Here is a 44,391-nt window from a genome sequence, read left to right on the forward strand (position 1 = left end):
CAGGCAGTCGCTGGAACAGAGTCTCGCCAACCTGCAGGTGGTGCGCGCCAAGGATCCGTTCCGCAGGCTCAATCCATTGGCCTGGCCGCATGCCGTTGAGCCGACGGCGCTGGAACCCGCTGCGCCGGAACATGGTTGACACGCCAAATCCCGTATACCCCCACTGCTCTGGTGTTCGCTGATCTTCGGCGGAGCCCTGCTGATCATGCTCACCAGTTCTTTGCGGCTCCCGAGCAACCGCATTCACATCGTCCTGGTGAGCTCCGTCACCATCCTGCTTGGCTTGCTCTTATACCTCGTCTTCGAACTCGACCACCCCTTCGGCCCGATGGGCGTGACCCCAGAACCATTTGCCCACGCCGTTGCAGTCTTCGACTCGGTCGACCACGGCGCGTAAGCGCCAAAGTCTTACCGGAAATCCCTAGCACGACGGCGTACTCGGCCAGCTGTCATCTCGCGGCAGCCCATCGAGAATGCGCTGACAAATCGCGCCCAGCTGATGAGTCTGGTTTCGCGTCAACCGATCGAAGACGAACTCCCGCACGGTGTCGACGTGGGTGGGAGCGACTTGTTGCAGTCGTCGGCGTCCCGCGGCGGTCAACAGCGCCAGCGTGTAGCGGCCGTCCTCGGGGTCGGGCTGCCGCGACAGCCAGCCGCGCTTTTCCAGCCGGGCAACGGCTTGGGACAGTCGTGGCAGCGAGCTGCCTGAAGTCGTTGCGAGAACGCTCATCCGCAGCTTGGACTCCGGCGCCTCGGACAGTCGCGCCATGATCAGGTACTCGAAGTGGCTGATCCCGAACTCGCGTTCCAACTCAGCGCTCAGCAGTGGCTGCAGCCGCAGGATCATCGTCGACAGCTGCGCCCAAGTGCGTTGTTCGTCTGCGTCCAGCCACCGAGTCTCACGCGTTGTGCTCACACTCCCACTGTAACTTAATTGCTGAACCGGAAATATCCGCATGACTTAATTGTTTAACCCCGTATCGGCCAGCCGGCACAACAGGAAGAGGTCGAGCGATGAAGGCAGCGGCGGCGCAACGTCTACGCAGCCAGGTGGCCGCGACCGTATCCGTCGATCAGGTTGGCGATGCGGTTAGTACGCACAACGACGATGCGGGACGAATGGTCGTCGTGCGCTAGGCATCAGCGCAGCGGCTTCAACGCGCCGGCCCAGCTCTCCAGCTGGTCGAACAGCGTCGCGGCGGCGTCGTTGTGCAACGGCGCCGGAGTGAAGGCGGCGAAGTTCTCGAAGTCGGTGAACAAGGAGAACGACAGCTGCTGACGCACCGTCGCGATCTGCAGTTCGCCACACACCGCGCGCAGGTGCTCGATCGCCCGGGCGCCGCCGAGGGAACCGTAGGCGACGAAGCCGGCCGCCTTGTTGTTCCATTCGGCATAGACGTAGTCGATGGCGTTCTTGAGCACCCCGGACGTCGAGTGGTTGTACTCGGGTGTGACAAAAATGAACCCGTCATAACCAGCGATGGTCGCCGCCCACGCCTTGGTGTGGTCGTGCTGGTACTGACCGAATGACGGTGGCATCGGCTCGTCGAGGTGAGGGAGCGGGTGGTCGGCGAGATCAACGATCTCGTAACGTGCGCCGGACCGCCCCGAAGTCTGTCCCAGCACCCAATCCGCGACCGCCCTGGCGTGACGGCCCGGCCGCGTGCTGCCGACGATGATCCCAATTCTCACCTCAGTCATAACTGCCTCGTATTCGTCTTTGATTGCGGCACAGTCGATTCCCGGTGTGCGCACCCGCGTAGGGCGCATGCGAGCCTAGAAGATCATTACATGATATGTCAAGCATTTACCGGGGCGGGCACGCAACGGCCGGTGAACCCGACTGCGGCCTCGGGTCGGGTTTCGCAGCCCCAGTCGCCTAAGCAGACCCGAACGACGTAGCTCTCGGCGCGACGGGGCGTTTTACCTCCTCTGCGATCCCCAGACACGCACGTGGTGTAGATCACTAGGTTTCCCGGAATCGCAGATGCAACCGGCGACTTGTAGGGGGCAGGACCGTTACTTAAACAGTTAAGTGATGGACAACGGATCAGGAAAGAGGGACCAGCTCATGAGCACCGTTACACCCCTGGTAGCCAGGATGGGCACTCTGACCGTCCGAACGGCGCTGTCCACGATTTTCGCCGCGGTGGCCGTCATCGCGATCCTCACCGGCTCGTTCGCAAGCGCACCCTCAGCGAACGCCGCCGCCGACGACTCGTGTGCCGCCGTCGAAGTCGTGTTCGCCCGCGGAACGAATGAAGTACCCGGTGTGGGCGCGACCGGGCAAGCGCTCGTCGACGCGCTGAACGCCCGCCTGCCAGGCAAAACGGTCGACGTGTACGGAGTGAACTACCCGGCCTCGTTGGACTTCGGGCGAGCCGCCGACGGAATCGTCGACGCGAGCAACAGGATTGAGACGATCGCGGCCAGCTGCCCGACCACCAAGATCGTGCTCGGCGGTTACTCCCAGGGGGCCGCGGTAGCCGGTTACACCACCACCGACAGCGTTCCCGCCGGATTCGCCTTGCCGGCCGGTATCACCGGTCCGATGTCTCCCGCGATCGCCTCGCACGTCGCGGCGGTGGTTCTGTTCGGGACACCGGACACCTGGTTTATGAACCTGGTCGACCACAACGCGCCACCCATCGCCATCGGCCAGCTCTACTCGGCCAAAACCCTCCAACTGTGTGCAACCGGCGACCCGGTCTGCTTCCCTGGTGGCCTTGACCGAGCCGCGCACAGCTCATACAAGAACAACGGGATGGCCGACCAAGCAGCCGATTTCGTCGCCCGCCAGTTGGGCGTCCCGGCCCAGGTCGCTCCGGTGCAGCAGACGGCAGGCGAGGTTAGCGCCGACCAGCCGGCTCCAGCACCTGCGCCGGGCAACTAAACGACACCGTCGGCCAACGGCCGGCAGTGAGTCCCCAGGACCACTGCCGGCCGTTGGTCTATGCGCGTGGCGCCCAAAAAACCGAATGCCGGTACACACGACCGATCGCTCCAGGACCTCAATTGGTTGATGTATCATGTAAATCTGCTACCGTGGTGTCCGGTCGGCTGGCGGCGCGGACGTCGCGACCGCGAAGGTGACTCTTTAGCAGACGATGCGGCCAGAGCCATCACCAATCACCGCTGGCCGCCTGCGGAGCACAGTGGTCCGCCAGCGCCATGGCAAAGACCCGAGGAAGACCGTTCTATCAGCGGATCCCGGTCCGCTTGGCGGACCGCGCCCTTGCCCGACCAGACAGAGTCTGCATTAGATCACCAGAAAACCAACTGCTTTGGAGTCCGAGGTGCCAACGTGATCGGGTCGGGCTGCCCCTGCTCGTCCCCTTTTCAAAACCAGCGTCCCGCTCAGGGGACGCGGGGAGGACGCACATGAAACAGATGCTGGCGAAGTCAAGCTCGAAAAGTCTAGGTTTGATTCTTCTGTTGGTGATTTTGCTAGGTTGCGAGCGGGAAGCGCCACGTATCCGTCTTACCGACGGCGATTTCGTTGTCCAGGACCTCGGACACAGATGTCTGGATTTCGGCGCTGAGGCGGCGTGGAAGGTCGGCGGGCCGGTCTACATCTACAGCTGCAACGGCACAGTGGCACAGCAGGTCCGGGTGAAAGAGATCGATAGCGCCACGCACGACGTGCAGCTGATGGTGCAGTCGCAATTTTGCATCGGAGTGCGCGGCGGGCAAGTGCTGCTCGACGAACCGCTCGAATTGCAAGCTTGCGGAACGAACTCGCCAGCGCAGCGATTCGCACTGGATGGCGATGCGATCCTGGTGGGTCGTCAGTCCGCGGGCGAACGGGTTTCGCGCGAATACGTGATCGCGCCGCAGAAAGAATCGACGAACCTGGCAACGCCGCTGGTGGTGAGCACGCGCGTAGTGAACGACGCGGAATATTTCCGGTTCCAGCCGGTAAGCAATCCGGCGCTGAAGCCGACGTCCGGATTTGTGACGGTGAATTCAGAGGGAGAGCTGGAAAACGCGCTGGCGGCCGGCTGGGGAACGGTAATCGAGGTGGATGCAGCGCAACCCCTCGTCGTGAATGGGCCTTTTCCGAAGGTCATCCCCGCGGGACGAACCCTACGAGGTTATCGGAAATATCTTTCGCAAGGCCCGCAAATTATCGCTTGCACGGTAGAAAACACGGCGGCGTTTACAATTTCCGAGGACAATGTGCGTGTCACCGGCTTGCGTATGCACGGCCCACTAAACTCGAAGTGCAAGGACTCGCCACCCAGTGGGGACGCGATCGAGATCTTCCCGCAAGGCGACACGACGGCGACAACGTCCCCAGTGCTGGTGGACCACGTCGATTTCTCCTATTTCACTGATTCGGCGGTGGACACGCGAGGGCAAAACGAACACGACGCCGCGTGCCACACAACCCCGGTTCCGCCGTTTCCTCGAGATACGCCAGTGCGGGTGATCGGGAATTTGATGACTCACAGTGGTGGTTTCGGATCTGTCGTAGGAGGAGGCGCATTCGTTCTTGATCAGGCGAACGTGGCGTACGAATTGCACGCGCAGGCGATTTCGTCCGATCCCTGGGCATTGAGCGGTTATCTGGCTTACGACAATTTCATACTCAGCGACCAGCGGGCGAACGCATCGTTCGATATGCATGGGAGCGAACACCCAGGCCACTGGTATGGCGGCATCGCAGGGGACTACCACGACATCGGTTTCAACACCGCGTTACGCACCAATTATCAACCGGTCAGTCTTCGGGGCACTCCCTGCCGGTTTGTGGCGATCCATGAAAATGTCTTCATGCGAAGCCAATCCGCTGCCATCGAGAATCAGAGCACCGATGGAACCAAGGTCCACGTTTATGGCAACTCGTTCGGAGTTTCGAACCCGCTAGAATATCTTGCCAAAGGCGATTTCGACGGAGACGGAATCGACGATGTTTTCGTGGGAACCGGCGCGGGCTGGTATTACTCGTCGGGCGGGCAGGCGGAGTGGCGCTTTCTGAATCGCAAGACAGAGAAAGCGAACACCCTTCTTTTTGGGGACCTCGATGGCGACGGACGAACCGATGTGATCGCATTACACGGTCCGAACATCGACGTCTCCTGGGCGGGAATTTCGCCGTGGCAAACCATCAATACGACGGCATCGCCAATCTCAAACCTTGCTGTCGGTGACTTTGACGGCGATGGTAATGCAGACCTCTTTCTCGCGACGGGCACGCAATGGTTTTACGGTCCGGGTGGAAGGAACTGGAAGCTGATGGGTGATGACGTCCACCAGACCCCGGAACTTCTCTTTGGCGATTTTCAACACACGGGAAGGACCGAGGCTATTCGGGCGGACAACGGCAGATGGCTTGTGGCCGGACTGAATCAGGAGTGGACGGACATTGGAGCGACGCCGCCGGGCCTAAGCTCCGTCGATGGCTTGCGCGTGGCGGACTTCGCCGGAACGGGCTACGCGGACCTAATGCGGAGCGAACCGAGTACGGGCAACTGGGAGTTCACGGTTCCTGTCGGCGGTCCGAATTGGAAGACGCTGCGCGCATCGACTCAGCCGATTGCCGCGACGGTGATCGGACGATTTAACGGCGATCCCACATCGGACGTTCTGACATGGTCCGGCCGGGATTTTGTCTACTTTCCATCAGGCAAAGATCCGCAAGAGCCGCTGAGCAGGCAAGAGATGCAGTGAGAAGAGTCTGGCGGTCAGCGCGGGAGCGAATGTCAAAGCGGTGCAACGGATGCTCGGGCACGCCAAAGCTTCCATGACGATGGACGTGTACGCCGACCTATTCGACGAAGACCCGGACAGCGTTGCCGTCAAAAACTTGGAGCGTAGCGATCCGATCTGCTGCGTACCCACTGCGCTGCAGTTCCCTCTGTGGAGCTAAGGGGATTCGAACCCCAGACCTACTCGATGCGAACGAGACTATCTGGGCGTTTGTCACGCCAAGGTGTGTTGGCTGCGCAAGAAAACCGCTGGTCAAATCGTTGGGCGTGGCGGTTACCGGAACCCGCAAGAAACTCTGCTGCGTACCCGCTGCGGACCGGCTGCGGACCGCCAACTGACAGGACCCACGAGAATCAGGTGAGCGAGCGTCCACGCGACCACAAAGGTCCGGAGATAGCAGATTAAGGCGAGCCCTTTGGCAAGCCGTGACGGATACGGGGGCGGCCTGACGGTTTCCTGCCAAGACACACCAGCTGCCTAGTCAATTCCGAGATGTAATCACCGCCGACGTCGTGGGGCCTGCTCTTTCGGCACCGGTGTCAGCTTGCGGGCCAGCTCGTCGGCGACGTGATCGCATCAGCGGCCCATTTTGTTGGACTTATCCCAACGCTGGGAAAGTTGCTATCGGCCCTGGCAGGGTCCATTTGCCAGCCCCGTCGACCCAGGTGACTAGGATCTGCTGCCCGGTCTGAATGAACACGTCGGTGCGATTGGGCGGGCCGATTAGGTCGAACTGCGCCGACGCAGCCAGCCCATAACCGCCGCCCGACGTGCTCACGTTACCGATGACGGCGGGCCCCGCCCACTTGCCGGCTCCGTCGACCCAGGCGACCATCAGCTGACCCTCGTTCGACACGGCGAACACGTCAGTCTGATTAGGCACACCGAACTGCGCCGACGCGGCCAGCGCGGCCCGCTGTGGAAAGACCCCCGCGCCACCGATGCCCATCGGCGGGGCCCACTCGCCAGCCTCCTGGACCGCGGCGACCATCAGCTGACCCTCGGTCGACACGGCGAACACGTCAGTCTGATTAGGGACACCGAACTGCGCCGACGCGGCCACGGGGGCGCCCGCCGGAAAGACCCCCGTGCCACCGATGCCCATCGGACCGCCCCAAGTGAGTGCCCCGTCGACCCAGGCGACCATCAGCTGACCCTCGGTCGACACGGCGAACACGTCAGTCTGGTTGGGCAAGCCGAACTGCGCCGACGCGGCCAGCCCGGCCCAATATGGAAAGGCCACCACTGGATTACCGACGCCGGCGGGCCCTTCCCACTTGGGGGGAGCGGCGTGTTGCCCCTCACGCAGGATCTCCCCCTGGAACGAGCAGAGTTGCAACAGTCCCATGGGTTCAGCAGTGGCCGGGTCTTGTTGGTAAGTGGGTGAAAAGAAAAACGCATCGGTCTGCCCGTCCACACCGAACCGAGCCGACGCCGCAACACCGAGGATGATCATGATTTGTTCTCCTGTTCAGTGACCCGCTGGAGTCGAGCACTTGGCTACGGTTCGATGGTGAGCCAAAACCCTGCAACTGAGGCAAGTAGTCCACTACTCGTCATGTTTCGACGGTCACCGAGACACGCAGGAACCGCCAGGCCATGCCTCACGTCCAAACTGGTGTGGGTCGCCGCAGATAACCCCCAGTCGAGTACCACGAACGTCTTGTAGGCACTTTTCGCGCCGTACAGCAGCGCGAAGGTGGCCCTGTCGAGAGTGTCGTCGATCAGCGGTTCGGGCTTCGGCAGGTTCCGTAATGCTGATCGGGTGAGCACCTTGTCGGCGAGAACGGGGGTGTCGGGATGGTGATTGTTTATCGGTGGCTGCGCGTCGAGCGGCGGCTCGGGCGGTCCCGGATCATCCGCCGGCCAAGCTGGTTCGCCCCACGACATCTCGTGGTAGGTCATTAGTGGAGCTGCCTCTGTACCCAGGACCGCTCAGCGCGGAAGTTGTTGAGCTCTTGGACTTCCCGGGCGACCTTCGGCCAGTCCACGGCGCCAGCTATGGCCCGGCTGGCCTCCGCGCGCGCCTGTATGGAGCACGCCGAAGTCGTGGGAGCGGCGCTCGGTGCCGTTCCCGGCGGTCCTGGCCGACGAGCTGGCCGCGCTGATGGTGGGCAAGGGTCGCGACGATCTGGTGTTCACCGACATGCGTGGCGGGGTGCTGCGCAATTCGAACTGGCGGGCTCGGGTGTTTGAGCCAGCGGTGAAGAAGTGCCAGATGGCCGACGAGTCGTTTCCGTCGATAACCCGCACGACCTGCGGCACAGCGCGGCGAGCCTGGCGGTGTCGGCGGGCGCGAATGTCAAAGCGGTGCAACGGATGCTCGGGCACGCCAAAGCTTCCGATGACGTTGGAAGTGTACGCCGACCTGTTTGACGACGACGTTGCTGCCAATCTGAACCCAGCTATTCGTGCTGCGGTCCCACTGCGGTCCCTGTCCCGCTGACGGCGGCAGGTTTTGGGTTAAACCGCAGGTCAGGCTGGTGGAGCTAAGGGGATTCGAACCCCTGACCTACTCGATGCGAACGAGTCGCGCTACCAACTGCGCCATAGCCCCTGATCGCTAGCAGGCTACCAGTCGTGGTTGGCGTTGCCGAACCATTACTGCCCGGCGGCTCGCGGCAGATCCCGGTGCCAGCCGTAATCGCGCGCGTACGGCGCATAGTCGAGATGTTCGAAGACCGGATCTTCGTCATCGATCTCCAGAACCACGGCACCCGGGCGCCGCAGCCGCGACGGAACCACGTCGAACTCGCGGTCGTAGGCGTTCTCCACACCCAGGCGCGACCGCGCCATCCGCTGCACCCGGCGGCGGTGCACTCGCTCCTCGATCCGGGTCTGACGGCGCAGATATCCCAGGTAGAGCACCGTCACCGCGGAGATGCTGCCGCAGAACCACCACGCCGTTGGGGTCAGCAGGAATGCTGCCGCCGCCGATCCGACCAACATCAGCGCCATCACCATCAGCACCCGCTTACGGGAGGCGTATTTGCGGGCGATGCTCGCCGCGGCGGTCTCCGGGTCGTATCGATGCCGCCGCGAGAATGCGTGAGTGACGGTCGCCGACGGTTCCTCGGCGACCGGTATCCCCGATGTGTCGTCGATGTATTCGTATTGATCGGCGTCGTCGTCGACGTCGTCGGCATCCTCGGTGTCAAACTCTGCCTCGGCGTCGTCGCCATCCGCGGTCTCGTCCTCGACCGCCGACTCCGGCTGCTCCTCGACCGTGGGCAGCGCGTCTGCCACCACCGCGCTGTCGCCCGCCCGAAGCGTTTCAGCATCTTGACAGTCAAGCCGGGGCTCCTCGACGGACATCGCGGCTGCGGCCATGACGACGTCGACGCGCGCCAGCGGCACTTCCTCGGTGTCATCCGAGTCGAGGTCGTCCAGGTCGTCGTCGTGTTCGTCTTCCTCGGGCTGCCAGTCAGGGTCGCTGCGATGCCCTGCCGCTGGTCCCCCGCGTTTGAGCAGCCGGGCTGCGGCGTCGCTGTTGAGCACGCGGGTCGCCAAAGCCACGTCACTGGTGCGCCGCACCGCGTCGCGCTTACTGATCAGCATGGGAACCAGCACGAACAACCAGAGCACCACGAGCGATATCCACAACAATGATTGCGGGATGCTTGGCATGGTGACCTGCTCCTTTCCCCGCCAGGCTAGGCCGGCAGCCGGCGCATCCGGTCGAGGCGCGCCCAGGACAATTACACACCTGTAATTTGCTACTTACAAGCACCAACAGTCACAAATGTCACATTTGCAACACGAAGGTTCGCGTCACTACGCCCAGCTGGCGTGCCCGTCGCGCACCAGAGCCGACGTCACCGAGGCATAGACCTCTTCGGCCGTCAGACCCACCAAGAGGTGATCCCGCCAGTCCCCGTCGACCTGGAGGTAACGGCGCAGCAGCCCCTCCTCGCGGAATCCGACCTTTGCTAGCACTGCCCGGCTCGCGGCATTCTCCGGTCGCACGGTGGCTTCCACGCGATGCAACATGACCGGGCCGAAGCAGTGATCGAGGCCCAGTGCCAACGCACCGGTGGCGACCCCGCGACCGGTGACCGAGCTGGACACCCAGTAGCCGATCCAGGCCGACCGTAATGCCCCGTGCGTCACATTACCGATCGTCAGCTGCCCACAGAACTGGCCTTCCAGTTCGATCACATACGGCAACATGCGGCCTTTGCGGGCTTCTGAACGCAGACTCGAACACACCGCCGGCCAAGACGAAATTGTATGGCGCGCAGTCCAATCAGCCTCGGCGCTGGGCTCCCAGGGCTCCAGATGGGCTCGGTCGGCCAGCCGGGCGCGGCTCCACTGCGCGGCGTCGCGCATACGCACCGGACGCAGCCGGATCACACCGGCAGAAACCCGCAGCGGTCCCACGATCGTCGGCCAGCCGGGATGCTGGGAGCTGGAGCGCCACGAGTTCACGAGCAGCAGCCACCGTGTCGTTCAGCCACGCTGAGCCAGAAACGCCACGTCGACGACCTCGCCGGTGCGGATCTGCTCGGCCTCGCGGGGAACCACAACCAGACAGTTTGCCTCAGCCAGCGTCGCCAGCAGGTGCGACGAGGCGCCGGGCGCGCCGCCCAGCGCCTGCACCAGGTATTCGCCGGTGTCCTGGTCACGCATCAGCTGGCCCCGCAGAAAGCCTTTGCGGCCGGGCACCGAACTGATCGGTGAGAGCGTGCGGGCCTGCACTACCCGGCGCATCGGCTGCCGCTTGCCCAGCGATAACCGGATCAGCGGTCGGACCATCACCTCGAACACGACCAACGCACTGACAGGGTTGGCCGGCAACAGAAACGTCGGGACACCTTCGCGGCCCAGCTGCCCGAACCCCTGGACGGATCCCGGATGCATCGCAACCCGGGTGACTTCCATCTCGCCGAGTTCGGAGAGCACAGAGCGCACGGCCTCGGCCGCCGCGCCACCGACCGCGCCGGCGATCACCACGATCTCGGCACGGTTGAGCTGGCCCTCGACGACTTCACCGAGCTCTCCTGCGTCGTTGCTGACGATGCCGACACGGTTCACCTCGGCGCCCGCGTCCCGGCCGGCCGCCGCCAGGGCATAGGAGTTGACGTCGTAGACCTGTCCGTTGCCGGGAGTGCGCGAGATATCAACCAGCTCACCGCCCACCACGAGCACCGACACCCGCGGGCGCGGGTGGACCAAAACCCGCTCGCGGCCAACCGCGGCCAGTAGCCCGACCTGGGCGGCACCGATGATCGTCCCGGCCCGCACCGCCACGTCACCCGGCTGGACGTCGTCGCCGGTGCGCCGCACGTAGGCACCCGACCGCACGCCGCGCAGCACCCGCACCCGCGACTGCCCGCCATCCGTCCATCGCAGCGGCAAGACCGCATCCGCCAGCGTCGGCAGTGGGGCGCCGGTCTGCACTCGCACGGCCTGCCCCGGCTGCAGCCTGCTGGGTATGCGCGTGCCGGCTTCGACGTTGCCCATCACCGGCAAGGTGACTCCACCGGGCGCGGCCGGCGATTCCACCGCCTCGCCCGGGACCGCGCGCAGATGGTCGTCGCCGGTTTGATCGCTGGACGGATCGGACTCACCGACACCCAGCACGTCCACACTGCGTACCGCATAGCCGTCGATCGCGGCCTGATCAAAACCCGGCAGCGGACGCTCCGTCACAACTTCTTCGGCGCACATCAGCCCCTGCGCCTCGGCAATAGCAACGCGCACCGGTCTGGGCGCCACCGCAGCAGCCGACACCCGGGCTTGCTGCTCCTCCACCGAACGCACAGCGCGCCTTTCTGTCGTCGACGGGCGCCGCCGCTAGTCTTCGGCCAGGCCCAATCGAGTCACCAGCCACCGCCGCAATTCCGGGCCGTAATCGTCACGGTCCAATGCAAAGTCAACCGCAGCCTTGAGGTAGCCGCCCGGATTTCCCAAGTCGTGTCGGGAGCCACGATGCACCACAACGTGGACCGGATGCCCTTCGCGGATCAGCAGCGCGATCGCGTCGGTGAGCTGCATTTCACCGCCGGCGCCTCGATCAATGCGTTGCAACGCGTCGAAAATGGCGCGGTCGAGAATGTAGCGACCAGCCGCCGCGTACATCGACGGAGCGTCTTCCTGCTTCGGCTTTTCCACCATGCCGTTGACCTTCAGCACGTCCTCGTGCGCGCCGGGCACCGGCTCGACGTCGAAAACCCCGTATGCGCTTATCTCTTCGGGAGAAACCTCGATCGCACACAACACCGTGCCGCCCTGCTCGGCACGCACCTTCGCCATCGTCTCCAGCACGCCGGTCGGCAGCACCAGGTCGTCGGGCAACAACACCGCGACAGCATCCTCGTCGGCTGACAGCACCGGCTCCACGCAGCTGATGGCGTGTCCCAGTCCGAGCGGCTCGGCCTGCACGACCGATTCGACCTTGATCAGCTGTGGCGCACGACGCACCTTCGCCAGCATTGCCGCCTTGCCGCGCGCCTCCAGCGTGCCTTCGAGCACCAAGTCTTCGACGAAGTGTGCGACGACGCTGTCCTTGCCCTCGGAGGTGATGATCACCAGCCGCTCGGCGCCGGCCTCGGCGGCTTCGGCGGCGACCAATTCGATGCCGGGCGTGTCGACGACGGGCAACAGCTCTTTGGGCACGGTTTTGGTCGCGGGCAGGAAACGCGTACCCAACCCGGCCGCGGGCACGATCGCGGTGCGAGGCACCAGACCCTGTGAGCGTGACATCGTTCACACCATAATCGCAGCCTGCTGTCCAGTCGCTGTGGCGGGGTGTACGGCGCGGCTGTCATCGTTGACGGTATGGCGAAGACGGCTAAGGGCGCACTGCGCGAACGGCTGTTGGCGGCCCGCCGTTCGGTGCCCGACGAGATCGGGGCCGACGAGGCGCGGTCGTTGGCCGAACACCTCGAAGCGTTGGTGAGCAGCGCGAGCACCGTATGCGCCTATGTCCCGGTGGGCACCGAGCCGGGATCGATCGAGATGCTGGATGTGGTGCTGCGACGAGGTGGCCGCGTGCTGCTGCCGGTCGCGCGTACCACCGCCGACGACTCCCCGGTGGCGCTGCAGTGGGGTGAATACCGGCCGGGCCAACTGGTGGCCGCCCGCTTCGGATTGCTCGAACCGGCCCGGCCGTGGCTGCCGGCGACGACCCTGGCCGAGGCGAGCGTCGTGCTGGTTCCCGCGCTCGCCGTCGACCGGGCCGGCGTGCGTCTGGGCCGTGGCCGCGGTTTCTACGACCGCACGTTGGTGCACCGGGATCCGCGAGCGCGCCTGATCGCCGTGATCCGCGACGAGGAGCTGCTTGACGAATTGCCGTGTGAGCCGCACGACGTGTTGATGACGCATGCGCTGACTCCCCGACGCGGCCTGATCGAACTCGGCGACACCTAGCAGCCCCGCAGCACCCCTCGCATCGCGTCTTTCTCTCGGCCCGACGCCCACAGCTGGTAGTCGGTCTTGACCTCGACCTGACGGGCGACGAACGCGCAGCGAAATGCCACGTTCGGCGGCAACCATGAAGCGGCGTCGCGAAACGCCTTGTCGAAGTTGACCTGACCGGCGACAGCCAACAGATTGCGCGGATCGTTGGCGAAGTCGCGGCGGCGTTGGTCGTCCCAGCCGCGAGCGCCCTTGTACCAAGCATCGGACAGCGACACCACATGGTCGATCTGCACCGCGGGCGAGGTATCCGGGCCGCGCACGAAAACGATGGTCGCTCCGGTGTAGGGGTCGTGCAGGATGCCACTTTGCGCGAAGCAGGTCCCCGGCCGCACCTGCAGGTCGACCAGGTCGCGCCGCAGGATGTCGTCGCGGGTGTTGCAGCCGTTGTGCCCGAACTCCACGTTGACGTCGTCGCTCCAGGGCTCGCCGAACCGGGCGCGATTGAAGTCCTCGAAGCGATCCCACCCCTTGACGGGCAGCGCCTCGAGCTGCCGCCGGACCGTGTCGTAGGCCGGGGTGGCGGGCAACTCCTGCGGGGCGGGTTCCCGGCTTCGGACGTCGCGGACGTAGAGCCACCCGACACCGGCGGCGATCACGACGATGATCAGCAGCGCCAGCGTGTCCCTCCACCGGCCGCGCCGGGCGGGAATGACACGCGCCACATAGCGGTTCTAGCACTTGAGACTGTAGAGTGCTAACCGTTTAGACCATCACGGAGGTTTCTGTGCCGACTTACAGCTACGCATGCACCGAGTGCGGCAATCGCTTCGATGTGGTTCAGGCCTTCACCGACGACGCCCTGACCACATGCGAGCAGTGCTCGGGCCGGCTGCGCAAACTGTTCAACTCCGTTGGCGTGGTGTTCAAGGGCAGCGGTTTCTACCGCACGGACAGCCGTGAGGCGGCGAAAAGTTCGACCAATGGGTCGGCCAAGACGAGCTCGTCTTCGGGCACGGACGGTTCGAGTAGCAGCGAAAAGTCCGGCTCATCGGAAAAGCCGAGTACCTCTAGCGAGAAGTCGGACTCGGCAAGCTCGAAGTCAGCGACGGCCGCCGCCAGCTAGCCGGTTATCCACAAAGCGGCGTCCCGGCGGCCGCGCTCAGTACCCAGCCGCACTTACCGTTGCGGCGTGGGGGATTCCCTGAAATCACTGAATCCGTCGCTACCGGCCCGGATCTCACAGTGGTTGCGCCCGGACTGGTCGCGAACCCTACTGGCCCGGCGAATCGCCGCGGCCGGGCTCGTCGTCCTTGCCGGTGTTGCGGCCCTGCGGCCCAACCCCGACGGCGAGCGCGCCCAGGTAGTGGTGGCAGCCCGCGATCTCAGCCCGGGGGCTGCACTGACTGCCGACGATCTTCGGCTCGAAAAGCGTTTAACACCAACCATTCCCGACGGCTCACAATCCGACATCGACACTATCGTCGGTTCGACACTGGCCGGGCCGGCCCGGCGCGGTGAGGTGCTGACAGACGTCCGGTTGCTGGGCCGCCGGCTGGCCGAGTCGGCCGCGGGGCCAGACGCGCGGCTCGTGCCGGTCCATCCAGTGGACAGCGCACTCGCGGACCTGGTGCGACCCGGCGACGTCGTCGACATCGTCGCCGCGTCAGAGACCAGCTCCCAAGCGACCGCGAGGGTCGTTGCCACCGACGCGATCGTGGTCCTGGTCTCGGCGAAGCAGAAGGCTCAGGCCGCGACCAGCGAGCGCGTGGTCCTGGTGGCGCTACCGGCCGCCGCGGCCAATGCGGTGGCTGAAGCGGCATTGGCGCAAACGGTGACCCTCACCTTGCACTGAGTGTCTGGCCGGATAAAGAGCAAACTCGCGCACGGCCAGCCCGACTCGGCTAGTTTTTGCTTAGGCTCCAATTGCTTTGTGGCATACCCACTGCAGAAAGGACATCCCGATGTTGAAGGGTTTCAGGGAGTTTCTCTCACGCGGCAACGTCATCGACCTGTCTGTAGCGGTGGTGATCGGTACCGCGTTTACCGGTTTGGTCACCAAGTTCACTGAAAGCGTCATTCAGCCGCTGATAAACCGGATCGGTGCCGGCGGAAAGTCCAACGTCGGGCTCTTGAAAATCGATATCGGCGGCGGGCAATTCATCGACTTCAACGTCGCTATATCCGCCGCAATCAACTTCATACTGGTAGCGGCAGTGGTCTACTTCTTGGTCGTGCTGCCGTTCAACACGTTGCGCAAGCGTGGTGAGGTCAAGCAAGCGGAGGACACCGAACTCAGCCTGCTCACCCAGATCCGGGATCTGCTCGCCGAGTCGGAGGGCAGCTCATCCGCCCATCACTCCGCCAACGCCCCGGAGGGCGGCGTCATCGAGGACAAGTAGTTCCCGGCGGGCGGTTCAGCTGTGGTGCGGGGGCGCGTTGTCGCGCAGCCATTGCTCATGATCTTCGACATCGCGACTCGCGTCCGGATCACGCTCGTCCGCCGATGTCTGCGGTAGCACCTCGCGGTCGTCACCGGCTCGCATGGTCATGCCGGAGTCAAATCTCCAAGCTGGAGAGTTGGCCGATGATGCTGGTCGCCAACGGATTCAAAGTAGCCATGCCGTCGCGCACCGCGTATCGCGAACCGGCGAGGTTGACCACCAGGGTGCTTCCCGAGATGCCCGCCAAACCACGTGACAAGCCGGCGTCGATGATGCCCGACGACAAGCCTGACGCCCGGATGGCCTCGGAGATGCCGAGGAGTTCGCGATCGAGAATATCCAGGGTGGCTTCCGGGGTGACGTCGCGCGGCGTGACGCCGGTGCCGCCGACCGATACCACCAGATCCACTCCCCCGATCACCGCAGTGTTCAGTGCGTTGCGGATCTCCACCTCGTCGGCAGCGACGGCGACCACGCCGTCGACAACGAAGCCCGCTTCGGTGAGCAGTTCGGTGACCAGTGGCCCGCTGTGGTCCTCATCTCCGTGCGCGGTCCGGTCGTCGACGACCACGACGAGTGCCCTGCCGACCAACTCGGCGCTCTGTTCCATGGTTGCAACCGTATATCTGGGGTCCGACCGCGATGCAGCGACTCTCATCACTGCTGCGCCTTGCCCAGGGTGACCTGCACGGTCTTGCTGTCGCCCGATGGATCTCTATAAGTCAGCGTGACTTTGTCGCCAGGTGCCTTGGATCGCACGGCGGCGACCAAGGCGTCGGCGCTGTTGACTGTGCGGTCGTCGACCTTGGTGACCACGACGCCGCCCGGCAGGCCGGCGGCTGCCGCCGCACCATTCGGTACCACCTCGACGACTTTGGCGCCTGGTGTGCCCTTGTCGTTGGTGACCTGAACGCCCAGCGACGCATGCGCCGCCGTTCCGGTCTTGATCAACTCGTCGGCGATCCGCTTGGCCTGATCGACCGGGATCGCAAAGCCAAGTCCGATCGAACCGCTCTGCGCATCGGGCGAGTCACCGCCCAGTGTGGCGATCGCAGAGTTGACGCCGACCAGCTGCCCGCTCATGTTGACCAACGCGCCGCCGGAGTTACCAGGGTTGATCGCGGCGTCGGTCTGGATCGCATCGAGAACGGTGTTCTGGTTACCCGTCTCGCCGGTCGTGGACACCGGGCGGTTGAGTGAGCTGACGATGCCGGTGGTCACCGTGCCCTCCAGACCGAGCGGCGACCCGACGGCCATCACCGGCTGGCCGACGCGCAGGTTCGCTGATGAGCCGAGACTGATCGGTGTCAATCCTGAAATGCCTTGCACCCGAACCACTGCGATGTCAGTGGTGGGGTCTGCTCCCACCACGGTGAACTCTGCGGTGCGCCCGTCGGAGAACGTCACCGTGGTCTTCGGCTTTCCGTTGGGCCGTCCGCTGTCCGGCTCCCGGGGGCCACCTGACTCCGGGGGGGCAGCTGGGTCCGGCGGGCTGTCCGGCTCCTTGGGACTGCGCTCCCGCGGCGCAGCGGCGTGACCGGGATTAGCCGCAGTGGCGACGACGTGGTTGTTGGTCAAGATCAACCCGTCCGAGGACAAGATGATGCCCGAACCCTCCTCGGACTGACGACCGAGATCGGTCTCCAGCATGACCACACTGGGTACCACCTTGGCGGCGACCTGCTCGACAGTGCCTACCGGGGTGTTCCCGGCCGGCAGGCTTGGAGCCGCGCCCCCGAACGTCGATCCGTCGCTCGCGATGGAGAGATGACCGTTGTGGTCGACCACCGACGCCGCCGCACCGCCGATGCCGGCCGATACGACCGCGATCGCCAACGCACCGACGGCCAAAGCTCCTCCGCGCGATCGCTTTCGGGGTACGCCCAATTGTGCAGTCGGCGGGCCGCCGGCTGGGCCGGGCTGACCGCCGCCAAACGAGCCGTACGGCTGCTGCCGGTACTGCGGCTGCTGACCGTAACGCCAGTCGTAGTGCTGAGGATAGGTTTGCTGCTGTCCGTGACCGGAATAGCCTGGGGCCCCACGCTGATCGGACACCGGGCCGTACCCGGGCTGCTGCGGCGGTGGCGAATACCTCGGCTGATTCGTCATGTCGCTAGGTCACTCTTTCCTTCAACGGTCGGTTCAGACTCAAACAGTAACTGGAGAACTACCTTGCCTGCGTGGTCTGAGATTCGACTGAGACAACGTTCGCTGCGCCTGGAGAGTTCCCCGTTTTTCTCGAGGAATTAACATTCGCCGCAGCCGCCTCAGGAGTCGGGTACTGCAATGGCGGGATCGGCCGTCCGGGCAGCAACACATAGATCGACGTCCCCGGGGGCTGGCCACCTGGGACGGTGTCTTCGACGCGCAGCGCGCCGCCGTGATTGAGGACCACCTGTTTGACGATCGCCAGCCCAAGACCCGATCCGGGCATCGCCCGCGCCGCGGTCGAGCGGAAGAAGCGTTCGAACACCAGTGCCCGCTCCTGCGCCGGAATCCCCGGCCCGTGGTCGGACACCGCCAACTCGGCATGCGATGAGTCCAGCTGCCGGAGCCGGACACCCACCGTCTCCCCCGACGGACTCCACTTGGCCGCATTGTCCATCAGGTTGAGCACCGCACGCGACAGGCCGGCGGAGTCGCCGTATACCTGCCAGGGCTTCACGTCGACGTCGAACTCAATGTCGTTGCGGCGCCGCCGTACTCGCTCAAGGGAGCGGTCGACGATCTCGCTGACGTCGACGGGTTCGTGCACCACTTCGCCGGCATCGTCTCGGGTCAGGTCTACCAAATCGCCTACCAGCGTTGACAATTCCTCGATCTGCGCGATCACATCGGTCCGCAGATCGACCATCTCCTGTTCAGGCAGCGGCGGCGCACCCGGTTCCATCGCGGCCATCAGCAGCTCAACGTTGGTACGCAGCGAGGTCAGCGGGGTGCGCAGCTCGTGGCCGGCATCGGCGACCAGACGTGTCTGGCGTTCCCGAGATTCGGCCAAGGCTCGCAGCATCAAGTTGAATGCCTCGGTCAGCCGTGCCAATTCGTCGCTGCCGAACACCGGGATGGGCCGCAGGTCGTCGGTGCGGGCCACCCGCTCGGCCGCCTCGGTCAACCGGCCCACCGGACGGAGACCGGCCTGGGTGACCATCCCACCGGCAACCGCGGCCACAGCGACGCCGACCCCGCCGACGATGAGCAGTACCCAGCGAAGCTTCGTCATCACCGCGTCGGTCGGCGCCAAACTCTTGGAGATCAGCAGCGAGCTCCCGTTCGGCAAATGAACAGCCAGTACTCGCTGATCGGCCACCGTGCGCCGCGACATGAACAGGTCGCCGCGGATGACCGCCTTCTCCGCCGGTCCGACCGGCAGTGTCTGGCCCTCCTGGTTGGCCGTGAAGATCGATCGGCCGGGGTTCACCAGCATCGCGTTGACGTCCGAATAGGCGGTGCCCTCGATGGCTTTCGCGGGATCGGCCGCCAACGATCCGCTGGCAATCAACAGCTGCGCTCTGCTCTGCAGCTGGTTGTCGATGTCTTTGTAGAGTGCGGCGGAGATCACCGCGTACACGGCGACCGCCATCAGGATGACCACCATCGCCACCATTGACATCGCCAGCAGCATCACCCGCCACCGCAGCGACAACGAGGTGCTGGCTCGCAGCTGAGCTCGACTCCGCCGATGGAACAAGGGCATCAGGGCGGTGTTTCGCGAAGCACGTAACCCACCCCGCGCACGGTGTGGATCAATCGCGGCTCTCCATTTGCTTCGGTCTTGCGACGCAGGTATCCGACGTACACTTCCAGCGCGTTACCTGAGGTGGGAAAGTCGAAGCCCCACACCTCCTCGAGAATCCGGCTGCGGGTCAGCACCCGTCGCGGATTGGCGATCAACATCTCCAAAAGAGCGAATTCGGTGCGGGTGAGGCTGATCTGGCGTTCCCCGCGAGTGACTTCACGGGTCACCGAGTCGAGGGTGAGATCTCCGAACGTCATGGCCACGGACTCGGCGGAGTCTTCGATTCTGGTGCGGCGCAACAGCGCCCGCATACGGGCCAACAGCTCTTCAAGTGCGAACGGCTTCGGCAGATAGTCGTCGGCGCCGGCGTCGAGCCCAGCAACCCGTTCGGAGACCGTGTCGCGGGCGGTCAGCACCAGGATCGGCAGATCGTCACCCGTGCTGCGCAGCTGACGGCATACTTCCAGGCCGTCCAGCCTCGGCATCATGACGTCGAGAACCAGCCCATCGGGCCGGTCGGCGGCGATCATCTCAAGAGCCTCGACGCCGTCTTCCGCCAACGAGACCGAATAACCATTGAAGGAAAGCGAGCGGCGCAGCGACTCGCGCACCGCCCGATCGTCGTCAACGACAAGAATTCGCACGGCCACCAGTTTCATCCAATCGCCTGAGAGCGGCCTGAGAGGCGCGCGGGCTAATTGCCCAGCTCTTCGGCGGGCCGCAGCGCGGCCCGCGTCGTTGCCGGGCGGCAAGGCTCATGGCGAAAAAGTTAGCGGCGATCCAGGTTAATCAGTCCGAGGCGCGCCGCCTTGAGCAGCCGGCGCGGCACCTTGTGGTGCTGGCCGGCCACGGTCACACCGACAAGTTCGGGCTTGGCGGCCTTCCACTGCGCGCGCCGGCTCCGGGTGTTCGCGCGCGACATCCTGCGCTTTGGCACAGCCATAATGGGCCTTACTACTGGTAGGGGGGTCGCCGCGCAAGCATGCTCGACAGCGAAGTTGCTGTTGATAATAGTCGGTGACCTGCTGCGCACAAAAATCGGCACCCGGACCTGGCAGGCGCAGCCCCTATCACGAAGGACCATCCTTGACGTGACACCTGCGGTACCCGCTAACCTACCGGTTGGTTGGTGAGGTCCGGCTGAAGGCTGGAGGGAGGAGACAGGCATGGCTTCTTCGGGTGCTTCCTCTGCGCCGGTCCGGATTGGGAACTGCTCGGGTTTCTACGGTGACCGACTCGCCGCGATGCGCGAGATGCTGACCGGCGGCGAGCTGGATTACCTCACCGGTGACTACCTGGCCGAGTTGACCATGCTGATTCTTGGCCGCGACCGGATGAAACACCCTGATCGCGGCTACGCCAAGACCTTCCTGACCCAGCTCGAGGAGTGCCTGGGCCTGGCGCACGACCGCGGGGTGCGCATCGTCGCCAACGCCGGCGGCCTGAACCCCGCTGGCCTCGCCGACGCGGCGCGCGCCCTGGCGCAGCGCCTGGGTGTGCCGGCCCAGGTCGCCCACGTCGACGGTGACGACCTGGCGGCACGCGCCAAGGAACTGGGGCTGGGCGCGCCGCTGACAGCCAATGCCTACCTGGGAGCCTGGGGCATCGTCGACTGCCTCAACAGCGGCGCCGACGTCGTCGTCACCGGCCGGGTCACCGACGCGTCGGTGACCGTCGGGCCGGCGGCCGCACATTTCGGCTGGGACCGCACCGACTATCAGCAACTGGCCGGCGCCGTGGTCGCCGGCCACGTGATCGAATGCGGCATCCAAGCCACCGGCGGCAACTTCTCGTTTTTCACCGAAGTCCCGGATTTGACCTATGCCGGTTTCCCGCTGGCCGAGATCCACGCCGACGGCACGTCGGTGATCACCAAGCACCCGGGCACCGGCGGGTTGGTCAGCGTTGACACCGTCACCGCGCAACTGCTCTACGAGGTCGGCGGCGCTCGCTACGCCAATCCGGATGTCACGGCCCGGATGGACACCATCGAACTGTCCGCGGACGGCGCCGATCGGGTGAAGATCAGCGGGGTGGCCGGCGAACCGCCGCCGCCGACGCTGAAGGTCTCGCTGAACAGCATCGGCGGGTTCCGCAACGCGATGACGTTCGTGCTGACCGGCCTGGATATCGAAGAAAAGGCCGAGTTGGTACGTCGCCAATTGGAGGGTGCACTCACCGTCAAGCCCGCCGAGTTGGACTGGACCCTGGCCCGCACCGACCACGCCGACGCCGATACCGAAGAAGCGGCCAGCGCCCTGCTTCGCTGCGTGGTCCGCGACCCCGACCCTGCGAACGTCGGACGCCAGTTTTCTGCAGCCGCAGTGGAATTGGCACTCGCCAGTTATCCGGGCTTCACGGTCACCGCTCCGCCCGGCGACGGTCAGGTGTACGGGGTATTTACCCCCGGCTACGTCGACGCCGCCCGGGTGCCGCACATCGCAGTGCATGCCGATGGCACCCGCGTCGAGATTCCCTCTGCCACCGATACTCTCGAGCTCGCCCCGGCTGATCCGCTACCGCTGCCGGAGCCGTTGCCGGCTGCGCCGGTCCGCCGGGCGCCGCTGGGCCGGGTCGCGGCGGCCCGCAGCGGTGACAAGGGCGGCTCGGCCAACGTCGGAGTGTGGGTGCGCACCGAGGAGCAGTGGCGCTGGCTGGCCAACACCCTCACCGTCGAGACGCTCAAAGAGCTGCTACCCGAGACGGCCGACCTGCCGGTCACCCGTCACCTGCTACCCAACCTGCGCGCGCTGAATTTCGTCATCGAGGAGTTCCTCGGCCAGGGCGTTGCCTACCAGGCGCGATTCGACCCTCAGGCCAAGGGGCTGGGCGAATGGCTGCGTAGCCGCCATCTCGACATTCCGGAAGGGCTGCTGCCATGACTATCTGGGACACACCCGAGCGCGACCAGCTCCGCAAGACCACACGCTCATTCGCCGAGCGGGAGATCTTGCCGCATGTCGACGAGTGGGAGCGGATCGGTGAGTTGCCGCGCGACTTGCACCGGCGCGCGGGCGCGGCCGGATTGCTGGGGGCGAACTTCCCGGAGGCTGCCGGCGGCGGGGGCGGCGACGGCGCCGACGCGGTCATCATCTGCGAGGAGCTGCACGAGGCCGGTGTTCCCGGCGGCGTGTTCGCGTCGCTGTTCACCTGCGGCATCGCGGTGCCGCACATGATCGCGTCCGGCGACGCGCGGCTGATAGACAAGTTCGTCCGCCCGACGTTGGCCGGAGAGCTGATCGGCGCGTTGGCGATTACCGAGCCCGGCGGGGGGTCCGATGTCGGCCACTTGCGGACCACGGCGACGCGGGCCGGCGATGAGTACATCGTCAACGGCGCCAAGACCTACATCACCTCCGGGGTGCGTGCCGACTACGTCGTGACCGCGGTGCGCACCGGTGGACCCGGCGCGGGCGGGGTGTCGTTGCTGGCGGTCGAGAAGGGCACGCCGGGATTTGAGGTCACCCGCAAGCTGGACAAGATGGGTTGGCGATCCTCGGACACGGCGGAGCTGTCCTACACCGACGCGGCCGTGCCGGCGGCCAACCTGATCGGCGCGGAGAACAGCGGCTTCGCCCAGATCGCACAGGCCTTCGTCTCCGAGCGCATTGCCCTTGCTGCGCAGGCGTATTCGAGCGCCCAGCGGTGCCTGGACATCACCGCGCAGTGGTGCCGCGACCGGGAGACGTTCGGCCGTCCGCTGATCTCCCGGCAGGCCGTGCAGAACACGCTCGCCGAGATGGCCCGTCGCATCGATGTCGCTCGCGTCTACGGGCGCAATGTGGTGGAGCGCCAACTGGTCGGCGACACCAACCTCATCGCCCCGGTGTGTTTCGCCAAGAACACCGCCGTCGAGGCCGGCGAGTGGGTGGCCAACCAAGCCGTTCAGCTGTTCGGTGGCATGGGGTACATGTCCGAATCCGAAGTCGAACGCCAGTACCGCGACATGCGGATCATCGGAATCGGGGGCGGCACAACCGAAATCCTCACCTCGCTGGCCGCCAAGACGCTCGGGTATCAGTCATGACCACCCTGCGATCCACGCTCGACCCGAAGGGCGACGCCTATTCCGACGCGGCGTCGGCGGCGAGCACCCGACTCGTCGAAATCGAGGCCGAGCTCGCCAAAGCGCTCGGCGGTGGCGGCCCCAAGTACGTCGAACGTCACCACGCCCGCGGCAAGTTGACCGCCCGCGAACGCATCGAACTTCTCGTCGACCCCGACTCCCCTTTCCTGGAGTTGTGCCCGCTGGCGGCCTGGGGCAGCGAATTCCAGGTAGGCGCCAGCCTGGTCACCGGGATCGGCCCCGTCAACGGGGTGGAATGCATGATCGTCGCCAATGACCCGACGGTCAAAGGTGGCACGAGCAATCCATGGACATTGCGAAAGATTCTGCGGGCCAACCAGATCGCATTCGAAAACCGGCTGCCCGTGATCTCGCTGGTCGAGTCCGGCGGCGCGGATCTGCCGACGCAGAAGCAAGTGTTCGTGCCGGGCGGCCAAATGTTCCGTGACCTGACCCGCCTGTCTGCGGCCGGGATTCCCACCATCGCATTGGTGTTCGGTAACTCCACGGCGGGCGGGGCATACGTACCCGGGATGTCCGACCACGTCGTGATGATCAAAGAACGCTCGAAGGTCTTTCTGGCCGGCCCACCGCTGGTGAAGATGGCCACCGGCGAAGAGTCCGACGACGAGTCGCTGGGCGGCGCCGAAATGCACTCCCGCATCTCGGGTTTGGGCGACTACTTCGCCGTCGACGAACTCGACGCCATCCGCATCGGGCGTCGCATCGTCGCGCGGCTGAACTGGGCCAAACAGGGACCCGCACCCGCACCGGTCGTCGAGCCGCTGTTCGACGCCGAGGAACTGATCGGCATCGTGCCATCCGATTTGCGCATCCCGTTCGATCCCCGGGAAGTAATCGCCCGCATCGTCGACGGCTCCGAGTTCGACGAATTCAAGGCGCTGTACGGCTCGTCGCTGGTCACCGGCTGGGCCCGGCTGCACGGCTACCCGCTGGGCATTCTGGCCAACGCGCGCGGGGTGTTGTTCAGCGAGGAGTCGCAAAAGGCCACCCAGTTCATCCAGCTGGCCAACCGCTCCAACACGCCACTGTTGTTCTTGCACAACACCACCGGATACATGGTGGGCAAGGACTACGAAGAGGGCGGCATGATCAAGCACGGATCAATGATGATCAACGCCGTCTCCAATTCCACAGTCCCGCACGTGTCGTTGCTGATCGGCGCGTCGTACGGCGCCGGCCACTACGGCATGTGCGGCCGCGCGTACGACCCGCGGTTCCTGTTCGCCTGGCCGAGCGCCAAGGCCGCCGTGATGGGCGGCGCCCAGCTGGCCGGGGTGTTGTCGATCGTGAGCCGGGCCGCCGCCCAGGCACGCGGCCAGCAAGTCGACGAGGAAGCCGACGCGGCGATGCGGGCCGCTGTCGAAGGCCAGATCGAGGCCGAGTCGCTACCCATGGTGTTGTCCGGGATGCTCTATGACGACGGGGTGATCGATCCGCGCGACACCCGCACCGTACTGGGAATGTGTTTGTCCGCCATAGCCAATGGCCCGATCAAAGGGACGTCGAACTTCGGCGTCTTCCGGATGTGAGCTGATGGGAATCACTCGAGTTCTGGTTGCCAACCGCGGCGAGATCGCCCGACGGGTGTTCGCGACCTGCCGTCGTCTCGGACTGGGAACCGTCGCCGTCTACACCGATCCTGACGCCGCAGCCCCGCACGTCGTCGAGGCCGACGCCCGGGTGCGGCTGCCGCGGACCAATGACTACCTCAACGCCGAGAAGATCATCGCCGCGGCCCGCGCGGCCGGCGCCGACGCGGTGCACCCCGGCTACGGATTCCTCTCGGAAAACGCCGAGTTCGCGGCGGCGGTGCAAAGCGCGGGCCTGATTTGGGTTGGACCGCCGGTAGACGCGGTGCGGGCGATGGGCTCCAAGATCGAGTCCAAGAAGATGATGGCCGCCGCCGGTGTGCCGGTGCTCGACGAACTCGACCCCGACACGGTCACCGAAGGCCAGCTGCCGGTGCTGGTCAAGGCCTCCGCGGGCGGTGGCGGTCGCGGGATGCGGGTGGTACGCGAATTATCGGCTCTGCCTGGTGAAGTCGCCGCGGCGCGGCGTGAGGCCCAGTCTGCATTCGGCGACCCGACGGTCTTCTGTGAGCGCTACCTGCCCACCGGCCACCACGTCGAGGTCCAGGTGCTCGCCGATAGCCACGGAACCGTGTGGGCCGTCGGCGAACGGGAATGCTCGATCCAGCGCCGCCACCAGAAGATCATCGAGGAAGCCCCGTCCCCCCTGGTCGAGCGCACACCGGGAATGCGCGCCAAACTTTTCGAGGCGGCCCGGCTGGCTGCCGCGGCGATCGGCTACACCGGCGCCGGGACGGTGGAGTTCCTCGCCGACGACGCCGGCGGGTTCTTCTTCCTCGAAATGAACACCCGGCTACAGGTCGAGCATCCGGTCACCGAGGAGACCACCGGACTTGACCTCGTCGAGCTGCAGCTCGCCGTGGCCGACGGCGGTCGGCTCGACGCCGAACCGCCAACCGCGCAAGGGCATTCGATTGAGGCCCGGCTGTATGCCGAAGACCCCGCCCGAGGCTGGCAGCCGCAGGCGGGCGTGGTGCACACGTTCGACGTGCCGGTCGTTCGGTCCGAGTTCTCGTCACTGGGCGGGCGAACCGGCATTCGGTTGGATTCGGGCATCGACCCCAATGCCGGTGGGTACGCGGTGTCGATTCACTACGACCCGATGCTGGCCAAGGTGATCTCGTACGCCCCCACACGGCCGCAAGCTGCGCTGGTGCTCGCCGACGCGCTGGCCAGAACTCACCTACACGGCCTGCGCACCAATCGTGACCTGCTGGTCAATGTGCTGCGTCATCCGGCATTCCTCGACGGCGCCACCGACACAGCCTTTTTCGACACTCACGGGCTGGCTGAGCTGTCGGCTCCGCTGGCCGATGATGCGACGATCCGATTGTCGGCGATCGCCGCCGCGCTCGCCGACGCGGCACACAATCGCGTCACCGCCACCGTCCTCGGCTCGATTCCCAGTGGTTGGCGCAACCTTGCGTCGGGATACCAGGTGAAGGCCTACCGCGACGAGGCCGACCGCGAACACAGAGTCGAATACCGCTTCACCAGAACGGGATTGGTGCTGGCTGATGACGAGCCGACCCGACTGGTCTCGGTGACGCCGGTCGAGGTCGTGTTGGCCGACGGCGACGGTGTGGCGTGCAGTTTCGCAATCGCGCGCTACGGTCCAGACATGTATGTCGACTCGGCGCGCGGCCCGGTGCACCTGGTCGCGCTGCCTCGCTTCCCCGAGCCGGGATCGGCGGTAGAAAAGGGTTCGCTGGTAGCGCCCATGCCCGGCAACGTCATCCGGCTTGGCGCCGCGGTCGGCGATGCCGTCACAGCCGGCCAGCCGCTGATCTGGCTGGAAGCGATGAAGATGGAGCACACCATCACCGCCCCGACCGACGGTGCGCTCGTCGAGCTCAACGTCAACACAGGCCAGCAAGTCGAAGTGGGCGCCATTCTGGCAAGGGTGGAGTCGCCCGAAAGCGTTCAAGAAGGAGATCCGCAATGACCGACAGCAGCTTCATCGAAAACGAAGAGCGCCAAGCGCTGCGCAAGTCCGTAGCCGCGTGGGCGTCCAAATACGGCAGCGAGTACTACCTGAAGAAGGCCCGTGCACACGAGCATACCGACGAATTGTGGCAGGAGGCAGGCAAACTCGGCTTCCTCGGAGTGAATCTTCCCGAGGAGTACGGCGGTGGCGGGGCCGGGATGTACGAGTTGTCGCTGGTGATGGAGGAGATGGCGGCCGCGGGTAGCGCGCTGCTGCTGATGGTGGTGTCACCCGCCATCAACGGCACGATCATCAGCAAGTTCGGCACCGAAGAACAGAAGCAGCGCTGGATTCCCGGCATCGCTGACGGTTCACTGACGATGGCATTCGCGATTACCGAGCCGGATGCCGGATCCAACTCGCACAAAATCACCACCACCGCCCGTCGTGACGGCGGGGACTGGATCCTCAAGGGCCAGAAGGTCTACATCTCCGGCATCGACCAGGCGCAGGCGGTGCTGGTGGTTGCGCGGGCCCATAAAGACACAGGAGCCAAGTCCGATTCGCTGCGACCGGCGCTGTTCGTCGTACCGACCGATGCCCCCGGCCTTAGCTACACCCCGATCGAGATGGAGCTGATCAGCCCCGAGCGCCAGTTCCAGGTGTTCCTCGATGACGTACGGCTGCCAGGCGAAGCCCTCGTCGGCGCCGAAGATGCCGCCATCGCACAGCTTTTCGCCGGACTGAATCCTGAGCGCATCATGGGCGCGGCCAGCGCCGTCGGCATGGGACGGTTCGCGCTCGAACGGGCCGCGGACTACGTCAAGACCCGCCAGGTGTGGTCTACCCCGATCGGTGCGCACCAGGGCCTGTCGCATCCGTTGGCGCAGTGTCACATTGAGGTCGAACTCGCCAAGCTGATGATGCAGAAGGCTGCGACGCTCTACGACAGCGGCGACGACATGGGTGCGGCCGAGGCCGCCAACATGGCTAAATACGCTGCCGCCGAAGCGGCGACGCGCTCTGTCGACCAGGCCGTGCAGTCCATGGGCGGCAACGGTCTGACCAAGGAGTACGGCGTCGCCGCCATGCTGGCCTCCGCGCGACTGGGCCGGATCGCCCCGGTGAGCCGGGAGATGGTGCTCAATTTTGTGGCGCAGACGTCGCTGGGCCTGCCCCGGTCCTACTGATGGACAGGCTCGTCGAGTACGCGGTCGAGGGGCACATCGCGCGGCTGACGCTGAACTCACCGCACAATCGCAACGCGCTGTCCACCACGCTGGTCAGCCAGCTTCATCAGGGCCTGCGCGATGCGGCCGCCGATCCCGCGGTGCGGGCCGTCGTGCTCGGCCACACCGGGAACACCTTCTGCGCAGGGGCCGACCTGTCGGAAGGCTCGGCGGCAACGGGTGCGGATCCGGGCGAGATGGCCGCCGAGCGGGCACGCGAAATGGCCGCACTGCTGCGCGCGATCGTCGAGTCGCCGCTGACGGTGATCGTCGCCGTCGACGGCCACGTCCGTGCGGGCGGGATGGGCCTGGTCGGCGCGGGCGACATCGCGGTCGCCGGGCCGCGCAGCACCTTCGCGTTGACCGAGGCCCGGATCGGCGTCGCGCCGGCGATCATCTCGCTGACCCTGCTGCCGAAGATGTCCGCCCGCGCCGCCGCCCGCTACTACCTGACCGGCGAGACGTTCGACGCCGCCACGGCGGCCGCGATCGGGCTGATCACCATGGCCGCCGATGACGTCGGCGCCGCGGTGGCGTCGCTCGTCGCCGACATCGGGCGCGCCTCACCGCAGGGGTTGGCCGCGTCCAAGGCGCTGACTACCGCGGCCATCCTGGACGGCTTCGACCGCGACGCCGAGCGGCTCAGCGCCGAATCGGCGCGACTGTTCGTCTCCGACGAAGCACACGAGGGCATGCTCGCGTTCCTGCAGAAACGCCCACCACGCTGGGCCCCCCAACAAGGTGGGCACACAGTTTAGCGAAGTTGCCTTGCCGCAAAATCTGTTCGACGTACGCTCGTAAGTGATGAGCAAGAAGGCGCAGCGGGGCGTGCATGATGAGCGGGACGCGCCGACGCGTGCCGCGGATACCGATCGCATTCAGGTCGCCCAGTTGCTCACCGACGCCGCCGCTCAGGGTCGCCTGCAGATGAGCGACTACGAAGACCGACTCACCAGGGCATACGCGGCGCGGACCTATGCGGAGTTAGATAGCCTGCGGTCCGACCTGATTGGGTCGTCGGTCAGCGCCCCTGGGGGCGGCGCGGGCAAGCCCGCTCCGTCGATGCTGCTGCTGGCGATCATGAGTGCGTTCGAGCGGCGCGGCAGGTGGAACGTGCCCAAGAAGTTGACGACGTTCGCGCTGTGGGGTGGCGGGGTGATAGACCTCCGCTACGCCGACTTCACCTCCACCGAGGTCGACATCCACGCGTGCTCAATTATGGGCGGGCAAACAATCTTGCTACCGCCCGAAGTCAACGTCGAGATCCACGGCCACGGGGTGATGGGCGGATTCGACCACCATGTCACGGGCGAGGGCACGCCGGGCGCGCCGACCGTGCGGATCCGCGGTTTCTCGCTGTGGGGCGGTGTCGGCATCAAGCGGAAGAACCGCAAGACCCCATAGTCAACGACGTCTGCGCCGCGATCGCAGATAGTCGCCCACCACCGCTGCGCCCAGCCCGTCGAGATCGGGCACCACGACCCGCCCCTCGACCCGCCGCGCTACCTGATCGATGAAGCGGGCCAGCCCGGGATCACTGCCCAACCGGAAGATGGTCACCTGCGCGCCCAGCCGCGCCATGTCGTCGAAGCCGCGCACGGTGTGCGCGATGGTCCTCGGATGCGGCGGGTAATCAAAGAAGACGGACGTGCCGTCTCCGTCGAAGTCCTCGAGGTGGGCGGTCGGCTCACCGTCGGTGACCACCAGCAGGACGGGCTGCGCGTTCGGGTGCCGACGCAGATGCCGTCCGGCCAACGCCAGCGCGTGATGTAGGTTGGTGCCCTGCTCGTACACCCCTTCCAAACCCATCAGCTCCGCGCTGGTAATCGTCCGCGCGTAGCGGCCAAACGCGATGATCTGCAACGCATCCGAACGAAACCGGGTGCGCACCAAATGGTCGAGCGCCAGCGCGGTTCGCTTCATCGGCAGCCAGCGGTTCTCCATCACCATCGAGAACGAGGTATCCACCAGCAGCGCCACCGCGGCCTGGGTGCGAGTCTCGGTCTCGGAGACCTCGACGTCGTCGACGGTGATGTGAATGGCCGAGCTCGGGCCGCCGAGAGTTGCGGTTCCGGCTTGCCTGAGCACCGCGTTGGTCAGCGTGCGGGTGACGTTCCACGGCTCGGTGTCACCGAACTGCCAGGGCCGGGTGGCGCCGGTCAGCTCGCCGGCAGCGCCGGCGCGCCGGTGATCGCGTTCACCGCGACGACCGGAAAGCTGTTGCGCCACGTCACGCAACGCCGTTTCGCCCAGCCTTCGCATCGCCATCGGTGACAACCGCCACTGGCCGTCCGAGCTCCGGTCCAGGAACCCTTGATTGACCAGCGCGCGCTCGAGCTCGGCGAGCGTTTTGGCGTCGATGGCGGCCTGATCACCGAGCTGGCGCGCCAACGCGTCGAGGTCGACGTCGTCCATGGTCGCTCCGGGATAACTCTGCGACAGCTGCTCGGCCAATTGCTCCAGCTCGCCGATATCGGCCAGCGCCTGGGCACCCGCACCCATGCCCAGCGGGTTGTCGCCGGAGAACTGCGCCGACCCCTCCCAGTCCTCGCCGGGCCGGGCTGCCTGTAAGTGCGCGTCGAGTCGACCCAACGCCTGCATCAGCGCCGGTGAACCGAATGCCTGCTGCGCCAACGCATCCAACTCGGCACGCTGGTCCGCACTCAGGCTGTTGCGGAACCGCTGGGCGGCGGCGGCCCGCTTGGCCAGGGAGTCCAGCAGCTCATCGACATTGCGGGGATTCTCCGGGAAGAACTCGCCATGCTTGTCCATGAATTCTTCAAAGTCCGCACTCGTGTCCTCGCCGCGAGCGTGTTTGTCCAACAGGTCGTTCAGGTCGTCGAGCATCTCGCCGACCCGCTGACGGTCCTCGTCGGTGGCGCCCTCGAGCGCCTGTTTCATGCCGGCAAAGCGCTGATCGAGCATCTCCCGCCCGAGCAAATCCTTGATCTGCTCGTATTTTTCCCGCGCCTCGCTGCTGCGCCAGTCGTAGTCGGAAAGCTCCTGCACGGCTTTGGCCGGCGACGGCGAGAGCGCGTCCAGTTGCAGCTCCCCGAACCGCGCATCGTCGTCCAGAGCCCGCGCCAGTTCCTTGCGCTCAGCCAGCACCGCCTCATCGAGGAGTTTTTTGATCTCTTGCAAAGTCCCATCTAAGTTGTTGCGCTGCAAGAGCTCTCGTCGCCGGCGATTAGCCTCGGCGGCAAGCCGATCGGCTCCGGGCATGTTCTTGGTGCCACGGCGCAGCAGCTCGGAGAGCGCCCGGCGCGGCGAGGTGCCGCCCATCACGTCCTGACCGATCTGCTCGAGGGCCTCGCGTAGGTCCACCGGCGGTGCCAGCGGGTCGGGCCCGCCGGTGTACGCCGAATACCGCGACGAGTGACGGCTAGCCATAGACGGTCTCGCCTTCCCCGGACACCTTGTCCACGCGCTTGGCCAAATACAGCGCCTCCAAGGCCAATTCGAGCGCGGCCGCGCGTTCACCCTCGGATTCCGCCCCCAGCCGCTTGGCGACAGCCTCAACGACGGGCAGCTCCGGCAGCGCCGCCAGCACATCCTTTGCCGAGACCCGTTCACCCGTCGTCACCGCGGAACCGCCTTCCACCGCGGCCACCAGCGGACCGACGTCGAGGCCACCGAGCGCTCTGGATGCGGTGTCGGCGGTGGCGCGACGCAGCAGGTGTTCCAGGACGGCCTGCTCGCGTCCCTCCTCCCCGGACTCGAACTCCAACTTGCCGCGCAACACGTCGATAACGGTTCCCAGGTCGACGACCCGCGCCACCGGATCGGTCTCGCCCAGCACCGCGCCGCGATGCCGCGCGGCGGCGGCAACCGTCTCGGCCGCCGCGATCGCGAAGCGCGCCGAAACCCCAGATCGCTGATCGACCGAGTTGGATTCCCGAAGGTAGCGCGCGAACCGGGCGATTACCTGGATCAGATGGTCGGGCACCTGTGCGCTCAGATGTGCCTCCTGGAGAATCACTCCGACCTCGGCGTCGAGTTCCAGCGGGTAGTGCGTGCGGATCTCGGCGCCGAACCGGTCTTTGAGCGGGGTGATGATGCGACCGCGGTTGGTGTAGTCCTCGGGGTTGGCGCTGGCGACCACCAAGACGTCCAGCGGCAACCGCAGGGTGTAGCCGCGCACCTGAATGTCGCGCTCCTCCATCACGTTGAGCATCGACACCTGGATGCGCTCGGCCAGGTCGGGCAATTCGTTGACCGCGACGACGCCGCGGTGCGCCCGCGGGATCAGGCCGTACGCAATCGTCTCGGGGTCTCCCAGGCTGCGGCCCTCGGCGACCTTGATCGGGTCGATGTCGCCCACCAGGTCGGCGACGCTGGTGTCGGGGGTGGCCAGCTTCTCGGTGTAGCGCTCGCTGCGGTGCTTCCACTCCACCGGCAGATCATCGCCGAGCGTGGCGGCCCGCCGGATCGACGCGGGGGTGATCGGCGAGTAGGGATGCTCGCCGAGTTCGGCGCCCCCGATCACCGGGGTCCACTCGTCGAGCAGGCCGACCAGTGCCCGTAGCAACCGGGTCTTACCCTGTCCGCGCTCACCGAGTAGCACAAAGTCGTGGCCCGCGATCAGCGCCCGCTCCAGTTGTGGTAGCACGGTGTCGTCGAAGCCCAGGATTCCCGGCCAGACGTCGTCACCCTCGGCCAGCCCGGTCAGCAGGTTTTCCCGGATTTCCTGTTTGACTCCCCGTTCACGGTGACCGGCGGCACGCAGTTCGCCGACGGTGCGGGGCAAGTGGTTCGGTGCGGTCACCACTCCACGCTACGACGGTCCGCCGCCTGACGTCATGTGACGTCTTATCTACCGCGCACACCGCCCCGGGTCGGACCGGCTACGAACGACCCCTCTGACACGCGAAGGTCGGGCAACCGAATCGATTGCCCGACCTTTCTACGGTCAATTCGAGGACCGACTAGCTCAAAGTGGCGGTGGCCTTCTCGTCGCCCTCTTTCCAGGTGACGGTGCCGTGCTCGAATGTCGACTTGTAGGTGCCGTCGGGTTCCTTCACCTCGTCCGAGGTCGGGTAACCCAACTTGCCCTGCGAAGCCTGGTTGTCATTCCACGTGTCGCGGATCTTGCCCCACACGAAGTAGACGGGCTGCCCATTCCGATAGATCAGGACGCCATCATCGAACTGCTGGTAGACACCACTGTTGTCCAAGGTGGGTTTCTGGTTGTCGTACGGCGCGCCCAGCTCTTTCTTTTGATCGTCGGTGAGGGTGTCCCACTTCGCCAGAATGGGTCCCTCGACCGTGTACTCCGTGCCGTTTTTCCCGGCGATCTGGGTCGAGGTCGGTGCCGCCGCGCTCGTCGACGGCTCCGCGGCAGCCGATGATGTCATTGCGGACGCCGAGGATGACGATGCAGAACTTGAGGCTTGACTGGAGTTGGTCTCTTTGTGGCAACCCACGCCGACCAACGCGAACACCGCAATTCCGATCGAGAACGACGCTGTTCTTTTGGTTATCGCGCGCATTTCTTCCTCTCGAATACTTTTCGAATCGCTCAGGACTCGCCGCCTGGACGCGCCCAATATTCGAGCCTATTCCGATCCGATCTTGTTCGGAACAGATTCGGGACGACCCGCGACAGAATTGCAACGCTTTGCTTAACGGTCGGCCGTCGTTCAGGCGCGCGAGTGGCCTAGGCAACGATCGCCGCGAGCCGATGCCAAGCTCACAGTCGGCGACGCCCAACTACCCGATACCCTCAGTATCGTGAACTCATCCGACTGGCCCGATCGACCCGAGACGTCGCACTTCGGGCCTGCCTGCTGGCAGTCCAGCCTGCTCGCCCTGTTGTCGGCGATCTTCGTGCGCCCGGTGCTGGCCACCTTGACGATCATCGGCCTGGTCGTGAACCGTTTGCGCCCCGAGGCGATGCAGCGAGCCCGCCTCGATGTGATCGACAAGCCGCTGCGGGTGATCCCCGCACTGCCGGGCACCGAAGTCACCCCGGTCGCGCTGCCGCATTGCACGGCCGAGTGGGTGGTCGCCCCGGCGGTCGGCGACTCCGACCGGGTGATCGTCTACTTCCACGGCTCGGCGCTGGTGACCCTCGGGCTGAATTCGCACCGCCGGTTCGTCAGCAAGTTGTCCGCGGTGACCGGGGCGCAGGTGTTCAACGTCGGCTACCGGCTGGCGCCCCAGGTCAGCATCGAAGAAGCCGTCTCCGACGGGCTAGACGCCTACCGTTACGTGCTGTCCCGCGGGTTCGCCGCGGACCGTATCGTGCTGGCCGGGGATTCGGCGGGCGGTCTGATGGCCGCCGACACCGCGCTCGCCGTCCGCGACGCCGGGTTGCCGGTGCCGGCTGGGCAGGCGCTGCTCTCGCCGCTGACCTCGGCCGACATGGGCTTGAAGTATCGGGCCCTCAAAGACCACCGGGACGCGCTGTTTCCGTTCATGACGGTGAAGTTCATCTACGACGTGTTCGCCACCGTCAACGGCACCCGCCCGCCGCCGTTGATGCCGCCGGAGGCGGACTTGCATGGCCTCGGCCCGTTCCTGCTTCAGGTCGGCACCCACGAGATGCTGCTGAACGACACCTTCGCGCTGGCCGAGCGGCTGCGAGTTGACAGCGTGCCGGCGTGGGTGCAGGTGTGGCACAAGGCCATGCATATGTTTCAGCTCAGCTTCGACGTGAACCCGGATGCCCGCCGCGCCGTCGACGAAGTTGCCGCGTTCATCCGCCACGTGACGACCGCCCGCGACGAGGCCAGCGCTTAGCTTTCTGGACGGTCAGTGGGCGAAGTGGCGCGCGCCGGTCAGGTACAGCGTCACCCCGGCCTTGGCCGCCGCGGCGGTCACCTCGTCGTCGCGCACCGAGCCGCCAGGATGCACGATCGCCGTGACGCCCCCGGCGGCCAGCGTCTCCAGGCCGTCGGGGAAGGGGAAGAACGCATCGGAGGCCGCGACCGCACCACGGACCCGGTCGCCACCGCGCTCCACCGCCAGCCGCGCCGCGTCGACCCGATTGACCTGGCCCATGCCGATGCCGATGGTGGCGCAACCGGCGGCGATCACGATCGCGTTGGACTTCACCGCCCGACAGGTTCGCCAGGCGAAGGCGAGATCGGCCAGCGTGGCCGGTGCCGCCGGCGCACCGGCCACCAGGGTCCAGTTCGCCGGATTGTCGCCGTGCGCATCGATACGATCGCGTTCCTGCATCAACAGGCCGCCGCTGATCTCCCGCCGCTCGCTGGTGTCACCGAGCGGCTCGGATGCCACCAGCACCCGGATGTTCTTCTTGCCCGCCAGCACGTCGACGGCGCCCGGCGCATAGGCGGGCGCCACGATCACCTCGGTGAAAATCGTGCTCACGTATTCGGCCATTTCGACGCTCACCTCGGTGTTGGCCGCGATCACTCCGCCGAATGCGCTCAGCGGATCGCATTCATGGGCCTTGCGGTGGGCGTCGGCGACCGACACTGACGAGATCGCGATCCCACATGGGTTGGCGTGTTTGATGATCGCCACACACGTCTGTTCGTGGTCGAAGGCCGCCCGCCAGGCCGCGTCGGCGTCAGCGAAGTTGTTGTAGGACATCTCTTTTCCGTGCAACTGCTCGGCCTGCGCCAAGCCGGGCCAGGCGCCGGGATCGGTGTACAGCGCCGCCTTTTGGTGCGGGTTTTCGCCGTAGCGCAGCAGTGCCGAGCGGTGCCACGTGCCCGCGAACCATTCCGGGAAGGCCATCGTCGGCTGCTCGGGAGCCAGCGTCGAACCCATCCAGCCCGCGACCGCGACGTCGTACTCGGCGGTGTGCCGAAAAGCCAATGCCGCCAGCCTCTTCCGCTCGGCAAGTGTGAATCCCCCGCTTTGCACTGCGGCCAGCACGCCGTCATAGCCGAGCGGGTCCACCACCACCGCGACGCTCGGATGGTTCTTCGCGGCCGCCCGCACCATCGACGGTCCGCCGATGTCGATCTGCTCGATGCATTCGTCGACACTCGCGCCGGAGTCCACCGTTTCGCTGAACGGGTAAAGGTTGACCACTACCAGCTCGAACGCCGCGATCCCGAGTCGCTCGAGCGCCGCGGCATGCTCGGGTTTGCGCAAGTCGGCCAACAAGCCGGCGTGCACATGTGGATGCAATGTCTTGACCCGGCCGTCGAGCACCTCCGGAAAACCCGTTACGTCTTCCACCGGAGTTACCGGGATTCCCTTATCAGCAATGGTTTTCGCGGTCGAGCCGGTTGAGACGATGTCGACACCGGCCGCATGCAGCCCGCTGGCGAGTTCGACGAGCCCGGTCTTGTCGTACACGCTGATCAGTGCGCGACGTATCGGCCTTCTCGCTGAATCCCGGGAATCCTCCCGGTCGACCGCATTTTCTAGGCTCATCCGATCGTTGCCTTTCGTCCGTTCCAGGTCATGCCGCCGATCGCCACCGCGGCCACCACATCTACCAAGAGTCGCCGCTCGGTGACCTTGATGCGCTCGTGCAGGGTCTCTTCGTCGTCGTCGTCGAGCACCGCGATGGGTTGTTGGGCCAGTATCGGGCCGGTGTCGGTGCCCGCGTCCACCAGGTGCACGGTGCAGCCGGTGACCTTCACACCGTAAGCCAGAGCTTCGGCCACACCGTGCGCACCGGGAAACGCCGGCAGCAGCGTCGGGTGAGTGTTGAGGATACGGCCGCAAAATTGTGAAAGGAACTTCTGCCCAAGGATTTTCATGAAGCCAGCCGATACGACGAGGTCGGGTGAATGCGCTGCGGCGGCTTCGGTGAGCGCGGCGTCCCAGGCAGCGCGGTCGGGATGGTCGGGCACCCGCACCGTGAAGGTCGGTAGCGAGGCCGCGGCGGCGATTTCGACGGCCCGGCAGTCGCGGTCCACGCCGACCGCGACCACCCGGGCCGGATAGTCACCGACGGCGGCATCCAGCAACGAGGCCAGCAGCGAACCGGTACCCGACGCCAAGACCACCAATCGTGCCGGTGCGCTGGGAGGCACGCGGAACGGTTGCTGCACAGGGCGAGCCTAACCGGACCCGTCCGGAGACGGCTGATCCGCGGCCGGCTCGGCGGCTTGCTCGGTCGCGGACGAATCGTCAGCTTCGACGACGACGCCGGGATCGTCGCCGTCAGACTCGTCGACCGGGTCGGTCGAGGGAATCGGCTCGGGCGCCACCGGAGGCTGCGCCGCCCGGGCCGGTTTACGCTTCCGCGGCGGGTATCTGACGCCGCCGGCCATCACGACGGTGATTGCACCGACGACGGCGAACCAGAGAAACACCGCGAACCCGAAAGTGCCCTGGTCAGTCCCGACGTCGCCGAAGTTGCCCAACTGCCCGCCGGCGGCATAACCGAGTAGCGCCATCGTCAGCGCCGCCACCGAGGCCGCGACCAACAACTTCGCCATCGCCGTATGGATCGGCAGCGGCCGGCGCGCGCACTGCTGTCCAACCGCCACCCCCGACGACGCGCCGATGATGAGCAGCGCAACCCAGGCCGGCCCCAGCGGCGGGTTGGGGGCCGCGGCCAGCACCGGCAGCGCGGGGATATCGCCGCCGAAGACGGTGAACGAGCTGAACGTCGCAAAACCCAGATGAGCGCTGGATCCCACTGCGATCGCCGCAGTGCCCACGATGACGTTGGGCACATAGAGCACCGACAGCACGGTCAGGCTGAACTGACCGAAAATCGAATTGGTGATCGCGTACAGCTCCTGCATGGTCCCCCAATGCACCACCAGCGAGGCTGCCGTGACCATGCCGGACAGCCCCAGTAGCGCCAGCACGCCGGCCATCGCGGCCCGTAACGAATCGACCACCCAATCCGGCAGCAGTGACGTCCCCAGAACCCGGCGGCCGACTCGAGAGCCGACACCGATCGACGCACCGATGGCATGGACGACCAGCACACTCATGAACGCCCGCAACGCGCTGGGCGTCTGCAGTTCGGTGATTACCGATGCCGCGTCGTGAATGACCGCCAGCGAGATGGCGGAGATCAGCAGCGGTCCGCCCAGTGCCGAGGCCACGATCCAGCGGATGACGAACCAGGAAGCCGTGGCGGGGGTGGCCTGCGCGGTGGTGCGTGCGGTGCCCCACACCATCAAGAGGACCGGCAGCAGCGGCATCACGCCCAGTTCGCGACCGCCGATCGAGATCGGCACCTGATGCACGCCCAGCCACATACTGGCGATCGCACCCAACGCGCCGGTCATGTCGCTGTTGGCGATCAGCAACTGCAGCAGCGTCACCGCCGCGATGACCACCAACGCCACCAGCGCGGGGCCGAAGGCAACCCGCAGTAGGTCACGGGCCTGACGGGCGCCCGCCGCTCGACTGTCCTGCACCCGCGTCACGCTTCGAGCACGTTACCGACTAGGTCCCCTCGCTGGCGACGCGGCGCGCCCGAGTGCGCACGGTTAGGACGGTGCCGGGCCCGATGGCGACGACGGCGCCTGCGGCTGCTGACCCTGGCCATACGAGTGCTGACCCTGGCCGGAACCGGCGTGGTTTGCGGAGTTGCCCTGACCCGGTCCGCCGGAACCGGAGGACGGCGGCGGGCTGAAGCTGGGGAAACCCGTCGGCGGGGTGGGCGATCCTTGTTGTTGTCCCTGCTGCGATCCGGACTGCGGAGCCGGGATGGGTCCGGATTGCGGGCCGACCGCGCTGAAACCGCCGGTCGACGGCCCCGACGGGTAGCCGCCGTATTGGGCCCCGTAGCCGGACTGCTGAGGTGACTGCTGCTGGTAGGGAGACTGCTGACCGTAGTAGCCGCCGTACTGCCCGTAGTACTGGTCGTATTTGGGCCGCGGTGCCGGCGGGGTGATGACGCCGGCATCGAGCAACAGGGCGGTGACCGCAAGCAGAGCCTGGACCACCCCGGAGCCCAGGGCGAACCACAGCGCCCAGCCTCGACCGGATGCGCCGATCGTGTCCTCGATCAGCAATAGCGCGCCCAGTACGGCGACCGCCGCCACCACCGCGGCGTAGTTCTTGGCCTTGGGCAACACGCTGACCCCGGCCAGCAGCGCCGCCAGCAGTCCCAGGTCGATCGGCAAGGTGCTGCCGCTCTCGACGAGTTCGTCGCCGTTGGGAAGAATGCGGGTGATCATCGGGCCGTAACTCAGCAGATAGCTCGCCAAACCGAGCGCCAGTACCCCGATGCTCAGGTAGACCTTCAGATTGCTTTCACCGTCATCGGATTTCGTGAACGAGGGTGTGGAGGAGGCCCCGTAGCCCCCGTGCGACTGCGCGGGCGGATATCCGGGACTGCCGGGCGAGTAGGTCATGGCTTCTCCTGTGCCTTCCAGTGCTGTTGCGGCGCTACTGTCGTGCGGCGCTGGTCCTCCAGGCGGCCGCTGCTCGCGACGCTACCTCAGACCGCTCTGTGAACGCCGTGACGACTAGCGCGGGCGTTTGCGACGCGTGCCGATCAACCACGCTAGCGCACGTTGAGCAGTAGGCGGCGCACACCTCAAGACCATGCCGGGGCCCCGCCCTTGCCCGCAAGATTGGAACACGTTCTAATTCAGTGCATGGATTACGGGCTCGTGCTGTTCACCAGCGATCGCGGTATCACCCCGGCGGCAGCTGCCACCCTCGCCGACGATCACGGCTTTCACACCTTCTACGTGCCTGAACACACGCACATTCCGGTCAAGCGCCAAGCCGCCCACCCGACGACGGGTGATGCGTCGCTGCCGGACGACCGCTACATGCGCACGCTGGACCCGTGGGTCAGCCTCGGCGCGGCCTGCGCGGTCACCTCGCGGGTGCGGCTGTCCACCGCGGTCGCGTTGCCGGTTGAGCATGATCCGATCACGTTGGCGAAATCTATCGCGACCCTCGATCACCTATCCGGTGGGCGAGTCAGCCTCGGTGTCGGGTTCGGCTGGAATACCGATGAACTCGCCGACCACGGCGTGCCGCCCGGCCGGCGCCGCACCATGCTGCGTGAGTACATCGAGGCGATGCGGGCGTTGTGGACCGAGGAGGAAGCTTCCTACGACGGCGAATTCGTCAAATTCGGGCCCAGCTGGGCGTGGCCCAAGCCGATCCAGCCGCATATCCCGGTGCTGGTGGGCGCCGCAGGCAACGAGAAGAACTTCAAGTGGATCGCGCGCAGCGCCGACGGCTGGATAACGACTCCCCGCGATTTCGACATCGACGAGCCGGTGAAGTTGCTGCAGGACACCTGGGCAGCCGCCGGTCGGGAAGGCGCGCCGCAGATCGTGGCGCTGGATTTCAAGCCGGTGCCCGAGAAATTGGCGCACTGGGCCGAATTGGGGGTCACCGAGGTGCTGTTCGGACTGCCCGACAAGTCGACGGACGAGGTCGCGGCCTATGTGGAACGCCTGGCCGGCAAACTGGCCGCCGCCGTATGAGCCGGCACTTCCCCTATCGCTACGATCTCCGCCTGGCCCCGATATGGCTGCCGTTTCGGGCGTGGCCCGGCCCCCAGGGTGTGACCGTGACCGACGACGGCCGTCTGGTCGCCCGCTACGGGCCATTCCACGTCGACGCGCCGCTGTCGCTCGTAGAAGGCGCGCACGTCACCGGTCCGTTCCGATGGTGGACCGCGGTCGGCGCCCGGCTGTCGGTTGTCGACGACGGACTCACGTTCGGCACCAACGCCTCTGAAGGCGTATGCATCCACTTCGAGCCGCGAATCCATCGCGTGCTCGGCCTGCGTGATCACTCGGCGCTCACCGTGACCGTCGCGGACACCCAAGGGTTGGTGGCTGCGATCACGAGCGCCGTCTAGTCAGCCGAGCGCGCAGCGGTTTCCGTAGTCGAACGAACGCACGACGACGGACCGTCCCAGCGGGTCGCCGTCGGTGAGCAGCCCGATCAACTCGTCGTCTTCGGTGGTCGCAAGGAACCGGCTGCCGTCGGCGTCCAGCCGGCCGATGACGATCCCGGTAGGCCGACCGCCGTCGCGCCGGACCGTGTAGGTCTCGACGGTGCCCGGGCCGTCGGCCTGCTCCGTCACCGCCACGGCGGGCGCCTGGCCGATCTGCTCCTGCAGTTGCGCGCTGCGGTCCGGTCTCCACTCGGCAGCTGTGGTCGAGTAGACCCCGACCGAGTACTTGCTCAAGATGCCGCCGTTGGCGCCGACGAGACCGAATTGTCCTGGCGCGCTTCGGCACTTGGCGATCGTCTCGGCAACGCCGTGCATTGAATAGTTGTTGCCGGCGCCGCCGAAGAACGGCAGGCCACCGGTCAGCGTCAGCCCGCGAGGGTCGTCCGGCGCGATTCCCATACCGTCGCAGATGTTGAAGACCGGCACCGGAAAGCAGCTGTAGAGATCGAAAGTGTCGATGTCGTCGATGCCGACGCCGGCGACCGAGAGCGCTTCGCGCACCGCCATCACCGCCGACGGGGCCTGGCCGAGATCCGGCCGATCCAGCAGGCTCTGCTCTTCGAGATCGGCGTGCCCGTGCAGATAGACCCAATTGTCTTCGGGCACACCAAGCTTGCGTGCAGCTTCGACGGACATCAGCAATGCCGCGGCGCCCTGGTTCACCTGATCACGAGCGACCAGCAGCCGAGGATACGGCTCGGAAATCATCCGGTTGCGCTCGGTGACGGTGATCAGTTCCTCGACGCTACGTTCGACCGGCGCGGCGGCGAACGGGTTCTCGGCCGCCACCTTGGTGAACGGAGCGAACAGCTCGCCCATCCGCCGTAGGTAATCGGCGGGCCCGAGTCCAGTTCTGGCCCGCCGGGCATTCTCCAGCAGCCCGTATTGGGTGGGCGCATCGACAAGCCCATGGATGACCGTGTAGCGGCTGATAAGTCCGTCCAGGCCGTGGCCGCGGTCTTCCAGCGAACCGTCAACGGCCTCGGAGAAGTCCGGCCGATTATCGGACCCGGCGAAGTAGCGATTGGTCGAGGTCGCGTCGGAACCGAAGACCATCGCAACCTCGGACCGGCCGGCGGCGATCTCGCCGGCCAGTTCGGTGATCAGGTGCTGGGGGCCTTGGCCGCCAACGACTTCCAAGATGACGCGGGCGGGATCCGCGCCGATCCGGTTGGCCACCGACCGCGGGTAGTTGTTCGACTTGCCCAGCACCGCCTTGGCCGGCCCGGAGATCTCGAATTGCCGGACGCCGGCGATGGTGTCGATCGACGCGGCCACCTTGGCGGCGTCGGCGCCACAGTCATCTAGCGCGGCGCGAGCACCGCCTGCTGCCAGTTCGACGGCCGACATTCCTTGGTAGTACGCGTCGTCGATGCGCTCCGCGGCCTGCCCGACACCAACGACGACGGGAGTCCGCGGGTTGAGGCTCACCAGCGCCTACAGGCTCTGCAGGATGTTCCGCGCCAGCGCAGCGGTTTCCGACGGGGTCTTGCCGACCTTGACCCCGGCCGCTTCCAGGGCCTCTTTCTTCGCGGCGGCGGTGCCCGACGATCCGGACACGATGGCGCCGGCATGACCCATCGTCTTGCCTTCCGGCGCAGTGAATCCCGCAACGTAGCCGACGACCGGCTTGGACACGTTGGCCTTGATGTAGTCGGCCGCACGCTCCTCGGCGTCACCACCGATCTCACCGATCATCACGATGAGCTTGGTGTCGGGGTCCTTCTCGAACGCCTCGATCGCGTCGATGTGGGTGGTGCCGATCACCGGGTCGCCGCCGATACCGATCGACGTCGAGAATCCGAAATCGCGCAGCTCGTACATCATTTGGTAGGTCAGCGTGCCGGACTTGGACACCAGGCCGACGGGACCGGATCCGCTGATGTTGGCCGGGGTGATGCCTGCCAGCGCCTCGCCTGGCGTGATGATGCCGGGACAGTTCGGCCCGATGATGCGCGTCTTCTTGCCCTTGTCGACGTTGTACGCCCAGGCATACGCGCTGTCCTGCACCGGAATTCCCTCAGTGATGACCACTAGCAACGGGATTTCGGCGTCGATGGCTTCGATGATGGCGTCCTTGGCGAATTTCGGCGGCACAAAGACGACCGACACGTTGGCGCCGGTTTCCTTCATCGCCTCGGCGACGGTGCCGAATACCGGAAGCTCGACGTCCTTGCCGGCGGCATCCACATGCGAAACGGTGGTTCCCGCCTTGCGGGCGTTGACACCGCCCACCAACTGGGTGCCCGCCTTGAGCATGAGCGCGGTGTGCTTGGTGCCCTCACCGCCGGTAATGCCCTGGACGATGACCTTGGAGTCTGCGTTAAGGAAAATTGACATGGGTCATTGATCCTTTTCTATTTGTTCGCCAGCTCGGCGGCTTTGTCGGCGCCGGCGTCCATCGTGTCGGCCTGGACTACCAGCGGATGGCTGGCTTGGGCCAGGATGCGTCGGCCTTCGTCGACGTTGTTGCCGTCCAGCCGCACCACGAGCGGCTTGTTGGCCTCGTCGCCGAGCATGTTGAGCGCGGTCACGATTCCGTTGGCGACCGCGTCACACGAGGTGATGCCGCCGAACACGTTCACGAACACGCTCTTGACCTGCTTATCGTTCAGGATGACGTCCAACCCGGCCGCCATCACCTCGGCCGAGGCGCCGCCGCCGATGTCGAGAAAGTTGGCGGGCTTGACCCCGCCGTGCTTCTCGCCGGCATAGGCCACCACGTCCAGCGTCGACATCACCAATCCGGCGCCGTTGCCGATGATCCCGACCTGACCGTCGAGCTTGACGTAGTTCAGGTCGTGCTCCTTGGCCTTGAGCTCCAGCGGGTCAGTGGCGTCGCGGTCCTCGAACTCGGCATGGCCGGGCTGCCGGAAGTCGGCGTTCCCGTCGAGCGTCACCTTGCCGTCCAGCGCCAGGATCCGGTTGTCGGGCGTACGCACGAGTGGGTTGACCTCGACCAAGGTGGCGTCCTCGCCGACGAAGACCTCCCACAGCTTGGCGATGGTGATCGCCGCGGCGTCGAGCACCTCGGCCGGCAGGTGACCCTGCTCGGCGATCGAACGGGCGAACGCGAGATCGACACCCTTCACGGCGTCCACCGGAACCTTGGCCAGCCGCTCCGGCTTGGTCGCCGCAACCTCCTCGATCTCCATGCCGCCCTCCACCGAGCACATCGCCAGGTAGGTGCGGTTGGCCCGGTCGAGCAGGAAGGAGATGTAGTACTCCTCGGCGATGTCGCTGGCCTCGGCCACCAGCAGCTTCTTGACGATGTGGCCCTTGATGTCGAGGCCGAGAATGTTCTTGGCGTGCTCGTAAGCGTCCTCGGGGGTGGCGGCGTACTTGACGCCACCGGCCTTGCCCCGGCCGCCGACCTTGACCTGCGCCTTGACCATCACCGGGCGACCGATCTCTTCGGCGATGGCCTTGGCCCCGTCAGCGGTGTCGGTAACCCGGCCGGGCGTCGTCGGAACATTGTG

The 44,391-nt window shown here is 65.9% G+C and carries 45 protein-coding genes, 1 tRNA gene and 2 pseudogenes; 21 read left to right on the forward strand and 27 right to left on the reverse strand.

The window, feature by feature from the left end:
* The first annotated feature begins 205 nt into the window (after nucleotides 1-205).
* Nucleotides 206-397 carry a hypothetical protein gene (locus tag VNW74_RS22310; protein WP_325680833.1) on the forward strand — a complete coding sequence of 64 codons (192 nt, stop codon included), beginning with the start codon at nucleotides 206-208 and terminating at the stop codon, nucleotides 395-397.
* Between the two features lie 24 nt (nucleotides 398-421).
* On the opposite strand, the gene VNW74_RS22315 is transcribed toward VNW74_RS22310, so the two are convergent.
* Entirely contained in the window at nucleotides 422-916 is a 495-nt protein-coding gene (locus VNW74_RS22315) for a MarR family winged helix-turn-helix transcriptional regulator (protein WP_325680835.1), read from the reverse strand.
* Between the two features lie 98 nt (nucleotides 917-1,014).
* Between VNW74_RS22315 and VNW74_RS22320 the strand changes: the two genes are divergently transcribed.
* The gene (locus VNW74_RS22320) at nucleotides 1,015-1,137 is read left to right on the forward strand and encodes a hypothetical protein (RefSeq protein ID WP_325680837.1); all 123 of its coding nucleotides are present in this window, start codon (nucleotides 1,015-1,017) and stop codon (nucleotides 1,135-1,137) included.
* Nucleotides 1,138-1,140: 3 nt separating this feature from the next.
* On the opposite strand, the gene VNW74_RS22325 is transcribed toward VNW74_RS22320, so the two are convergent.
* A complete protein-coding gene (locus tag VNW74_RS22325; protein ID WP_325680839.1) occupies nucleotides 1,141-1,701 on the reverse strand; it encodes an NAD(P)H-dependent oxidoreductase in 561 nt (186 codons plus the stop codon).
* A gap of 400 nt (nucleotides 1,702-2,101) precedes the next feature.
* On the opposite strand from VNW74_RS22325, the gene VNW74_RS22330 reads away from it, so the two are divergent.
* The 4 genes and pseudogenes from VNW74_RS22330 to VNW74_RS31945 all read left to right on the forward strand — a co-directional run.
* Entirely contained in the window at nucleotides 2,102-2,893 is a 792-nt protein-coding gene (locus tag VNW74_RS22330) for a cutinase family protein (protein WP_325680915.1), read from the forward strand.
* A gap of 1,883 nt (nucleotides 2,894-4,776) precedes the next feature.
* Nucleotides 4,777-5,673: an FG-GAP-like repeat-containing protein gene (locus VNW74_RS31940; RefSeq protein WP_414686748.1), complete on the forward strand. Its 897-nt coding sequence runs from the start codon at nucleotides 4,777-4,779 to the stop codon at nucleotides 5,671-5,673.
* Nucleotides 5,663-5,872: pseudogene (locus VNW74_RS22340) on the forward strand (hypothetical protein); the annotation flags it as partial. The gene VNW74_RS31940 and the pseudogene VNW74_RS22340, both read left to right, overlap by 11 nt.
* Before the next feature lie 196 nt (nucleotides 5,873-6,068).
* A pseudogene (locus VNW74_RS31945) lies at nucleotides 6,069-6,161 on the forward strand (hypothetical protein); the annotation flags it as partial.
* 149 nt (nucleotides 6,162-6,310) lie between these two features.
* Here VNW74_RS31945 and VNW74_RS22345 read toward each other — a convergent pair.
* The 3 genes from VNW74_RS22345 to VNW74_RS31950 are packed head-to-tail and all read right to left on the reverse strand — an operon-like array spanning nucleotide 6,311 to nucleotide 7,703.
* Nucleotides 6,311-7,168 (reverse strand): hypothetical protein, encoded by an 858-nt coding sequence (locus VNW74_RS22345; protein WP_325680843.1) that lies wholly within the window; start codon nucleotides 7,166-7,168, stop codon nucleotides 6,311-6,313.
* A 44-nt stretch (nucleotides 7,169-7,212) separates the two neighbouring features.
* Nucleotides 7,213-7,617 (reverse strand): AAA family ATPase, encoded by a 405-nt coding sequence (locus VNW74_RS22350; RefSeq protein WP_325680845.1) that lies wholly within the window; start codon nucleotides 7,615-7,617, stop codon nucleotides 7,213-7,215.
* Nucleotides 7,617-7,703 carry a hypothetical protein gene (locus tag VNW74_RS31950; protein WP_414686749.1) on the reverse strand — a complete coding sequence of 29 codons (87 nt, stop codon included), beginning with the start codon at nucleotides 7,701-7,703 and terminating at the stop codon, nucleotides 7,617-7,619. The genes VNW74_RS22350 and VNW74_RS31950 overlap by 1 nt, the downstream gene beginning before the upstream one ends.
* A gap of 74 nt (nucleotides 7,704-7,777) precedes the next feature.
* Here VNW74_RS31950 and VNW74_RS32035 point away from each other — a divergent pair, with 74 nt between their 5' ends.
* Nucleotides 7,778-8,158, forward strand: a complete 381-nt coding sequence (locus VNW74_RS32035) for a hypothetical protein (RefSeq protein WP_422656551.1) — start codon at nucleotides 7,778-7,780, stop codon at nucleotides 8,156-8,158.
* Nucleotides 8,159-8,193: 35 nt separating this feature from the next.
* Here the strand turns inward: VNW74_RS32035 and VNW74_RS22360 are convergent.
* From VNW74_RS22360 to VNW74_RS22380, 5 genes are all read right to left on the reverse strand, one after another.
* Nucleotides 8,194-8,269: transfer RNA gene (locus tag VNW74_RS22360), tRNA-Ala, on the reverse strand.
* Between the two features lie 44 nt (nucleotides 8,270-8,313).
* Complete coding sequence (gene glpR, locus VNW74_RS22365) at nucleotides 8,314-9,339, reverse strand: gephyrin-like molybdotransferase receptor GlpR (RefSeq protein WP_325680847.1); 1,026 nt, start codon at nucleotides 9,337-9,339, stop codon at nucleotides 8,314-8,316.
* Between the two features lie 147 nt (nucleotides 9,340-9,486).
* Entirely contained in the window at nucleotides 9,487-10,140 is a 654-nt protein-coding gene (locus VNW74_RS22370) for a GNAT family protein (RefSeq protein ID WP_325680849.1), read from the reverse strand.
* 21 nt (nucleotides 10,141-10,161) lie between these two features.
* Nucleotides 10,162-11,475, reverse strand: a complete 1,314-nt coding sequence (glp, locus tag VNW74_RS22375; RefSeq protein ID WP_325680851.1) for a gephyrin-like molybdotransferase Glp — start codon at nucleotides 11,473-11,475, stop codon at nucleotides 10,162-10,164.
* A 33-nt stretch (nucleotides 11,476-11,508) separates the two neighbouring features.
* The gene (locus tag VNW74_RS22380; protein WP_325680853.1) at nucleotides 11,509-12,417 is read right to left on the reverse strand and encodes a UTP--glucose-1-phosphate uridylyltransferase; all 909 of its coding nucleotides are present in this window, start codon (nucleotides 12,415-12,417) and stop codon (nucleotides 11,509-11,511) included.
* A gap of 75 nt (nucleotides 12,418-12,492) precedes the next feature.
* Between VNW74_RS22380 and VNW74_RS22385 the strand changes: the two genes are divergently transcribed.
* Nucleotides 12,493-13,083 carry a 5-formyltetrahydrofolate cyclo-ligase gene (locus tag VNW74_RS22385; protein ID WP_325680855.1) on the forward strand — a complete coding sequence of 197 codons (591 nt, stop codon included), beginning with the start codon at nucleotides 12,493-12,495 and terminating at the stop codon, nucleotides 13,081-13,083.
* Here the strand turns inward: VNW74_RS22385 and VNW74_RS22390 are convergent.
* Nucleotides 13,080-13,796, reverse strand: coding sequence for an HNH endonuclease family protein (locus tag VNW74_RS22390; protein WP_325680857.1), 717 nt, complete (start codon nucleotides 13,794-13,796; stop codon nucleotides 13,080-13,082). The genes VNW74_RS22385 and VNW74_RS22390 overlap by 4 nt on opposite strands.
* A gap of 62 nt (nucleotides 13,797-13,858) precedes the next feature.
* Here VNW74_RS22390 and VNW74_RS22395 point away from each other — a divergent pair, with 62 nt between their 5' ends.
* The 3 genes from VNW74_RS22395 to mscL all read left to right on the forward strand — a co-directional run bounded on the left by VNW74_RS22395 (nucleotide 13,859) and on the right by mscL (nucleotide 15,473).
* The gene (locus tag VNW74_RS22395; RefSeq protein WP_325680859.1) at nucleotides 13,859-14,197 is read left to right on the forward strand and encodes an FmdB family zinc ribbon protein; all 339 of its coding nucleotides are present in this window, start codon (nucleotides 13,859-13,861) and stop codon (nucleotides 14,195-14,197) included.
* 66 nt (nucleotides 14,198-14,263) lie between these two features.
* The gene (locus VNW74_RS22400; RefSeq protein WP_325680863.1) at nucleotides 14,264-14,926 is read left to right on the forward strand and encodes an SAF domain-containing protein; all 663 of its coding nucleotides are present in this window, start codon (nucleotides 14,264-14,266) and stop codon (nucleotides 14,924-14,926) included.
* 109 nt (nucleotides 14,927-15,035) lie between these two features.
* A complete protein-coding gene (gene mscL, locus VNW74_RS22405; protein WP_325680865.1) occupies nucleotides 15,036-15,473 on the forward strand; it encodes a large-conductance mechanosensitive channel protein MscL in 438 nt (145 codons plus the stop codon).
* A gap of 15 nt (nucleotides 15,474-15,488) precedes the next feature.
* On the opposite strand, the gene VNW74_RS22410 is transcribed toward mscL, so the two are convergent.
* From VNW74_RS22410 to rpmF, 6 genes are all read right to left on the reverse strand, one after another.
* Nucleotides 15,489-15,623: a hypothetical protein gene (locus tag VNW74_RS22410; RefSeq protein ID WP_325680867.1), complete on the reverse strand. Its 135-nt coding sequence runs from the start codon at nucleotides 15,621-15,623 to the stop codon at nucleotides 15,489-15,491.
* 7 nt (nucleotides 15,624-15,630) lie between these two features.
* On the reverse strand, nucleotides 15,631-16,173 hold the full coding sequence (locus VNW74_RS22415; RefSeq protein ID WP_325680868.1) for a MogA/MoaB family molybdenum cofactor biosynthesis protein: 543 nt from the start codon (nucleotides 16,171-16,173) through the stop codon (nucleotides 15,631-15,633).
* Nucleotides 16,173-17,624, reverse strand: a complete 1,452-nt coding sequence (locus VNW74_RS22420; RefSeq protein ID WP_325680870.1) for a S1C family serine protease — start codon at nucleotides 17,622-17,624, stop codon at nucleotides 16,173-16,175. Before VNW74_RS22420 ends, VNW74_RS22415 begins: the two co-directional genes overlap by 1 nt.
* Nucleotides 17,625-17,682: 58 nt before the next feature.
* Entirely contained in the window at nucleotides 17,683-19,209 is a 1,527-nt protein-coding gene (locus tag VNW74_RS22425; RefSeq protein ID WP_325680872.1) for a HAMP domain-containing sensor histidine kinase, read from the reverse strand.
* A complete protein-coding gene (locus tag VNW74_RS22430) occupies nucleotides 19,209-19,895 on the reverse strand; it encodes a response regulator transcription factor (RefSeq protein ID WP_325680919.1) in 687 nt (228 codons plus the stop codon). The genes VNW74_RS22425 and VNW74_RS22430 overlap by 1 nt, the downstream gene beginning before the upstream one ends.
* A 125-nt stretch (nucleotides 19,896-20,020) precedes the next feature.
* Nucleotides 20,021-20,194 (reverse strand): 50S ribosomal protein L32, encoded by a 174-nt coding sequence (gene rpmF, locus VNW74_RS22435; RefSeq protein ID WP_325680874.1) that lies wholly within the window; start codon nucleotides 20,192-20,194, stop codon nucleotides 20,021-20,023.
* Nucleotides 20,195-20,417: 223 nt separating this feature from the next.
* Here rpmF and VNW74_RS22440 point away from each other — a divergent pair, with 223 nt between their 5' ends.
* The 7 genes from VNW74_RS22440 to VNW74_RS22470 are packed head-to-tail and all read left to right on the forward strand — an operon-like array spanning nucleotide 20,418 to nucleotide 29,490.
* Nucleotides 20,418-22,133 carry an acyclic terpene utilization AtuA family protein gene (locus VNW74_RS22440; RefSeq protein ID WP_325680876.1) on the forward strand — a complete coding sequence of 572 codons (1,716 nt, stop codon included), beginning with the start codon at nucleotides 20,418-20,420 and terminating at the stop codon, nucleotides 22,131-22,133.
* Nucleotides 22,130-23,278 (forward strand): acyl-CoA dehydrogenase family protein, encoded by a 1,149-nt coding sequence (locus VNW74_RS22445; protein ID WP_325680878.1) that lies wholly within the window; start codon nucleotides 22,130-22,132, stop codon nucleotides 23,276-23,278. The genes VNW74_RS22440 and VNW74_RS22445 overlap by 4 nt, the downstream gene beginning before the upstream one ends.
* The gene (locus VNW74_RS22450; RefSeq protein WP_325680880.1) at nucleotides 23,275-24,870 is read left to right on the forward strand and encodes an acyl-CoA carboxylase subunit beta; all 1,596 of its coding nucleotides are present in this window, start codon (nucleotides 23,275-23,277) and stop codon (nucleotides 24,868-24,870) included. Before VNW74_RS22445 ends, VNW74_RS22450 begins: the two co-directional genes overlap by 4 nt.
* 4 nt (nucleotides 24,871-24,874) lie before the next feature.
* Nucleotides 24,875-26,875, forward strand: a complete 2,001-nt coding sequence (locus tag VNW74_RS22455) for an acetyl/propionyl/methylcrotonyl-CoA carboxylase subunit alpha (protein ID WP_325680882.1) — start codon at nucleotides 24,875-24,877, stop codon at nucleotides 26,873-26,875.
* A complete protein-coding gene (locus VNW74_RS22460; protein WP_325680883.1) occupies nucleotides 26,872-28,047 on the forward strand; it encodes an acyl-CoA dehydrogenase family protein in 1,176 nt (391 codons plus the stop codon). The genes VNW74_RS22455 and VNW74_RS22460 overlap by 4 nt, the downstream gene beginning before the upstream one ends.
* Nucleotides 28,047-28,844, forward strand: coding sequence for an enoyl-CoA hydratase family protein (locus VNW74_RS22465; protein ID WP_325680885.1), 798 nt, complete (start codon nucleotides 28,047-28,049; stop codon nucleotides 28,842-28,844). Before VNW74_RS22460 ends, VNW74_RS22465 begins: the two co-directional genes overlap by 1 nt.
* Before the next feature lie 46 nt (nucleotides 28,845-28,890).
* On the forward strand, nucleotides 28,891-29,490 hold the full coding sequence (locus VNW74_RS22470) for a DUF1707 domain-containing protein (protein WP_325680887.1): 600 nt from the start codon (nucleotides 28,891-28,893) through the stop codon (nucleotides 29,488-29,490).
* Here VNW74_RS22470 and VNW74_RS22475 read toward each other — a convergent pair whose 3' ends face one another.
* The 3 genes from VNW74_RS22475 to VNW74_RS22485 form a co-directional block, all read right to left on the reverse strand.
* Entirely contained in the window at nucleotides 29,491-31,476 is a 1,986-nt protein-coding gene (locus VNW74_RS22475; protein WP_325680889.1) for a VWA domain-containing protein, read from the reverse strand.
* Nucleotides 31,469-32,854, reverse strand: coding sequence for an ATP-binding protein (locus VNW74_RS22480; protein ID WP_325680891.1), 1,386 nt, complete (start codon nucleotides 32,852-32,854; stop codon nucleotides 31,469-31,471). Before VNW74_RS22480 ends, VNW74_RS22475 begins: the two co-directional genes overlap by 8 nt.
* Before the next feature lie 157 nt (nucleotides 32,855-33,011).
* Complete coding sequence (locus VNW74_RS22485) at nucleotides 33,012-33,440, reverse strand: hypothetical protein (RefSeq protein ID WP_325680893.1); 429 nt, start codon at nucleotides 33,438-33,440, stop codon at nucleotides 33,012-33,014.
* 376 nt (nucleotides 33,441-33,816) lie between these two features.
* On the opposite strand from VNW74_RS22485, the gene VNW74_RS22490 reads away from it, so the two are divergent.
* The gene (locus VNW74_RS22490) at nucleotides 33,817-34,827 is read left to right on the forward strand and encodes an alpha/beta hydrolase (protein WP_325680895.1); all 1,011 of its coding nucleotides are present in this window, start codon (nucleotides 33,817-33,819) and stop codon (nucleotides 34,825-34,827) included.
* A gap of 12 nt (nucleotides 34,828-34,839) precedes the next feature.
* On the opposite strand, the gene purH is transcribed toward VNW74_RS22490, so the two are convergent.
* The 4 genes from purH to VNW74_RS22510 form a co-directional block, all read right to left on the reverse strand.
* Nucleotides 34,840-36,441 (reverse strand): bifunctional phosphoribosylaminoimidazolecarboxamide formyltransferase/IMP cyclohydrolase, encoded by a 1,602-nt coding sequence (purH, locus tag VNW74_RS22495; RefSeq protein ID WP_325680897.1) that lies wholly within the window; start codon nucleotides 36,439-36,441, stop codon nucleotides 34,840-34,842.
* On the reverse strand, nucleotides 36,438-37,067 hold the full coding sequence (gene purN / locus VNW74_RS22500) for a phosphoribosylglycinamide formyltransferase (protein ID WP_325680899.1): 630 nt from the start codon (nucleotides 37,065-37,067) through the stop codon (nucleotides 36,438-36,440). Before purN ends, purH begins: the two co-directional genes overlap by 4 nt.
* A gap of 9 nt (nucleotides 37,068-37,076) precedes the next feature.
* Nucleotides 37,077-38,396, reverse strand: coding sequence for a DUF6350 family protein (locus VNW74_RS22505; RefSeq protein WP_325680901.1), 1,320 nt, complete (start codon nucleotides 38,394-38,396; stop codon nucleotides 37,077-37,079).
* A 72-nt stretch (nucleotides 38,397-38,468) separates the two neighbouring features.
* Entirely contained in the window at nucleotides 38,469-39,338 is an 870-nt protein-coding gene (locus VNW74_RS22510) for a DUF5336 domain-containing protein (RefSeq protein ID WP_325680903.1), read from the reverse strand.
* 246 nt (nucleotides 39,339-39,584) lie between these two features.
* Here VNW74_RS22510 and VNW74_RS22515 point away from each other — a divergent pair, with 246 nt between their 5' ends.
* Both VNW74_RS22515 and VNW74_RS22520 read left to right on the forward strand, forming a co-directional pair.
* Nucleotides 39,585-40,433, forward strand: a complete 849-nt coding sequence (locus VNW74_RS22515; protein WP_325680905.1) for an LLM class F420-dependent oxidoreductase — start codon at nucleotides 39,585-39,587, stop codon at nucleotides 40,431-40,433.
* Nucleotides 40,430-40,813 carry a hypothetical protein gene (locus VNW74_RS22520; protein ID WP_325680907.1) on the forward strand — a complete coding sequence of 128 codons (384 nt, stop codon included), beginning with the start codon at nucleotides 40,430-40,432 and terminating at the stop codon, nucleotides 40,811-40,813. Before VNW74_RS22515 ends, VNW74_RS22520 begins: the two co-directional genes overlap by 4 nt.
* On the opposite strand, the gene VNW74_RS22525 is transcribed toward VNW74_RS22520, so the two are convergent.
* The 3 genes from VNW74_RS22525 to sucC form a co-directional block, all read right to left on the reverse strand.
* Nucleotides 40,814-42,343, reverse strand: a complete 1,530-nt coding sequence (locus VNW74_RS22525; protein ID WP_325680909.1) for an acetyl-CoA acetyltransferase — start codon at nucleotides 42,341-42,343, stop codon at nucleotides 40,814-40,816.
* A 6-nt stretch (nucleotides 42,344-42,349) separates the two neighbouring features.
* Nucleotides 42,350-43,252, reverse strand: a complete 903-nt coding sequence (gene sucD / locus VNW74_RS22530) for a succinate--CoA ligase subunit alpha (protein WP_325680911.1) — start codon at nucleotides 43,250-43,252, stop codon at nucleotides 42,350-42,352.
* A 17-nt stretch (nucleotides 43,253-43,269) separates the two neighbouring features.
* Nucleotides 43,270-44,391 (reverse strand): ADP-forming succinate--CoA ligase subunit beta (sucC, locus tag VNW74_RS22535; protein ID WP_325680913.1); only part of this gene is annotated, 1,122 nt, incomplete at its 5' end.

The sequence above is a fragment of the Mycobacterium sp. genome, assembly GCF_035570115.1.
Taxonomy (GTDB): domain Bacteria; phylum Actinomycetota; class Actinomycetes; order Mycobacteriales; family Mycobacteriaceae; genus Mycobacterium.

Coding starts and splice junctions, on each gene's coding strand:
- VNW74_RS22440 (WP_325680876.1), top strand. CDS start 20,418: ATGGCTTCTTCGGGTGCTTCCTCTGCGCCGGTCCGGATTGGGAACTGC.
- rpmF (WP_325680874.1), bottom strand. CDS start 20,194: ATGGCTGTGCCAAAGCGCAGGATGTCGCGCGCGAACACCCGGAGCCGG.
- VNW74_RS22415 (WP_325680868.1), bottom strand. CDS start 16,173: ATGAGAGTCGCTGCATCGCGGTCGGACCCCAGATATACGGTTGCAACC.
- VNW74_RS22325 (WP_325680839.1), bottom strand. CDS start 1,701: ATGACTGAGGTGAGAATTGGGATCATCGTCGGCAGCACGCGGCCGGGC.
- VNW74_RS22330 (WP_325680915.1), top strand. CDS start 2,102: ATGGGCACTCTGACCGTCCGAACGGCGCTGTCCACGATTTTCGCCGCG.
- mscL (WP_325680865.1), top strand. CDS start 15,036: ATGTTGAAGGGTTTCAGGGAGTTTCTCTCACGCGGCAACGTCATCGAC.
- VNW74_RS22345 (WP_325680843.1), bottom strand. CDS start 7,168: ATGATCATCCTCGGTGTTGCGGCGTCGGCTCGGTTCGGTGTGGACGGG.
- VNW74_RS22445 (WP_325680878.1), top strand. CDS start 22,130: ATGACTATCTGGGACACACCCGAGCGCGACCAGCTCCGCAAGACCACA.
- VNW74_RS22420 (WP_325680870.1), bottom strand. CDS start 17,624: ATGACGAATCAGCCGAGGTATTCGCCACCGCCGCAGCAGCCCGGGTAC.
- VNW74_RS22475 (WP_325680889.1), bottom strand. CDS start 31,476: ATGGCTAGCCGTCACTCGTCGCGGTATTCGGCGTACACCGGCGGGCCC.
- VNW74_RS22465 (WP_325680885.1), top strand. CDS start 28,047: ATGGACAGGCTCGTCGAGTACGCGGTCGAGGGGCACATCGCGCGGCTG.
- VNW74_RS22485 (WP_325680893.1), bottom strand. CDS start 33,440: ATGACATCATCGGCTGCCGCGGAGCCGTCGACGAGCGCGGCGGCACCG.
- sucD (WP_325680911.1), bottom strand. CDS start 43,252: ATGTCAATTTTCCTTAACGCAGACTCCAAGGTCATCGTCCAGGGCATT.
- VNW74_RS22510 (WP_325680903.1), bottom strand. CDS start 39,338: ATGACCTACTCGCCCGGCAGTCCCGGATATCCGCCCGCGCAGTCGCAC.
- VNW74_RS22310 (WP_325680833.1), top strand. CDS start 206: ATGCTCACCAGTTCTTTGCGGCTCCCGAGCAACCGCATTCACATCGTC.
- VNW74_RS22425 (WP_325680872.1), bottom strand. CDS start 19,209: ATGCCCTTGTTCCATCGGCGGAGTCGAGCTCAGCTGCGAGCCAGCACC.
- VNW74_RS22320 (WP_325680837.1), top strand. CDS start 1,015: ATGAAGGCAGCGGCGGCGCAACGTCTACGCAGCCAGGTGGCCGCGACC.
- VNW74_RS22380 (WP_325680853.1), bottom strand. CDS start 12,417: ATGTCACGCTCACAGGGTCTGGTGCCTCGCACCGCGATCGTGCCCGCG.
- VNW74_RS22455 (WP_325680882.1), top strand. CDS start 24,875: ATGGGAATCACTCGAGTTCTGGTTGCCAACCGCGGCGAGATCGCCCGA.
- VNW74_RS22350 (WP_325680845.1), bottom strand. CDS start 7,617: ATGACCTACCACGAGATGTCGTGGGGCGAACCAGCTTGGCCGGCGGAT.
- purH (WP_325680897.1), bottom strand. CDS start 36,441: ATGAGCCTAGAAAATGCGGTCGACCGGGAGGATTCCCGGGATTCAGCG.
- VNW74_RS22515 (WP_325680905.1), top strand. CDS start 39,585: ATGGATTACGGGCTCGTGCTGTTCACCAGCGATCGCGGTATCACCCCG.
- VNW74_RS22410 (WP_325680867.1), bottom strand. CDS start 15,623: ATGACCATGCGAGCCGGTGACGACCGCGAGGTGCTACCGCAGACATCG.
- VNW74_RS22460 (WP_325680883.1), top strand. CDS start 26,872: ATGACCGACAGCAGCTTCATCGAAAACGAAGAGCGCCAAGCGCTGCGC.
- glpR (WP_325680847.1), bottom strand. CDS start 9,339: ATGCCAAGCATCCCGCAATCATTGTTGTGGATATCGCTCGTGGTGCTC.
- VNW74_RS22470 (WP_325680887.1), top strand. CDS start 28,891: ATGAGCAAGAAGGCGCAGCGGGGCGTGCATGATGAGCGGGACGCGCCG.
- VNW74_RS22520 (WP_325680907.1), top strand. CDS start 40,430: ATGAGCCGGCACTTCCCCTATCGCTACGATCTCCGCCTGGCCCCGATA.
- VNW74_RS31940 (WP_414686748.1), top strand. CDS start 4,777: ATGCGAAGCCAATCCGCTGCCATCGAGAATCAGAGCACCGATGGAACC.
- VNW74_RS22450 (WP_325680880.1), top strand. CDS start 23,275: ATGACCACCCTGCGATCCACGCTCGACCCGAAGGGCGACGCCTATTCC.
- VNW74_RS22385 (WP_325680855.1), top strand. CDS start 12,493: ATGGCGAAGACGGCTAAGGGCGCACTGCGCGAACGGCTGTTGGCGGCC.